At 66.7% G+C, this 56,995-nt stretch carries 50 protein-coding genes and 1 pseudogene (1 of these 51 cut by a window edge); 23 read left to right on the forward strand and 28 right to left on the reverse strand.

Annotation, left to right across the window (positions count from 1 at the left end; translation table 11 throughout):
• A pseudogene (locus tag IE243_RS16290) lies at window positions 1-210 on the reverse strand (hypothetical protein); the annotation flags it as partial.
• A 607-nt stretch (window positions 211-817) separates the two neighbouring features.
• Between IE243_RS16290 and IE243_RS16295 the strand changes: the two are divergent.
• On the forward strand, window positions 818-1,615 hold the full coding sequence (locus IE243_RS16295; RefSeq protein ID WP_191320459.1) for a glycosyltransferase family 2 protein: 798 nt from the start codon (window positions 818-820) through the stop codon (window positions 1,613-1,615).
• Window positions 1,612-2,406 (forward strand): SDR family oxidoreductase, encoded by a 795-nt coding sequence (locus tag IE243_RS16300; protein ID WP_244643226.1) that lies wholly within the window; start codon window positions 1,612-1,614, stop codon window positions 2,404-2,406. Before IE243_RS16295 ends, IE243_RS16300 begins: the two co-directional genes overlap by 4 nt.
• Before the next feature lie 7 nt (window positions 2,407-2,413).
• On the opposite strand, the gene pgeF is transcribed toward IE243_RS16300, so the two are convergent.
• Genes pgeF through lgt form a run of 3 tightly spaced genes read right to left on the reverse strand, consistent with a single transcriptional unit; the run spans window position 2,414 to window position 5,279 of the window.
• A complete protein-coding gene (gene pgeF / locus IE243_RS16305) occupies window positions 2,414-3,214 on the reverse strand; it encodes a peptidoglycan editing factor PgeF (protein WP_191320460.1) in 801 nt (266 codons plus the stop codon).
• Window positions 3,211-4,386 (reverse strand): class I SAM-dependent methyltransferase, encoded by a 1,176-nt coding sequence (locus tag IE243_RS16310; protein WP_244643227.1) that lies wholly within the window; start codon window positions 4,384-4,386, stop codon window positions 3,211-3,213. Before IE243_RS16310 ends, pgeF begins: the two co-directional genes overlap by 4 nt.
• Complete coding sequence (gene lgt, locus IE243_RS16315; RefSeq protein WP_191320461.1) at window positions 4,383-5,279, reverse strand: prolipoprotein diacylglyceryl transferase; 897 nt, start codon at window positions 5,277-5,279, stop codon at window positions 4,383-4,385. The genes IE243_RS16310 and lgt overlap by 4 nt, the downstream gene beginning before the upstream one ends.
• 312 nt (window positions 5,280-5,591) lie before the next feature.
• Between lgt and IE243_RS16320 the strand changes: the two genes are divergently transcribed.
• From IE243_RS16320 to IE243_RS16340, 5 genes are all read left to right on the forward strand, one after another.
• Entirely contained in the window at window positions 5,592-5,891 is a 300-nt protein-coding gene (locus IE243_RS16320; protein ID WP_191320511.1) for an accessory factor UbiK family protein, read from the forward strand.
• Between the two features lie 492 nt (window positions 5,892-6,383).
• Complete coding sequence (locus IE243_RS16325) at window positions 6,384-6,887, forward strand: type III secretion system chaperone family protein (RefSeq protein WP_132006052.1); 504 nt, start codon at window positions 6,384-6,386, stop codon at window positions 6,885-6,887.
• 388 nt (window positions 6,888-7,275) lie between these two features.
• The gene (gene proC / locus IE243_RS16330) at window positions 7,276-8,097 is read left to right on the forward strand and encodes a pyrroline-5-carboxylate reductase (protein WP_191320462.1); all 822 of its coding nucleotides are present in this window, start codon (window positions 7,276-7,278) and stop codon (window positions 8,095-8,097) included.
• Between the two features lie 160 nt (window positions 8,098-8,257).
• Window positions 8,258-9,031 carry a TetR/AcrR family transcriptional regulator gene (locus IE243_RS16335; RefSeq protein ID WP_191320463.1) on the forward strand — a complete coding sequence of 258 codons (774 nt, stop codon included), beginning with the start codon at window positions 8,258-8,260 and terminating at the stop codon, window positions 9,029-9,031.
• 88 nt (window positions 9,032-9,119) lie between these two features.
• Entirely contained in the window at window positions 9,120-9,485 is a 366-nt protein-coding gene (locus IE243_RS16340) for a tRNA-binding protein (protein WP_191320464.1), read from the forward strand.
• Window positions 9,486-9,549: 64 nt separating this feature from the next.
• Here the strand turns inward: IE243_RS16340 and IE243_RS16345 are convergent, their stop codons facing one another.
• The 4 genes from IE243_RS16345 to IE243_RS16360 all read right to left on the reverse strand — a co-directional run bounded on the left by IE243_RS16345 (window position 9,550) and on the right by IE243_RS16360 (window position 13,409).
• Window positions 9,550-10,359 (reverse strand): GNAT family N-acetyltransferase, encoded by an 810-nt coding sequence (locus tag IE243_RS16345; RefSeq protein WP_191320465.1) that lies wholly within the window; start codon window positions 10,357-10,359, stop codon window positions 9,550-9,552.
• 176 nt (window positions 10,360-10,535) lie between these two features.
• On the reverse strand, window positions 10,536-12,161 hold the full coding sequence (locus tag IE243_RS16350) for an ATP-binding protein (RefSeq protein ID WP_244643228.1): 1,626 nt from the start codon (window positions 12,159-12,161) through the stop codon (window positions 10,536-10,538).
• Between the two features lies 1 nt (window position 12,162).
• Window positions 12,163-12,888: a response regulator gene (locus IE243_RS16355; RefSeq protein WP_191320466.1), complete on the reverse strand. Its 726-nt coding sequence runs from the start codon at window positions 12,886-12,888 to the stop codon at window positions 12,163-12,165.
• Window positions 12,888-13,409, reverse strand: coding sequence for a MarR family winged helix-turn-helix transcriptional regulator (locus IE243_RS16360; protein WP_191320467.1), 522 nt, complete (start codon window positions 13,407-13,409; stop codon window positions 12,888-12,890). The genes IE243_RS16355 and IE243_RS16360 overlap by 1 nt, the downstream gene beginning before the upstream one ends.
• Before the next feature lie 282 nt (window positions 13,410-13,691).
• On the opposite strand from IE243_RS16360, the gene IE243_RS16365 reads away from it, so the two are divergent.
• Window positions 13,692-14,579, forward strand: coding sequence for a branched-chain amino acid aminotransferase (locus tag IE243_RS16365; RefSeq protein WP_191320468.1), 888 nt, complete (start codon window positions 13,692-13,694; stop codon window positions 14,577-14,579).
• Window positions 14,580-14,926: 347 nt separating this feature from the next.
• Here the strand turns inward: IE243_RS16365 and pgsA are convergent, their stop codons facing one another.
• Entirely contained in the window at window positions 14,927-15,550 is a 624-nt protein-coding gene (gene pgsA, locus IE243_RS16370; protein ID WP_191320469.1) for a CDP-diacylglycerol--glycerol-3-phosphate 3-phosphatidyltransferase, read from the reverse strand.
• Window positions 15,551-15,781: 231 nt separating this feature from the next.
• The gene (uvrC, locus tag IE243_RS16375; RefSeq protein WP_210319883.1) at window positions 15,782-18,070 is read right to left on the reverse strand and encodes an excinuclease ABC subunit UvrC; all 2,289 of its coding nucleotides are present in this window, start codon (window positions 18,068-18,070) and stop codon (window positions 15,782-15,784) included.
• Window positions 18,071-18,652: 582 nt separating this feature from the next.
• On the opposite strand from uvrC, the gene IE243_RS16380 reads away from it, so the two are divergent.
• The 6 genes from IE243_RS16380 (at window position 18,653) to pth (ending at window position 23,872) form a co-directional block, all read left to right on the forward strand.
• A complete protein-coding gene (locus IE243_RS16380; RefSeq protein ID WP_191320470.1) occupies window positions 18,653-19,597 on the forward strand; it encodes a ribose-phosphate pyrophosphokinase in 945 nt (314 codons plus the stop codon).
• A 195-nt stretch (window positions 19,598-19,792) separates the two neighbouring features.
• Window positions 19,793-20,503 (forward strand): 7-cyano-7-deazaguanine synthase QueC, encoded by a 711-nt coding sequence (gene queC, locus IE243_RS16385; protein WP_191320471.1) that lies wholly within the window; start codon window positions 19,793-19,795, stop codon window positions 20,501-20,503.
• Between the two features lie 194 nt (window positions 20,504-20,697).
• Window positions 20,698-21,276 carry a superoxide dismutase family protein gene (locus IE243_RS16390; protein WP_191320472.1) on the forward strand — a complete coding sequence of 193 codons (579 nt, stop codon included), beginning with the start codon at window positions 20,698-20,700 and terminating at the stop codon, window positions 21,274-21,276.
• A gap of 161 nt (window positions 21,277-21,437) precedes the next feature.
• Entirely contained in the window at window positions 21,438-22,307 is an 870-nt protein-coding gene (locus IE243_RS16395) for an enoyl-CoA hydratase-related protein (RefSeq protein ID WP_191320473.1), read from the forward strand.
• Between the two features lie 179 nt (window positions 22,308-22,486).
• Window positions 22,487-23,095, forward strand: coding sequence for a 50S ribosomal protein L25/general stress protein Ctc (locus IE243_RS16400; protein ID WP_191320474.1), 609 nt, complete (start codon window positions 22,487-22,489; stop codon window positions 23,093-23,095).
• Between the two features lie 201 nt (window positions 23,096-23,296).
• A complete protein-coding gene (pth, locus tag IE243_RS16405; RefSeq protein WP_191320475.1) occupies window positions 23,297-23,872 on the forward strand; it encodes an aminoacyl-tRNA hydrolase in 576 nt (191 codons plus the stop codon).
• Window positions 23,873-24,023: 151 nt separating this feature from the next.
• On the opposite strand, the gene IE243_RS16410 is transcribed toward pth, so the two are convergent.
• From IE243_RS16410 to IE243_RS16450, 9 genes are all read right to left on the reverse strand, one after another.
• Window positions 24,024-25,265 (reverse strand): ABC transporter substrate-binding protein, encoded by a 1,242-nt coding sequence (locus IE243_RS16410; protein WP_191320476.1) that lies wholly within the window; start codon window positions 25,263-25,265, stop codon window positions 24,024-24,026.
• Window positions 25,266-25,431: 166 nt separating this feature from the next.
• A complete protein-coding gene (locus IE243_RS16415) occupies window positions 25,432-26,667 on the reverse strand; it encodes an ABC transporter substrate-binding protein (RefSeq protein ID WP_191320477.1) in 1,236 nt (411 codons plus the stop codon).
• A gap of 471 nt (window positions 26,668-27,138) precedes the next feature.
• The gene (locus IE243_RS16420) at window positions 27,139-28,362 is read right to left on the reverse strand and encodes an ABC transporter substrate-binding protein (protein ID WP_191320514.1); all 1,224 of its coding nucleotides are present in this window, start codon (window positions 28,360-28,362) and stop codon (window positions 27,139-27,141) included.
• A gap of 360 nt (window positions 28,363-28,722) precedes the next feature.
• Window positions 28,723-29,751, reverse strand: coding sequence for a branched-chain amino acid ABC transporter permease (locus tag IE243_RS16425; RefSeq protein ID WP_191320478.1), 1,029 nt, complete (start codon window positions 29,749-29,751; stop codon window positions 28,723-28,725).
• 2 nt (window positions 29,752-29,753) lie between these two features.
• Complete coding sequence (locus IE243_RS16430; protein ID WP_191320479.1) at window positions 29,754-30,632, reverse strand: branched-chain amino acid ABC transporter permease; 879 nt, start codon at window positions 30,630-30,632, stop codon at window positions 29,754-29,756.
• Between the two features lie 11 nt (window positions 30,633-30,643).
• Window positions 30,644-31,357 (reverse strand): ABC transporter ATP-binding protein, encoded by a 714-nt coding sequence (locus tag IE243_RS16435; protein ID WP_191320480.1) that lies wholly within the window; start codon window positions 31,355-31,357, stop codon window positions 30,644-30,646.
• Window positions 31,354-32,124: an ABC transporter ATP-binding protein gene (locus IE243_RS16440; RefSeq protein WP_191320481.1), complete on the reverse strand. Its 771-nt coding sequence runs from the start codon at window positions 32,122-32,124 to the stop codon at window positions 31,354-31,356. The genes IE243_RS16435 and IE243_RS16440 overlap by 4 nt, the downstream gene beginning before the upstream one ends.
• Window positions 32,125-32,643: 519 nt before the next feature.
• A complete protein-coding gene (locus IE243_RS16445; RefSeq protein WP_191320482.1) occupies window positions 32,644-33,048 on the reverse strand; it encodes a response regulator in 405 nt (134 codons plus the stop codon).
• Between the two features lie 325 nt (window positions 33,049-33,373).
• On the reverse strand, window positions 33,374-35,443 hold the full coding sequence (locus IE243_RS16450) for a 3-hydroxyacyl-CoA dehydrogenase NAD-binding domain-containing protein (protein WP_373301714.1): 2,070 nt from the start codon (window positions 35,441-35,443) through the stop codon (window positions 33,374-33,376).
• Between the two features lie 543 nt (window positions 35,444-35,986).
• Between IE243_RS16450 and IE243_RS23800 the strand changes: the two genes are divergently transcribed.
• On the forward strand, window positions 35,987-36,709 hold the full coding sequence (locus tag IE243_RS23800; protein WP_191320484.1) for a cold-shock protein: 723 nt from the start codon (window positions 35,987-35,989) through the stop codon (window positions 36,707-36,709).
• A 248-nt stretch (window positions 36,710-36,957) separates the two neighbouring features.
• Here IE243_RS23800 and IE243_RS16460 read toward each other — a convergent pair whose 3' ends face one another.
• The 5 genes from IE243_RS16460 to IE243_RS16480 form a co-directional block, all read right to left on the reverse strand.
• Window positions 36,958-37,812, reverse strand: a complete 855-nt coding sequence (locus tag IE243_RS16460) for a hypothetical protein (protein WP_191320485.1) — start codon at window positions 37,810-37,812, stop codon at window positions 36,958-36,960.
• Between the two features lie 503 nt (window positions 37,813-38,315).
• A complete protein-coding gene (locus tag IE243_RS16465; protein WP_191320515.1) occupies window positions 38,316-40,418 on the reverse strand; it encodes a hypothetical protein in 2,103 nt (700 codons plus the stop codon).
• A gap of 2 nt (window positions 40,419-40,420) precedes the next feature.
• Entirely contained in the window at window positions 40,421-43,474 is a 3,054-nt protein-coding gene (locus IE243_RS16470) for a DUF4159 domain-containing protein (protein WP_191320486.1), read from the reverse strand.
• Window positions 43,471-44,457, reverse strand: coding sequence for a DUF58 domain-containing protein (locus tag IE243_RS16475; RefSeq protein ID WP_191320487.1), 987 nt, complete (start codon window positions 44,455-44,457; stop codon window positions 43,471-43,473). The genes IE243_RS16470 and IE243_RS16475 overlap by 4 nt, the downstream gene beginning before the upstream one ends.
• 4 nt (window positions 44,458-44,461) lie before the next feature.
• Window positions 44,462-45,517: an AAA family ATPase gene (locus tag IE243_RS16480; protein WP_191320488.1), complete on the reverse strand. Its 1,056-nt coding sequence runs from the start codon at window positions 45,515-45,517 to the stop codon at window positions 44,462-44,464.
• A gap of 288 nt (window positions 45,518-45,805) precedes the next feature.
• Between IE243_RS16480 and IE243_RS16485 the strand changes: the two genes are divergently transcribed.
• Genes IE243_RS16485 through IE243_RS16500 form a run of 4 tightly spaced genes read left to right on the forward strand, consistent with a single transcriptional unit; the run spans window position 45,806 to window position 48,717 of the window.
• Window positions 45,806-46,471 carry a DUF1285 domain-containing protein gene (locus IE243_RS16485; protein ID WP_373301712.1) on the forward strand — a complete coding sequence of 222 codons (666 nt, stop codon included), beginning with the start codon at window positions 45,806-45,808 and terminating at the stop codon, window positions 46,469-46,471.
• Between the two features lie 28 nt (window positions 46,472-46,499).
• A complete protein-coding gene (locus tag IE243_RS16490; protein ID WP_191320517.1) occupies window positions 46,500-47,180 on the forward strand; it encodes a CoA pyrophosphatase in 681 nt (226 codons plus the stop codon).
• Window positions 47,177-47,434: a DUF6111 family protein gene (locus IE243_RS16495; protein WP_191320489.1), complete on the forward strand. Its 258-nt coding sequence runs from the start codon at window positions 47,177-47,179 to the stop codon at window positions 47,432-47,434. Before IE243_RS16490 ends, IE243_RS16495 begins: the two co-directional genes overlap by 4 nt.
• Window positions 47,431-48,717 carry a CCA tRNA nucleotidyltransferase gene (locus IE243_RS16500; RefSeq protein WP_244643230.1) on the forward strand — a complete coding sequence of 429 codons (1,287 nt, stop codon included), beginning with the start codon at window positions 47,431-47,433 and terminating at the stop codon, window positions 48,715-48,717. Before IE243_RS16495 ends, IE243_RS16500 begins: the two co-directional genes overlap by 4 nt.
• A gap of 13 nt (window positions 48,718-48,730) precedes the next feature.
• Here IE243_RS16500 and bioB read toward each other — a convergent pair whose 3' ends face one another.
• Entirely contained in the window at window positions 48,731-49,924 is a 1,194-nt protein-coding gene (gene bioB / locus IE243_RS16505) for a biotin synthase BioB (protein WP_191320490.1), read from the reverse strand.
• A gap of 693 nt (window positions 49,925-50,617) precedes the next feature.
• Between bioB and IE243_RS16510 the strand changes: the two genes are divergently transcribed.
• Entirely contained in the window at window positions 50,618-50,950 is a 333-nt protein-coding gene (locus IE243_RS16510) for a hypothetical protein (RefSeq protein ID WP_191320519.1), read from the forward strand.
• A gap of 106 nt (window positions 50,951-51,056) precedes the next feature.
• Here IE243_RS16510 and IE243_RS16515 read toward each other — a convergent pair whose 3' ends face one another.
• Entirely contained in the window at window positions 51,057-51,773 is a 717-nt protein-coding gene (locus tag IE243_RS16515) for an endonuclease V (RefSeq protein ID WP_191320491.1), read from the reverse strand.
• A gap of 423 nt (window positions 51,774-52,196) precedes the next feature.
• On the reverse strand, window positions 52,197-53,294 hold the full coding sequence (gene ychF / locus IE243_RS16520; RefSeq protein ID WP_191320492.1) for a redox-regulated ATPase YchF: 1,098 nt from the start codon (window positions 53,292-53,294) through the stop codon (window positions 52,197-52,199).
• Between the two features lie 316 nt (window positions 53,295-53,610).
• Between ychF and IE243_RS16525 the strand changes: the two genes are divergently transcribed.
• The 3 genes from IE243_RS16525 (at window position 53,611) to IE243_RS16535 (ending at window position 56,113) form a co-directional block, all read left to right on the forward strand.
• Window positions 53,611-54,273 (forward strand): MBL fold metallo-hydrolase, encoded by a 663-nt coding sequence (locus IE243_RS16525; protein ID WP_191320493.1) that lies wholly within the window; start codon window positions 53,611-53,613, stop codon window positions 54,271-54,273.
• A gap of 196 nt (window positions 54,274-54,469) precedes the next feature.
• A complete protein-coding gene (locus IE243_RS16530) occupies window positions 54,470-54,751 on the forward strand; it encodes a DUF3297 family protein (RefSeq protein ID WP_191320494.1) in 282 nt (93 codons plus the stop codon).
• A 117-nt stretch (window positions 54,752-54,868) separates the two neighbouring features.
• A complete protein-coding gene (locus tag IE243_RS16535; RefSeq protein ID WP_191320495.1) occupies window positions 54,869-56,113 on the forward strand; it encodes a YbfB/YjiJ family MFS transporter in 1,245 nt (414 codons plus the stop codon).
• A 48-nt stretch (window positions 56,114-56,161) separates the two neighbouring features.
• Here IE243_RS16535 and mutS read toward each other — a convergent pair whose 3' ends face one another.
• Window positions 56,162-56,995, reverse strand: the 3' portion of a protein-coding gene (mutS, locus tag IE243_RS16540; protein ID WP_191320496.1) for a DNA mismatch repair protein MutS. It continues 1,887 nt past the right edge of the window; 834 of the gene's 2,721 nt are visible here — the last part of the coding sequence; the start codon falls outside the window, past its right edge; its stop codon occupies window positions 56,162-56,164.

Below are 56,995 nucleotides of genomic sequence, written 5' to 3' on the forward strand. Positions count from 1 at the left end.
AGCGCCATACACGTAGTTGCTGTTGTTGTTGTTGGTATTCCAGGCGTAGCCAGCGTTCACGCCGACGTAGAAGCCGGTCCAGGTGAACACGGGAGCCACGACGACCGGGGCAACCGGAGCGTACTTACGCGAAGGCAGGTCAGCAGCGAAAGCGGAACCGGCGGCCAGCATGGTGGCGGCGGCAACGCCAGCAAGAAGAATCTTTTTCATCACTCACTCCGTGTCTTTGCTTGCGATGGGACTTACGCCGCTCACCGCGAGTTATAGGCTCCTACACTGATCGCCGCTTCGCTGTCTGTAACACTCCAGCAACAGCGCCGACCGGTATTGAGGCAAGATCGTGACGCGACCATCTCCGGGGAGATTCGAGGTTGCGCCGAAATGCTCAAGGCAACGCGCTCTTGCCCGGTTGCCGACGCCCTCATATCGCCATCACCGTGGAGATATGAGGGCGTCGTTGACGTCAACCTGGACAACTGCGTCGTAACCCGTCGCCTGTGGCAACAGTCATACCCAAAATGCGGCCAAAGTGGAGCGAAACGTAGCGCGTTGGCTAAGGAGATATTAATCAGGTGTCTTTTGCTTGCAAATCAATCGCTTATGTTTGCCCCAACCCATGGGCGACTTCACGATTTCATCGTATCGCGCGCCGCATTCCAGGCTCAGGTCAAATACCGGCGACTTTTTTGCAACACTTTTTAGCCCCCCGGAAACCACCCCGCGCGGATGACCAACGCAGCCTGCCGGCGCCGGACCTGCGCTTGCGAAATTCGCCAGCTCCGTGGCACTAGCAGCGCGACCGCCAGGCAGGACAGTGATGACGCCGGAACAGACTCACATTTCCGTGTTTGTAATAGCCTTGAACGAAGCTGATCGCATCGGCCCCACGCTGGACGCCGCCCGCAAGGTCACGGACGATCTGATCGTCATTGATTCGGGCTCGACCGATGGCACCCAGGAGGTGGCGCGCAGCCATGGGGCGCGGGTGATCCATAACGACTGGCCGGGCTATGGCGAGCAAAAGCGTTTTGGCGAGGATCAGTGCCAGCATGACTGGGTGCTGAATCTCGACGCTGATGAAGTGATGCCGGAGGGGCTCATCAACGAAATCAACGCGCTCTTCGCCCGTGGGACGCCGCAGTTCGACGCCTGGCGCATTCCCATCGCCGAAATGTTCCCGGGTGAGAAGGCGCCGCATCCGCTGGGCTTCTCACTGGCGCCCGTACGGCTGTACCGGCGTAGCGTGGGCCGCTATTCCCCCTCCCCCGTGCACGACCGGGTCGATTTGCCGGAGGGAACGCGCACCGGAAAGCTGCGCGGGGTGATTCACCATTATTCCGTGCGCTCGATCGGCGACCAGATAGCTAAGCTCAACCGCTACACCGACATGCTGGCGGCCGATCTGGATGCGCGGGGCGCCCACGTATCGACCTGGCGGTTGCTGGCGGAATTTCCTGCGAACTTCCTCAAGGCCTACATTGGCCGGCGGCACGCCTTGCGCGGGGTCTATGGCTTCATGACCGCCATGAATTTCGCGTTCTACCGTTATCTGCGGGTGGCGAAACATGTTGAGCGGCGCCTGGTGGACAAGGCGCGCAAGGAGGGCAGGCTTTGACAGGGCAGGCTTTGACCGGGCAGGCCCGGGCCCGTGAAGGCGCGAAGGCGGCGCTGGTGACCGGCGGCGCCAAGCGTATCGGCGCGGCGATTTCCATGGCGCTGGCCCGGCAGGGATACGCCATCGCCATCCACTGCAACCGATCCGAACAGGAGGCCGCCGACCTGGCCGCCCACATCCGCGCCGACGGCGGCAAGGCGGCGGTCGTACGGGCGGACCTGGAAAACGCCGTGGACACCGGGCGGCTCGTCAATGAAACAGTGGCGGCCATCGGACCGCTGACGCTGCTGGTCAACAGCGCCTCCCTGTTCGAGGCGGACGATATCCACGATCTCGACATCGCCCTGTGGGAGCGGCAGTTCGCCGTCAACCTGCGGGCGCCAGCGATTCTGGCCAGCGCCTTCGCCCAGGCGCTGCCGCCAGGCAGCCAGGGCGCGATCATCAATATTCTCGACCAGCGCGTCTGGAAGCCGACGCCGCGGAATTTCTCCTACACGCTGACCAAATCAGCGCTCTACACCGCGACGCGCACCATGGCCCAGGCGCTGGCTCCGGCTATCCGCGTCAATGCGGTGGGTCCCGGGCCAATTCTTGCCAGCGAGCGGCAATCGCCGGACGATTTTGCCTGCCAGATCGCCGCCCTGCCGCTGGCGCGCCAGATCAGCCCCGATGAAATCGCCGACGCGGTGCTGTGGCTGGCGCAGGCGCGAAGCGTCACCGGCCAGATGATCGCGGTGGATGGCGGCCAGCATCTGGCCTGGCGCACCCCGGACGCGCTGGTGTGCGAATAGGGTCCGCTCAGGCCAGCGCGATCGCTGAAATCAGCCGGCCGTAGTCGGCCTCGCCCCGATGGGTGGCGCGGCGGTAGCTGAAGAAGCGCGCCTCATCGCCATAGGTGCACAGCCCGAGATCATGAAAAGCGCCGACGCCGGCCTGCGACAGCCGCGCGCCGATATAGGCCGGCAAATTGAACATGGCGTGGCCGTCGCGGGTTGACGGCCGGAAGAAACGGGCGTTGCCGGCGTCGGTTGCGGTGAAATTGCCGATGAATTCCGGCCCGACCTCGTAGGCCGCCTGGCTGATCGTCGGCCCCAGCACGGCGGTGACGCGGGCGCGCTCCGCGCCCAACGCCTCCATGGCCGCGAGGGTCGCTTCAAGCACGCCGGAAAACGCACCCTTCCACCCGGCGTGGGCGGCGCCCACCACACGGTTGTGCGCGTCGGCGAACAGCACCGGGCCACAATCGGCGGTGGCGATGGCCAGCCCGAGGCCTGGCGTGGCGCTAACCATGGCGTCGGCGCGCGGACGCTGGTCCGGCGCGGCGGGCCACGGCTCCGTCGCCGTCACCACATCGGCGGAATGGATCTGGTAAAGGCTGAGCAGATGCTCCGGCGCAACGCCCAGTTCGCCAGCCATGCGCTCTCGATTCCCCGTGACGGCGCGGGGATCATCAGCGGAGCCGAGGCCGCCGTTGAGCGATGCATAGAGCCCCTGTGACAGGCCGCCCTCGCGGGTAAAAAAGCCATGGCGGACGCCGGACGTCGCCGCGAGTTCCCGCGCCGTTATTTTCTCTGCGCTGTCTCGCGCTGTGCTCGTCATGGTCGCCTCAGGGTTCGCACCAGGGATGGTTGCGGCATATGGGGCGCCTCGCGGCGCGGCGCCAGTCCCGGCAGCGGGCCAAGTTGCGAGGCCGCCACCGCCATCACCTTGAACAGCGCGCCCATGCCGCCGGCGTCGCTGGACGTGAGGCGGCGCAAGCCATCGTCGATGGCGCGGCGCTGTGGCTCACGGGCGTTGCGTTTGAGATGCTCGGCGCGGGAATTGGCGCCCAGCGCCCGGAGGAACGAGCCCTGTTCCACCGGTCCGTCCACCACGACGCCGCGCGACAGCGCCGTGCGCGCCAGCGCGGCGAAGTCCACATGGGCGGTCAGATCGGCCTCGCCTGGCATGGCGAGCGGATGCACATACTGATGGCGACGCACCGCCTGCAGGGTGTCGCCCACGGCGCTGGCCACATGGCCGTAGTCGATGATCAGGGCGGCCCCGCCGAAGCGGCGCAGCCGGTCAGCCAGGCCGGCAAGCAGATTGAGACCAGCGACGGCGAGTTCCATCACCGCGCCCTCCTCGCCAGCCAGCGTCTCCAGCGACGGCTCGGTTTCAGGATCAAGACCGAACGCCAGGCCGCCGTCCGGGGCCAGCCCCACCACGCGTTCGCGCCAGCCGTCCGGCGCGCGGACATACTGGCGCACCGGCAGGGCGTCGAAAAATTCATTGGCGATGAGGATCATCGGCCCCTCGGGCACGTCCTCGACGCGATCACGCCACGCCACGGGGATCGATGACAGCTCGCCCTCGGCCGACAGCGCCTGGCGCTGCAACTGGCGCAGCACCGGGCTGGTCTCGATAAGGTTCAGGCGCACGGCGTTGCGGAACGACGGCGCCACGCGGGCGGCGCGCAACGCGTCGGCCATCAGCGCGCCGCGCCCTGGCCCAAGCTCGACGAAATTGATCTCGCGCGGACTGCCCATCATGCGCCAGACCTCGGCCGACCACAGGCCGATCAGCTCGCCGAAAATCTGCGAGATATCCGGAGCGGTGATGAAGTCGCCGTCCGTGCCGAAAGGATTGCGCGTGGTGTAGTAGCCCAGCGTGGGATGGCCGAGGCACAGGCCCATATAGCGCTCGACGGGCATTGGCCCTTCGAGGGCGATGGCGCGCACGATGTCGCGCCCCAGAGCAGTGGCGGGCGGACCGCCTGGCCGGGCGGTCACGTCGCTCCCCCGGTTTTCTGCTGCGCCGCGTCGGCCCGCGCCGGGCCCGCCGGACGGGTGCGCCCGGAGAGCGCCAGCCAGAGCAGAAGGACGCCGGCAATGAACACGGGAATGCACAACAGCATGCCCATGGTCAGGCCGCCCTCGAGGAAGTTGACGCTGCGCCCGAGCAGGAACCCCAGTTGCGGATCGGGCTCGCGGAAGAACTCACAGACCGTGCGGGCGATGGCGTAACCGATGGCGAAGACGCCGCTGACGACGCCTGGACGGCGGAAGCCGGCGAGGCGCACGGCGATCGACACGGCGACAAACAGCAGCAGCCCCTCGCCGACCGCTTCATAAAGCTGGCTGGGATGGCGCGGCAACGGGCCGCCATAGGGGAACACCATGGCCCACGGGACGTCCGGCGCCGGCCGGCCCCACAGTTCGCCGTTGATGAAATTGGCGATGCGGCCGAGAAACAGGCCGATGGGCGCCACGGCGCTGGCGACATCGCACATGGCGAGGGCCGGGAGTTTGCGCTGGCGCGCCAGCAGGCACACGCCCAACAGCGCGCCGGCAAGGCCGCCGTGGAACGACATCCCGCCCTTCCACACCGCGAAGATCGACAACGGATCAGCCAGATATTCGTGAAAATTGTAGAAGAGCACGTAGCCAATACGGCCGCCCAGCACCACGCCCAGGGCCACATAGACCAGCATGTCGTCGAGATCGGCGCGGGTCGGCCGGCGCACGTCGCCCCACAGGCCTGGCGCGGCGATCAGCCGGCGGGCGTAAAGCCAGCCGCCGACCAGCCCGACGATATAGGCCAGCGCATACCAGCGCACCGACAGCGGACCGATGGAGAAGATAACCGGATCGATGACCGGAAACGGTATGGCCAGGACAGGCATGGGCGGACCAGCACTCACGGATCAGGAACAGGGGCGCAAAAACACGCGCGAAAACAGCCCGATCCAGGGCTGACGGACGCGCGCGCCGCCACTGTGCCCGTGCGCGCCGTCAGGTCAAGCGTTGCGGTCAGGGATTGAAAGCGATCGGGCGCGAGGGAACCCGGCCCGTGCCTCGACCGCAAGGCCCGCCGGATGACGGCGCCTGACTGGCTGGCGGCGCATGATCGCCCTGGCTGGCGGCGACTGGTTGATGTGATCGCCGACGCCGACTATCTAATCGGGACACCCAGGGCCCGCGCCGGAGGAACGACCATGCCGATTGGTTCGAACAGGCTGTTTGATGAACTGTCCCGTCTGGCGACCGACGCCATGGGCGCGGCCGAGGGCGTGCGTCGCGAGGCCGGCGCCGTGGCGCGCGGCCAGATCGATCGCCTGACCCAGACGCTTGATCTGGTGTCGCGCGAGGAATTCGAGGCGGTGCGCGACATGGCGATCGCCGCCCGCGAGGAGAACGACCGGCTTGCCGCCCGCATCGCCGCCCTGGAGGCGCAACTGGGCGAAGCGCGTCCGGTAGCCCCGGCGGCTGACGCGACCGACGCGCCAACCGACTGAGCGCGGCCGGCAGGACGGCGGCTTTCCACTGATTCCATTTGGGAACTGGCCGTTTCGCGCCCGGAGCGGCGCGGGATGGCGGGCGCGCATGCGGCGTGATCGCGACCGCGCGTCCGTTCATGTGGACAACTGACCGCCCCAAGGTTCGCCTTGCCGCAAACACCGCCTGGTTTGTGGACAGCCCGGGTGGGGCGGTTGTGGGGGCGACGGGAATCCCTGACTGTTTGGGCGTTGTTCGCAGGAACAGCCCTGCGCGATATAGTGAAAATACAGGTGATTCGTCCGCTTCGGCCCTCGGGGCGGAGGCAATTCCGGAAATGGGGCTGTGGCCGCCGCTGCCGGAGCTGTTGTGCGGACGGCGCCTGTCCTGGCGAATACTCCGGCTCACCCGGCGTTTCACCGGCTGCCGGACGGTTTCTTACGCGTCGCTGTGTTTGCGCGGGCGGTCGCCTGCGCGGGACACTCCCTGACCTCCAGGCCGAGGGCCCCGGCATGACCTACACCGATTTCGACGTTATCAGCCGCACCGAGCATCCGCTCGACGTGCTGGAGCGGCTCGCCGCCAGTCAGGACTGGGCGTTCGACCGTGATGACGATGACGAGTTGTCCGTCACAGTGGGCGGCAGCTGGGCCGAGTACCACGTCGCCTTCACCTGGGTGCCGGAAGTCGAGGCGCTGCATATCGCCTGCGGCTTCGATCTGAAGGTGCCCGAACGGCGCCGCAATGAAATCATGACCCTTGTCTCGCTGATCAACGAACAGCTCTGGCTGGGGCACTTCGACCTGTGGGCCTCGGAAAGCGTGGTGATGTACCGGCACGGGCTGCTGCTGGCCGGCGGCGCCGAGCCAACCCAGGGCCAGTGCGAGGTGTTGATGACGACCGCGCTGGAAGCCTGCGAGCGCTATTACCAGGCCTTCCAGTTCGTGCTGTGGGCTGGCAAACCGGCGCGCGAGGCGCTCGACGCCGTGCTGTTCGAAACCCAGGGCGAAGCCTGAGTTTCGCGGCGCTGGTTTGAAGTTGAGCAGGGAAAAGCCCACCCTGATGCCCGGGTTTTCCCCTTTGCCCGCCGCCCCTCCTGTCTGGCCCCCGGAAAGCAACCGCTTCGATCATGAGACGCGGCCGCGACGGGATGGAAGGCGTCGATGCCTGCGACCATGATATTGGAAGACGGGAATGGGGATGGAATAACGGTGACCGCCCCGCCGGCTCTCGCCGCTTATCTGCTGGTGACGGCCCGCCTGGTTCCGCCCGGTTCGATCGGGACGGCGCCCGTCCGGTCGGCCAGCGTCATTGGGGACTCGCCATTCAGCCGGCGGCGCTTTTGCTCTAGACGGGGAATGATCCGTTTTCGCCACGGACGTTCAGGCAGCAACGAGGCATATCATGGAGCAGTTTCCCGCGTCCCTCATTCTCGCAGGCGCCGGCCGCATGGGCGGCGCCATGCTGGAGGGCTGGCTTGAGGGCGGGCTTGCTCCGGCCAGCATCCAGGTCATCGAGCCGCATCCCTCTGAAGCGCTGACCACCCTGGCGCAGCGGACCGGCTTCCAGCTCAACCCGCCCGTCGCCAGCCTGCGCCCGGCGCGGGCGCTGGTGCTGGGAATCAAACCACAGATGCTGGCCGAGGCCGCCCCCGCGCTCGCCCCGCTGGCCGGACCAGAAAGCCTTGTGCTGTCGATCCTCGCCGGCAAGACCCTGGCCAATCTGGCGGCGGCGTTTCCGCAGGCTGGCGGAATTGTGCGGGTCATGCCGAACCTGCCGGCCTCGATCCGGCGCGGCGTCAGCGTCGCCGTCGCCAATGCAGGCATTGATGCGCCCCGACGGGCCGAGGCCGACGCGCTGCTGCGCGCCGCCGGCGATGTGGAATGGGTTGCCGACGAGAGCCTGATCGACGCGGTCACGGCGGTTTCCGGCTCCGGGCCGGCCTATGTGTTCCATCTGGCGGAGGCCATGGCGCAGGCTGGCGTCGCCGCCGGCCTGCCGCGCGATCTGGCTGAACGACTGGCGCGCAAGACGGTGATTGGCTCCGGCGACCTGATGCGGGCGTCCGATGCATCTGCTTCGGCCCTGCGTGAAGCCGTCACCTCGCCCGGCGGCACCACATTCGCCGCCCTGCAGGTGTTGATGCGCGACGGCGACGGCATGCCAGCGCTGCTGACGGAAGCCATCGCGGCCGCCGCCAACCGCTCCCGCGAACTCTCCGGCTGAGGCCGCCGCCATATTGCCGGCGCCGGCATGCGGTTGACTGGCTGCCTGCCGATGTCGGCCCGCGGGCGTTTGCTCGCAGACGTTTGTTTGCGGACGTTTGGACGTTTGCTTGTGAGGCAATGGTTCCAACGCCGGCTTACGCCCAGAAAGGAACCGCGCCATGTCCGCCACTGACGCCAACGCCAATCACAATGGCGGTCGCCCGGAGCGGCCGGCGCGCGAGCGCATTGTCGAAGCCCTGCTGGCCCTGGCCGCGGAGCGCGAAGCTGAAGGCGCCAACGCCTGGTCCAGCATCAGCATCGCGGATATCTCGGAGCGGGCCGGGGTCAGTCTCGCGGAGTTCCTTACCGTTTTTCCTTCGAAGGGCGCCGTGCTTGGCGGCTTCGCCCGCATGATCGACATGAAGGTGCTGGCCAGTCACGCCGTCCGCGATGACGACATGGGCGGCGAGCCGGCGCGCGAACGGCTGTTCGACATCGTCATGATGCGTCTCGACCACATGGCGCCGTATCGCGCCGGGCTGCGGGCGATTTACGCTGGCGTGCGGCGCGAGCCGCTGACCATCGCCGCGCTCAACAAGGCGGCGCAGAACTCCTGGCGCTTCATGCTGACAGCCGCCGGCATCAACGTCGAAGGCCCAATGGGCGCGCTCCGGGTGCAGGGCGCCGCCCTGCTGTTCGCCCGCACTGTGGAAACCTGGCTGCATGACGATGACCCGGGCCAGGCCAAAACCCTGGCGCGTCTCGATCGTGAGCTGGATCGCGGCGGTCGCGCGCTGGCCCTCGCCAACGACGCCTGGCGACTGACGTCGCCGCTGCGCCGGCTGGCCTGCGCCGTGCTGGACCGGAGCGGCGGGACGCGGACGTCCGGACGCGCCAGCCCGGCCGCGGACGCCGGCGATGCGGCCCCTGAGTCGCGGGGGGCGGCGGGCTGAGCGGCGGGTAGACGCCGCGTCGCTTCAGCAGTCCACATTGCGGCGAAATGCTCTATAGTCCGCGGCCTTTGCAGCGGACTGACGTGAGATGAGCCAAACAAAATCCGGCCCGGCGGGCGACTTTATTTCAATAGATGACTTTCTGAAGGTGGACGTGCGCGTCGGCACGGTGGTCGAGGCGGCGCCATTTCCCGAAGCGCGCAAGCCGGCGATCCGGCTGGTGATCGACTTCGGCGGCGAGATCGGCCGCAAGAAATCCTCGGCGCAGATTACCGTCAACTATCAGCCGGAAGCGTTGATCGGCCGCCAGGTATTGGCGGTGGTCAATTTTCCGCCGCGCCAGATCGGGCCGATGATGAGCGAGGTTCTGACCCTCGGCGTGCCTGACGCCAGCGGTCAGGTGATGCTGATCAGCCCGGACCGCGCCGTTCCTGATGGCGGCGCGCTGTACTGAGGCGCTGGCGCTGGTCGCGGATGCCCGGCCTGTAGCCCGAATGCGGGCTGCGGGCTTTGGCGAATCAATTGCCAGTGGCGGACCGGCGCATCCAGACCCGTGTCAGCGTGACCGGACGGAACCCCAGGCGGGCATAGAGGCGTTTGGGCGCTGCGTCGGCAAAGGCCCCCAGGAAAACGACGTCGCAGCCCGCGGCGATCAACTGGTCCGTGAAAACCGCGACCAGACCGGTTGCAAGGCCCTGGCGACGCGCTGACGGCAGGGTAAACAGGTCCTCGATCATGCCGACGCCGCCCGGCGCAACCGCGCAGGAACCATACGCGACCGGCGCGCCATTCTGCAGAACAAGATGGAAGCGTTGCGCGCTGGCTTTGGCCCGCCAGGCGGCCACCATGGCTTCTCCAATCTGCGCCTCGCCAATCTGCGGAGACGCGCCGGAACCGCCTGTGGGCGTGCTTCCGGCGTGATTGACAATAACGAGGCGCTGCAAGGCGCGCCAATCCGCATCGTCGACAACCGGGCGCAACGCGATCCTGGCGCCGCGATCTGTGAGACCGCCCTGCAAGACCATCTGGATCGTGACAGACTGCTCCTCAAAGTCTTCAAACGCGAGGCGCGCAACGAAGGCGTCCGGCGTGAAGCAGTCAGTATGAACGACGCGCCAGCGCGCCTGACCGAACTGACGGTCCATCGCCGCGAACACCGCGTCGGCGCCCGATTCCGTCGCCGCTGTCACCTCATCGACGTGGTTTGCATCCCACAGATCCGGAAGCGCCGGATTGACCACCAGGCGACACTCCGGTCCCGTCACCAGCGCATGGCCCAGCCGGCGCTGCCAGCGATAAGCCTGCACAATCCTGCGCTGCAGTTCCATGGCCATGCTCTCAACCCCCTGCCCGGATGGTCGCCCGCTCCAGCCATGGCCAGCCGCGCCCGATGTCAGTAACTGGGAAAAGGGCGCGGTATGGCAAGGCGATATCGCAAAGCCATGAGCCATCCGGAGAAAAAGCGGCAGATTCTCCACCAGACAGCGAAGAGGATTTCGTCGCCTTACACCGGCACGCGCACCAGCGCGCGCAGGCCGCCAAGGGGGCTGTCCTGCAGCACCACGTCGCCGCCGTGCGAACGGGCGATGTCGCGGGCGATGGCGAGGCCGAGGCCGGACCCGCCCTCGTCCTGATTGCGGGCCTCGTCGAGGCGCACGAACGGTTTGAACACTTCCTCACGCTGCTCAGGCGGCACGCCAGGGCCATCGTCGTCCACCGTCACCACCAGCCAGCGGGCGTCGCGCGCGGCGCCCAGGGCGACATTGTCGCCATGGCGGGCGGCGTTGGACGCCAGATTGACCACCAGACGGCGGAACGCGTCCTCCCGCACCTTGACGCGCAGGTCGCCGGATGTGGCCAGCGAGACATTATGGCCAACGCGCTCCAGATCGAGCTGCACGTCCTCAAGCAGATCGCCGATGTCGGTTTCGTCGGCCTTTTCCTCAGCGTCGCCACGGGCGAACGCCAGATACGCCTCCAGCATGCGCGACATCTCGTCGACGTCGCGGTGCAGGTCGGCGACCTCCGGGTCATCTTCCGGCATCATCGCCAGCGACAGCTTGAAGCGGGTCAGAATGGTGCGCAGATCATGGCTGACGCCGTTGAGCATGGTGGTGCGCTGTTCCATGGCGCGCTCGATGCGGCGTTTCATCTCCAGAAAGGCGACGCCGGCGCGGCGCACCTCGGCGGCGCCGCGCGGCCGGAAATTGGGCTCGCGGCCCTTGCCGAAATCCTCGGCGGCGTCGGCGAGGCGCAGCACCGGGCGGATCTGGTTGCGCAGGAACAGGATGGCGACGATCATCAGCACCAGCGCCGTGCCGAACATCCACATCAGGAAAATGTGCGAGTTCGAGGCATAGGCGAGGCTGCGCCGCGCCAGGATGCGCATCACCGTGCGGTCGAGCTGGACGCGGATCTCGATCAGATTCGACTTGCCGACCGTGTCGATCCAGAACGGCCGCGCCACCTGCTTGCGGATCTCCTCCGACAGCACCCCGTCGAGAATGGAGAAAAACGGCTTGGGTTGCGGGGGCGGCAGGCGCTCGTCGGGCAGAAAGTCGATGTCCATGCCAAGCCGGTCGGCGGCGATGCGCGACAGGGTCGTGGCGTCGGCGTCCTGCGGGTAGCTCTCGTAGATGTCGATCAGCGCCGAGATGTCGGCGGAAACCGCGGCGGACATGCGCCGCGTCACGGTCTGGTAATGCCGTTCAAGAAAGACGTAGGCGATGACCGACTGCAGCAGCAGCATTGGGGCGATGATGATGATGAGCGAGCGGGCGTAGAGCCCCTTTGGCATTCTCGAGCCAAGCCAGCGCGCGCTGCGCCGCCAGATGCGCGCCGGGGTCGCCAGGGCGGCGCCGGCCCGCTCCAGCGCGGCGCTGACGCCTGGCGGCGTCTGATGCAGGGCGCGGCGCCCCGCGGCGGCTGCGACGCGGCCCAAAGCATGGGCGCCCTGCCCCGCCATTCGCCCGGCGCCCAGGGCAGCCTTGCCCAGCATCACGCAGGCGCCACGCAGGCGCGCCTCCAGCCGTTGCAAGCCAGCGCCAGGCTTTCGCGGACCTCCGCCAGGCCCTTCCACGACCGGATCGCGTACGCCCGAACCGCCCGCTCCCGGATCGCCCGCCCTCATGTCACCCATCCACGAGCAACCGGTAGCCGACGCCGCGCACGGTCTGCAGCCAGGCCGGGTTGGCCGGATCATTCTCGATCTTGCGGCGCAGGCGATTGATCTGCACGTCCACCGTCCGCTCGTTGGCGACGCTTCCTGGCCCGCCCTGTCCCGAAATGGTTTCGCGCGGAACATTGTCGCCGTTATGGCTGGCGAGAATGGTGAGGATTTCCCGCTCGCGATCGGTGAGCCGCACCTGCTCCTCGCCGCGCCGCAGTTCGCCGCGATCGAGCCGGTAGGTGAACGGGCCAAAGCTCACCTGCTCCGGCGCGCCGGCCTGGCCGTTGCTGGCGGTGCGGCGCAGGATGGCGCCTATGCGCAGCAGCAGTTCGCGCGGCTCGAACGGCTTGCCGAGATAATCGTCGACGCCGATCTCGAGGCCGCGAATCCGGTCCTGTGGATCGCCCCGCGCCGTCAGCATCAAAATCGGGGTGTTGAGACTGCGGCGCAGGCGGGCGGCGAAATCGAAGCCGCTCTCGCCTGGCATCATCACGTCCAGCACCATGACGTCGAACTGGATCTGGGTCAGTCTGGAGCTGGCTTCGGCAGCGTCGGCGGCGACGGTCACCCGATAGCCGTTATCGCCGAGAAACCGGGCCAGCAGATCGCGCAGTCGGCGATCATCATCGACCACCAGAACATGGGGAGCATCGTCTCCCAGCGGCGCACGCGGTCTTGCCGCAGCCATCAGCGCTTCTCCCGCGTCACGGCGCGTCGCCCCTCCGGCGCCGGCCAGTCCACCATCGCCTCCAGGAAGTCCACCACGTGGATGCGGGCGCCTGGGGCGCATCCGTCAAGCGCGCGATTGATGCGCGCGCTTTGCAGCACCGCCAGTTCATGCACCAGCGCTGCTCCCGCATCGGTAACGTACAGCAGACGCTGGCGGCGGTCAGCCTCTCCCTCGCGCTGGGCGACGTAGTCCTTCTCCAGCAGCTCTTTCAGGACACGGTTGAGGGATTGCTTGGTGATGCGCAGCAGATCGAGCAGGCCGGCGACGGTCATGCCGGGATTGCGGCTGACGAAATGCAGCACCCGGTGATGGGCGCGGCCAAAGCCGTCGGCGGCCAGGCGGCGGTCGGCGTCGCCGACGAAATCACGATAGGCGAAAAACAGCAGTTCAATCAGATCCAGCGCTGGCCGCTGACCCTGGGCGTCAACCACCCCGGCCCGATGATCGTCAGCGCGGCAGTCGGACACATGAACCTCCATTACGTCAGTTCTATTGACATATCCCAATTTGACGACGCACCGTCAAGCGCCAGCAGGGAGCGCTGCGTTTCGGGCAAGCCCGGCCGCCAGGGCGGATTGCGCGGATTTTGCCGGGCCCCACCAGTTGCAAGCAACAGGGAACGGGACTATCGGCCTTTATACGAACGCCCGCCCTGACCGCAGCCGCGGGCTGGCGAGGGCTTGCCAGCATCGCGCCTGGTGGATGACATTAATTCTGAATGCGGCGACACAGCCGCCCGATCGAGACTGGAGGAAGTTGTCATGTCCGCGATTCCCATGGACAGCCGTGAAGGCGTCATCTGGTTTGACGGGCAGCTGGTCCCATGGGCCGACGCCAAAATCCACGTGCTGACCCATGGCCTGCATTACGCCTCCTGCGTGTTTGAGGGCGAGCGGGCCTATGGCGGACAGATCTTCAAGTCGAAGCAGCATTCCGAGCGGCTGAAACAGTCTGGCGAACTGCTCGATTTCACCATTCCTTACGCGGTCGACGACATCTGCGCCGCCAAGAAGCTGGTGATCGAGAAGAACAACCTGCCCGATTCCTACGTCCGCGCCTTCGCCTGGCGGGGTTCGGAAGCCCTGGGCGTCTCCGGTCTCGCCAACAAAATTCACGTGGCGATCGCCGCCTGGGAGTGGCCGAGCTATTTCGCGCCGGAAGAGCGGCTGAAGGGCATCCGCATCACCATGGCGGACTTCCACCGCCCTGATCCGCAGACGATCCCGTCGCGCGCCAAGGCCTCGGGCCTGTACATGATCTGCACCATCTCCAAGCACAAGGCCGAGCGCGCCGGCTACGCCGACGCCCTGATGCTGGACTGGCGTGGCCGCGTCGCCGAATGCACCGGCGCCAACATCTTCTTCACGAAGAACGGCGTGCTGCACACGCCCCTCGCTGACGCCTTCCTGAACGGCATTACCCGGCAGACGGTGATCGAGCTGGCGAAGCGTCGCGGCATCGAGGTCCAAGAACGGATCATCATGCCGGATGAGCTGGGAAGCTTCGAGGAATGCTTCATCACCGGCACCGCCGCCGAAGTGACGCCAGTGGCCGAGATCGCCGACTGGCGCTTCACGCCTGGCGCGATCACCAGGGCGCTGATGGACGACTACACCGCCGAGGTGCAGCCGAAGGCCGCCGCCGCCTGACGCCAGAAACCGGATGAGCCTGACCCGGCGGTTTCTGGTCAGGCCGGGGCGGCGTATGGGCTTTGCAGGTCGCGAAAGCATCCGCATCCTCGCAACCTGGCGTGCGGCTTCACGACGCCATGGCGACACAGAAATGCCCGCGACGGTCGCGGGCATTTCTTGTTGTGTGACTGCGCTTGCGGCGGCTACATCCGGCCTGTGCGGTGTTCGTCGATGACCGGGGCATGTCCGACCGGGCGTGCGACGCCAGGCCGGGCGTCCAGCAGAGCGGTGACCGCAAGCAGGATGAGCGGCGGGCGCCTGTTTGACTGGCGCCGGCTGAATATGGGCTCTTCTGGTTCTGCGATTTATGGCTTGTTGCCGGGCGCGGTTTGCCTGTCCGCCTCGATCAGATGCCGCACGCCGGCGCGCATGTAGTCCCAGCCCGTGTAAAGCGTGAGCAGCGCCGCCGCCCACAGCAACACAATGCCGACGCGGCTTGAATAGGGCAGCACCGCATCGCCGGCCGGGCCAACGATCAGGAACCCCAGCGCCAGCAGTTGCGCGGCGGTCTTCCATTTGGCCACGGTGGAGACCGGCACGCTGACGCGCAGGCTGGCGAGGAACTCGCGCAGCCCCGAGACCAGAATCTCACGCGACAGGATGGTGATCGCCGCCCACAGCGACCAGCTGCGGATATCGCCGCTGGCGGCCAGCATCAGCAGCGTCGCCGACACCAGCACCTTGTCGGCGATCGGGTCAAGCATGCGGCCGATGGCCGACTGCTGGGACCAGGCGCGGGCCAGATAGCCATCGAGATAATCGGTGATCGCCGCCAGGGCGTAGATGCCCAGCGCCAGCCAGCGCATGGTGAATTCATGCGGCCAGAACAGGCAGGCGGCGACAGCCGGCGCCGCCAGCAACCGGGCGTAGGTCAGGATGTTCGGCAGGCTCAGGGCTGTGGAGCGTCTGGTCACGGATATCTGGCTCATACTCTGATATTTCATGGACCAGGGAAGCCGGCCCCGCCTGTCGATGGCTCCGTCGCGCCGGGCGACGGCGTCATGTTCATCTGCAACGCCTGCATTCGAAGCCGAACGCGCAAACGCCGCATCCTGGCCTGACGTGAAACGGCGTCAGACCGGATCATGCGCCGGAGCGCCATTGGTCACGTCAACCATCGGCGCCCCGGCAAGCCTCAGTAGGGCCTGACGATACCCCCATCAACCGGCGCCATCATGAAAAAAAGCGTAAACTGTCCGCGCCGTGGCGGCATTGACTCCTGGCGTGCGCGCCAGATCGTCGAGCGAGGCCGCAGCGACCGCCTTGGCCGTGCCGAAATGCAGCAACAGGGCGCGTTTACGGGCCGGACCAACGCCGGGAATTTCATCGAGCGGGCTGCGCACCAGGTCCTTCTTGCGCCGGGCGCGGTGCGTGCCGATGGCGAAACGGTGCGCCTCATCGCGCATGCGCTGGACAAAATACAGCGCCGGATCGCGCGGCGGCAGGCGGAACGGCGCCCGGCCCTCCATGAAAAACGTCTCACGGCCGGCCTCACGGTCCATGCCCTTGGCGATCGCCACCAGCGCCACGTCGGTCACGCCCAGCTCGGCGAACACCGCCTTCGCCGCCTCATGCTGGCCGCGCCCGCCGTCAACCAGCACCAGATCGGGCCAGGCCGGCACGGCGCTGGCGTCTGCCTCCTCCTCCGCCGCATCCTCCAGCATCGCCCCGATCGCCTGCGGCGCGTCAGCCGGTGGGCCGGCGACCCGCGCCGGATCCGTCGCGCCCGCTTCCTGACGCGGCTCCTCCTTCATCAGGCGCGCGAAACGGCGGCGCAGCATCTCCTTCATCATGCCGTAGTCATCGCCCGGTTTCAGATCTTCCGAGCGCATGTTGAAGGTGCGGTAATGCGTTTTGGCGAAGCCGCCGACGCCAGCGACGATCATGCCGCCGACGGCGTTGGTCCCCATGATGTGCGAGTTGTCGTAAACCTCGATGCGACGCGGCGGACGCGGCAGGCCGAAGGCGGCGGCCAGCGCTTCCATCAACTTCTGTTGCGAGGCGGTTTCGGACAGGCGCCGCGACAGGGCTTCATGCGCGTTGCGGGCGGCGTGATCCGCCAGATCACGCTTCTCGCCGCGACGGGGCGTCGCCAGCTCCACCGCCCGGCCGGTTTTGGCGCTGAGCGCATCCGCGAGCAGGACGCGCTCATCGGGTTCGACGGACGTCAGGATCAGGCGGGGACACGGGCGGTCGTCATAAAACTGGGCGATGAATGATTCCAGCACCTCGCCGGGGCTCATGGAGCGGTCGGCGCGAGGGAAATAGGCGACGTTGCCCCAGTTCTGGCCATTGCGGAAAAAAAACGCCTGGATGCAGAACTGGCCGGCCTGCTCGGCGATGCCGAACACGTCAGCCTCCTCCACCGAACGTGGATTGACCTCCTGGGACGACTGGATCGCCGACAGGGCGGCGAGACGGTCGCGATAGCGCGCCGCCTTCTCGAATTCCAGATTGTCCGACGCCGCCTGCATGTCCTGCGCCATGCGTTCGCGCACCATGGTGCTGCGGCCGGAGAGGAAGGCCCGCGCCTCCGCCACCAGCGCGTCATAGTCCTGTTGCGGAATTTCGTTGGTGCAGGGGCCGGAGCATCGCTTGATCTGGAACAGCAGGCAGGGGCGCGTGCGGTTCTCAAAATAGCTGTCCGAGCATGAGCGCAGCAAAAAGGCGCGCTCCAGCGCGTCAAGGGTGCGGGTCACCGCGCCAGCATTGGCGAACGGCCCGTAGTAATCGCCAGGACGGTTGCGGGCGCCGCGATGCTTCAGAATCTGCGGGGCGCGGTGATCGCGGGTCAGCAGGATGTAAGGGAAGGATTTGTCATCCCGCAGCAGCACGTTGTAGCGCGGCCGCAACTGCTTGATGAGGTTGGCCTCCAGCAGCAGCGCCTCGGTCTCGGTGCGGGTGGTGACAAACTCCATGGTGGCGGTGGCGGCGATCATCCGCGCCGTGCGGGCGCCGCCGTGGCCAACGCCGCGGGTATAGTTGGCGACGCGGTTCTTCAGATTGCGCGCCTTGCCGACGTAGAGCACCTCGCCGTTGGCGTCGATCATCCGGTAGACGCCCGGCGAGCCCGGCAGGGTGCGCCAGAATTTGCGGATGACTTCCGCGCCCGCCGCAAGATTGCCGCCAGACGACATGGCGGAGGCGTCGGCGCCGAAATCCAGCTCAACGCCAGAACCGCCCTCGGCGAATCCGGCGGCTTCATCCCCCCCGGAATCCGCCTCCAGGGCTTCGCCCGGCTGTTCGCCGGCCCCGTCTCCGGCCCCTTGGCCTGACGTTTGGCCCGACTCACCAGGCAGAGGATAGCTGGCATCCGGCGACGCCGCCCCGGAAACGGCTCGCCCAGGCCCGGCCTCCTGCAGGGCCCTGTCGTCTTCCTGGACCCTGTCGTCTTCCTGGGCCTTGCCGTCCTCCTGAAGCCGGTCTTCCTTCTGGGCCCCGTCCGCCATTCGCTCCGCGTCAGGCGGCTGGCCAGCGCTGGCAGACGTAACACTGGAGTTTCTGGGGCGCGAAATCATGCTCCATGATCTAATCGCCTGGCGGCCATTTCGCAAAGGTTACGGAGCGTGGCGCCCTTGCGACAGCCACCGGTCATGACGCGACGACGCCTTCGACGCATGACCAGCGCATAAAAAACCGGGGACTTATCTAACTATCTGATTTTCATATAATTAACAGAAAATTCCTACGCGCGTTTCATGCTCGGACACGCATGCCCCGCCCCCTGCGGGGTGGAGGGCCAAGAGGCCGCCGGACGCCCGTCGCCAGGCGTTTTCGGCCCGGATCGCCCCCCTTTTCCCGCCGTCCTGCGCCCTGCGCAGCCCGCCATGGCGAAAATCACAACGGGAATCGTATTGTTCCCGTGCGACAGCGCTGCTAATAGCCGCGCCATCAAGAACAGCGTCCGTTTCCGTTACGGCTGCGCGCAACCGCGCGGAGCTGGCGTCGTTCATATCCGGCCTGCCATGGGCCTTCCGGTCGCCCGTCGCCGCCAGCGCAGGCCCGATCACACGAACAGAATGGCCGTCAGGATGAAACCCTCCATCAAGCTCGTCGCCGGCAACTCCAACCGGCAGCTCGCCGAAGCCATCGCCAGTTATCTGGAATCGCCGCTGGCGGTTTGCCAGGTCAAGCGCTTCGCCGACATGGAAGTGTTCGTGGAAATTCAGGAGAACGTGCGCGGCGAGGACGTGTTCGTCATCCAGTCCACCTCCTATCCGGCCAACGATCACCTGATGGAGCTGCTGATCATCATTGACGCCCTGCGCCGCTCCTCGGCGCGCCGCGTCACGGCCGTGCTGCCCTATTTCGGCTACGCCCGTCAGGACCGCAAACCCGGTCCGCGCACGCCGATCTCCTCCAAGCTGGTGGCCAACCTCATCACCCGCGCCGGCGCCGACCGCGTGCTGACGCTGGACCTGCACGCCGGCCAGATTCAGGGCTTCTTCGACATTCCCACCGACAACCTCTACGCCGCCCCGGTCATGGTGCGCGACATCAAGGAACGGTTCGCCGGCGAGGAAGTCATGGTGGTGTCGCCGGACGTGGGCGGCGTGGTGCGCGCCCGCGCCCTGGCCAAACGCATCGACGCCCAGCTCGCCATCGTCGACAAGCGCCGGGAGCGCCCCGGCGAGAGCGAGGTGATGAACATCATCGGCGACGTCAAGGGCCGCTCCTGCATCCTCATCGACGATATCGTTGATTCCGGCGGCACCCTGTGCAACGCCGCCGAGGCGCTGCTGAAGCAGGGAGCCAAGGAAGTCACCGCCTATTGCACCCACGGCGTGCTCTCCGGCGGCGCCGTGGCCCGCATCGCCTCGTCGCGCCTGAAGGAAATGGTCATCACCGATTCCATCCAGCCGACGGAAGCCGTGCGCGTGGCGCAGAATTTCCGCGTGCTGTCGATCGCGCCGCTGATCGGCGAAGCCATCGGCCGCACCGCCTCCGAGTCGAGCGTCTCCAGCCTGTTCGACTGAACATCCGCGCATTATTGCGAAAGGCCTGGAACTGGCGCCCCGGTTCCAGGCCTTTCGCGTTATGGAGCGTTTCCGGCCGGAATCGTCTGGTCGATCAGAGTTCGCTCAAAGCAAAAGAAACTGGAGTGGCTTCCGATCCATATCGACCGGACGTCGCTCCAGGGTCCGCGATCTGGTTTTTCGGGGAGAGACAGCATGCTGAACAATGACCGCGCGCTGGTGCTGCTGTCCGGCGGGCAGGATTCCTCCACATGCCTTGCCTGGGCCCTGGCGCGTTTCGCCGAAGTGGAAACCATCGGTTTCGATTATGGCCAGCGCCATGCGGTCGAGCTGGACTGCCGCGACGCCATCCGCGCCGGCATGGCCGCGCCCTCCGGCGCGCTGACAGGTCGTCTCGGCGACGACCACATGCTGAAGCTTGAGGCGCTGGGCGCGATTTCAGACACCGCGATGACCCGCGACATCGCCATCGTCGCCAGCGAAAACGGCTTGCCCAACACCTTCGTGCCCGGGCGCAACCTGCTGTTCGTCACTTTCGCCGCCGCCGTAGCCTACCGGCGCGGTTGCCGCCACATCGTCCTTGGCGTCTGCGAAACCGATTATTCCGGCTACCCCGACTGCCGCGACGACGCCATCAAGGCCATGCAGGTGGCGCTGAACATCGGCATGGAGGCGCGTTTCGTGCTGCACACGCCGCTGATGTGGCGCGACAAGGCCGCCACTTTCGCCCTGGCGGAAGATCTGGGCGGCGCGCCGCTGCTCGATCTGATCGTTGAGCACAGCCACACCTGTTATGTGGGCGACCGCAGCCGGCGCCACGCCTGGGGTTACGGCTGCGGCGAATGTCCCGCCTGCCAGTTGCGGGCCGATGGCTGGCGCCGGTTCATGAGCGCCCGCAACGCCTGAAGCCGGCGCGATCTCCCCTGCTCCCCATGTTGTGACCCGCCGCGACGCCGCGACGCCGGGCGCTATCACCGCCCCCTGCGTTGTTCCCACAACCTGCGCCCCGCATGGACGCCATGACGCCACAAGTTCATGCTGGAATTTATTCCGTTCGCGTGACCCGGCGCCGGAACATCAACAACCGTGGGAGACGACGCATGCAAGGCCTGAATTTATTCGCCACCGCCATCGGCGCGATCATTGCCGCCGCCGCGCCGCCAGCCATGGCGCTGGCGGCCGGGACGACCGACCGCAAGCCGGAGGCCACGGCCATCTTCGTCGATGGCAAGGGCGCCAAAACCGGCGAAGCGCAATTGTTCGAAACCCCATCTGGCGTGCTGATCCATGTGGAGGTGAAAGGTTTGCCCGCCGGCAAATGGGTGGCCTTCCACGCCCATGAGCACGCCGCCTGCAGCCCGGGCGACGGCCACAAGGCGGCTGGCGGGCACTTCAATCCCACCAGCGCCAAACATGGCTATTTCGCCGAAGGCGGACCGCACGCCGGCGACATGCCGAACCAGCGCGTTGACTCCGACGGCGTGCTGCGCGCCGAGGTCTTCGCGCCCATGCTCTCGCTCGGCGGCGCGGGTCGGGCCTCCTCCAACGTGAGCGGCCGCACCCTGATGATTCACGCCAGGCCGGACGATTACGCCAGTCAGCCAGCGGGCGACGCCGGCGACCGCATCGCCTGCGCCCCCATCGTGCGCGCCGGCGCCGAAGGCAAAGGCGGCCACTGACGAACGCTGACAGCGGCCTGAACGCCGTGGCGGGCTTTTTCTCCCGCCACGGCTCTCCAGCCGCCGCAACGCCGGACCGGCGGCAACTGACCGCTTGCCTTGTCGCGCCCGCCAGTGGGGTTGATACTGCGCGCAACCACAAGCACGCAGGAGGAAAACCCATGACCGACGCCACGCGTCCGGACGAGATTTTGCTGGTCGATGCGCCGGCGCCGAAGGTGCGGCGGCTGACACTGAACCGCCCGCACAAGCGCAACGCCCTGAGCAACCAGTTGCGCGCCGCCATTCTGGAGGCGCTGGAGGCGGCGGATCGTGACCCGGACGTGCACGTCGTCATCCTGCGCGGCGCCGGCCCATGTTTCAGTTCGGGCTACGATCTGTCCGCCGAAAATGCGACCGGCCAGCCGTTCCACACCGCTGGCGGCCCCGGTCAGTGGCCGCGCCATGTGGTTGAGGGCTGGACGCGCATCTGGGATCTGCAAAAGCCGGTGATCGCCCAGGTGCACGGCTACTGCCTGGCCGGGGGCAGCGAACTCGCCGCCTGCTGCGACCTGGTTTATGTGGCGGACGACGCCCAGATCGGCTACCCGCCAACGCGGCTGATGAGCCCGCCCGACAACCAGTTCCATCCCTGGCTGGTCGGCATGCGCCGCGCCATGGAAATGTACCTGACCGGCGATTCCATTTCCGGCGTCGAAGCGGCCCGCGAGGGCTTCGCCAACCGGGCGTGGCCGGCGGACGAGCTGGATGCGCGCGTGCTGGAGATGGCGCAGCGGGTGGCCCTGACGCCGCCGGAGCTGCAGCAGATCAACAAGCGGGCCGTGCATCGCGCCATGGAACATATGGGGCTGCGCGCCGGCATTCGCGCTGGAACCGAGTTGCAGGCGCTGGCCATGACCACAGAAGCCAGCCGCGCCTATTTCAGCCGCTTCCGCCGCGACGGCTCCAGCGTCGCGCAGTTGCTGAGCGAACGCGACGCCGCCTTTGGCGACTACCGCACGCAGGCGGACGGACCGGACGAGCCAGCCTGACCCTGGGAGCGCAGCCCTGCATCCGGAGACGCCGACGGGTGAACCAAAGCTGGCGTCCCGAGCCTTGTCGTATTGCGCCCCAGCCGCTATAAGGCCCCTGCCCGTCAGACACCCTTGGAGGCGCGGGCAAGCGCAAGCCGCCGCGAGGCGGCTATTTGCATTACTGTAAGGATACCTCAATGACCGCCGTCAAGCAGATCAATGCCGAGGCGCGGACCCGGGTCGGCAAGGGGGCCGCTCGTGAACTGCGTCGTCAGGGCCGTTCGCCCGCCGTCATCTATGGCGCTGGCCAGGACCCGCTGCCGATCTCCATCGAGTACGCGCCGCTGCGCATGGCGATTTTCGCCGGCGGCTTCATGACCACCATCTTCGAGATCACCGTCGGCTCGAAGAAGGAGCGCGTGATTCCGCGTGACTACCAGCTCGACCCGGTGCGCGACACCCCGCTGCACGTCGACTTCCTGCGCGTGACCCGCGACGCCACCATCGACGTGGACGTTCCGGTCCACTTCATCAACCAGGAAGCTTCGCCCGGTCTGAAGGCTGGCGGCACGCTGAACATCGTGCGCCACCACGTCAGCCTGTCCGTCCGCGCCGACGCTATTCCGGACGCCATCGAGATCGACGTCACCGGCATGAATGTTGGCGACACGGTTCATATCTCCGCCGTCAAGCTGCCGGCCGGCGCCGAGCCGAGCATCCATGACCGCGACTTCACCATCGCCAGCATCGTGGCTCCGACCGTGAGCCAGGAGCCGGCCGCTGAAGAAGCTGCTCCGGAAGCCTGATCCAGGCGGCGCGCCCGCAACAGCGGGCGCCACGGGATATCCGGCGGGAGCGGCGACGCCCCCGCCTTTTTCATGACCGGAACCGGACAGGCGCAGGCTGAAACACAAGGTCAGCGCGCGCCCTGCCCGCTCCCACTCCATGGCCGGCAGGCGGGCGCTCCGTCATATCCGGTCCTGTCCGGACAATGAAAGGCGCCGCGCATGCTGCTGTTCGTCGGTCTTGGCAACCCCGGCCCCAAATATGCCGGCAACCGCCACAACATCGGCTTCATGGCCGTTGATGAGATCGCCCGCCGGCATCGCGCCGCGCCGTGGCGCAGCAAATTCCAGGCCCAGGCCTCGGAGGCGACCATCGGCGGCGAGCGGGTCGTGCTGCTGAAGCCACAGACTTACATGAACGAATCCGGCCGCTCGGTGGCCGAGGCGGCGCGGTTCTACAAAATCGCCATCGGCGACATCGTCGTGTTTCACGATGAGCTGGACCTGGCGCCTGGCAAATTGCGGGTGAAGACGGGCGGCGGCAACGCCGGCCACAATGGCCTGCGCTCGATCACCGCGCTGGTCGGCAACGATTATCGCCGCGTGCGCCTCGGCATCGGCCACCCGGGACACAAGGACGCGGTGCACGCCTTCGTGCTCAACGATTTCGCCAGATCCGAGCACGAATGGGTGTCGCAGTTGTGCGACGCGGTCGCGGACGCCGCGCCGCAGCTGGCCAGCGGCGAGGACGCAAGCTTCGCCAACAAGGTGCATCTTGCCTGTCAGACCTCGGCCTGACAGGCCCTCGCCCGCACGGGCGCCAATGCCGGAAGCGCGCCGCCAGGGCATTCCCGGGAAAAGCGGAGCCCGCTTTTCCTGAAGAAAATGCCTGAACGCAAAACCGGCAAAGCATTTCCGGCGAGCCTGATGTCACCGGAAATGCTCTGGCTTACTTCATGGCTCCGCTCAGCACCGGACCAAAATTCTCCCAACGGTCGCCGGAGAACTTCATCATGCGCTCCTGCTCGATGGGGTAGAAATCCGTCGGGCTGGTGTTGATGGCGATGCCCGCCTGCAGCATGCCAGGATCGAAGTTCTTCAGATTGGCGGCCTGCTTCATGATGTTCTCACGCGTCAGGTCGTCGCCAGCCTGTTTCAGCGCCTGCACCAGGGTGCGGGCGACATTGTAGCCGTAGACATAATTCGACTGGGTCTTGTCGACGCCTGGCAGATATTTGTCGATGAAGGCGTTCCACTCCTTCACGCCGGGGTCGTCCTTCAGGCCTGGGTCAGTCGGGTCCTTGACGTAGTTCACGCTCATGATGCCCTGAGCGTTCTGGAAACCGGCCGGTTTGATGACGGCGCCGACGGAACTGGAGACGTTCACCAGCAGATGCACCGGCTTCCAGCCGATTTCACTGGCCTTGCGGATCGCCTGGGCGGCGAATTTCGGCGTGGTGATATTGACGAACAGATCCGCGCCGCTGGATCGCAGCTTCAGGATCTCCGCGTCCACCGTGGGCGCGGCCAGTTCGTAGGACACCTCCGAAACGATCATCGACTTGGCCTTGTCGCCAAGACCGTCCTTCAGACCCTGGAGATAGTCGCGGCCGAAGTCGTCGTGCTGGTAGAGAACGCCAATTTTCGCATTGGGATGATTGTCGAGAATATAGCGGGCGTAGATGCGCCCCTCGCCCTGATAGGTGGGCTGCCAGCCAATGGTCCAGGGATTGTTCTGGTAGTCGCCCCATTTGGTGGCGCCGGTGGCCAGAAACAGGTGCGGCACGCCCTTCTGGTTCAGATACTTCTGGATCGCCGTATTGGACGGGGTGCCGAGCGGATTGAACACCAGCAGCACATTGTCCTGCTCCACCAGCTTTCGCACCTGCTCCACCGCCTTGGGCGGACTGTAGGCGTCATCATAAGAGATGAAGGTGATCTTGCGGCCATTGACGCCGCCTTCCTCATTGATCTTGCGGAAATACGCCGCCTCTGTCGTTCCGATGCTGCCATAGGCCGAGGCGGGCCCACTATAAGGCATGATGTTGCCGATCCTGATCTCGGTATCGGTCACGCCGGGCCCATATTTTTTTTGCGCGGCGGCCGGCGACGCCTGTAACGCAAATCCTGACAGCGCCGCCGCGGCCGCAACAACGGCTACGCCGGCGCCCTTCAAGGTCGCTCTGATCATCACATGCTCCACATCTGGAAAGAAGAATGCGCGCTCTCATTGGCTCCGGCGCGTCCTGTTTCATTCTGTTACAGGTGTGACTATTTGCAATGCCTTCACCCGGGCGCGACAATTATCACTATGGTGATAAGACTTTCGTCGGATCGCCCCCCGCGCCCGGGCTGTTTTACAGACTCACCTCGCCGGCGATCACCGCGCCGAGCGGACGCCAGCGGGCGCCATCGAACTGCAGCGGCTGCAGTTGCCGGAAGGGGAAGTAATTGTCCGGCGCCGTATTGATGGCGACGCCCGGCAGCAGCATGTCCAGCCGCAGATCGTTGATGCTGGTCGCCTGACGCAGCAGGTTGTCGCGCGTCAGGTCATCGCCGCAGCGCTCCAGCACGCGCGTCAGCAACTGGGCCAGCACGTAGCCGTAGACATTGAGAATGTTGTTGCGATCCACGTCGGGCAGATATGCGTCAAGGAAGGCGTTCATCGCCTTCATCCCGGCGTCGTCGCTCCAGGCGGGATCGGCCGGGTCCTTCAGGTAATAGCTGCTGATGACGCCCTTGCCGTTCTCCAGACCGGCCGGACGCATGGTGCCGGCCACGGTCTGCGAGACGCTGACCAGATATTGCTCCGGCGCCCAGCCCATTTCGGCGACGCGGCGGATGGCCTGGGCGGCGAACTTCGAGGTGGCGACGTTGACGAAAACCGTGGCCCCGGCGGCGCGCAGTTTCACCAGCTGGGCGTCGACGGTCGTATCCGTGAGTTCATAAGGCGCCGTGGCGACGATCATGGCGTCGGCGCGGGCACCAAGACCGGCGCGCAACCCGGCCAAATAGTCCTTGCCAAAATCATCATTCTGGAAAAGCACGCCGATCCGGGCGTCTGGCGTGCGCTCAAGTATCATGCGGGCGTAGACCATGGCCTCAGCCTGGTACGGCGGCTGGCCGCTCATGGTCCACGGGAAATGCCGGTAGTCGCCCCACTTGGTCGTCCCGGTGGCGACAAAGAGCTGCGGAACCCGCCGGTCGTTGAGATATTTCTGGATGGCGGTGTTGGATGGATTGCCAAGCGGATTGAAGATGGCGAGCACGCCGTCGCCTTCGACCAGCCGCCGCACCTGCTCAACCGCTTTGGCCGGGTTGTAGGCGTCGTCGTAGGAGATGAACGTGACCTTACGTCCGTTGACGCCGCCCGCGTCATTGACCTTGCGGAACCAGGCGGCCTCGACCTTGCCGATCACGCCATAGGCCGACGCAGGGCCGCTATAGGGAAAGATCGAACCGATGCGGATTTCCGTATCGGAAGCGCCGGTGTCGTAGCGCCCCTTCGCCGCCCGCGCCGGCGTGGCGTTCAAAATTTTGCCCGCCGCGACAACGCCAGTGGCGACGAGCAGGCCACGCCGTGTCCAATCCATCCCGGAGCTCCATTATCTATTAAATCAATACATTTTCCCTTCTTTGGTAGACGGCGGACTCCTGGCTGCCAAGTGGAGAATTTAACCAGATAAATATTCATATATTTCAATATTATAGCTGGAATTTAGCCTGCAACTACGCGCCAGACGCCAGCTCAGACACGCCATTGGGCGGCGGTCAGAACTATGCGCCCAACCGGGATAATAGATAACCTGGCGGGAGATGCACACGCGACCGGCCGAAGCCTTCCGCCTGCCCCTGCGCCGTGGCCTGTTCCGGAAATCCATGGAAGACGGGCGCTTGCTACGGCTGCACCGGGGCCGAACGAAGGCCTCGACCCTGCGTTACGCGGGGCATGACGAGGCCGGGATGGCGGACGCGCCCGCCATCCCCTCTTTTGACAATGGCCAGCATCCTGAACAGGTCTGGTTGAGCGCAATCGCGCAGCGCCCCGCCAGATCCGTTCCGGCTCAGTGGCTGGCCGATGCGTCGATCAGGTCGCCGAACGGAACCCAGCGCTCACCATCAAAGCGCGCCATGCGCATCTGCTCGATCACCAGATAGTCGGTCGGGCTGGTGTTGACCGACATGCCGGGCAGGAACAGATCAAGAGTCACGTTCTTCATGGACGCCGCCTGTTTCATGATGTTCTCGCGCGTCAGGTCGTCGCCCGCCGCCCTCAGCACCTTCTCAAGCAGTTGGGCCGCCGTATAGGCGTACAGATAGACGGCGTTGTCCTTGTCTGCGCCGGGCATGTATTTATCCATGAAGTCCGACCATTTTTTCAGGCCGGCGTCGCCCTTCCAGGCCGGATCGGTCCAGTCCTTCAGATAGCCGATGCTGAGCAGCCCCTTGGCGTTCTCAAGACCGGCCGGTTTGAGCACCTGGGTGATGGAAACCGAATTGACCGTCAGGACGTGCATGGGCTTCCACTGCAGTTCCGCCGCCTTGCGAATGGCCTGGGCGGCGAATTTCGGCGTCGTCAGGTTGACGAAAATATCCGCGCCGGAGTTCTTCAGGCGGACCATCTGGGAATCGACAGTGGGGTCCGTCACCTCGTAGGAGACCTCGGCGACGATCATCTTGTCAGCGCCGGCGCCGAGACCCTGGCGCAGGCCGGTGATCACCTCGCGGCCAAAGTCGTCGTTCTGGTAGAGGATCGCGATCTTGCCGTCGGGCTTGTTGGCGCGGATATAGCGCCCGTAGATCCGCCCTTCCGTGAGATAGGTCGGGTTGAAACCCATCGTCCACGGAAACTCCTTCGGCTCCGAGAACCGGCTGGCCCCGGTGGAGACGAACAGTTGCGGAACCTTCTTCTGGTTCATGTATTTCTGGATCGCCGCGTTGGAAGGCGTCCCCAGGGTCTGGAAGGTGAACAGCACGTTATCCTGTTCCACCAGCTTGCGGATCTGCTCGACTGTCTTGGGCGGGCTGTAGCCGTCGTCATAGCTGAGCATGCGCAACTTGCGGCCGTTGATTCCGCCCTGCTCGTTCAGCATGCGAAAGTAGGCTTCCTGCGCCTTGCCAATCACGCCATAGGACGAGGCAGGTCCGCTGTAAGGCATCGTTTGCCCGAACAGGATTTCCTTGTCGGAAGCGCCCGGGCCGTACTTCGGTTCAGCGGCGGCGCCTGAGGCGGACAGGGCGAGCATGGTCGCTGCGGCTGTCGCCGCCATGGCGAAGCCACTCGCCATGCGCGCCGCGCGCGCAACGTGTTTTGCCAAAGCCTGCATGGTCTTCCTTCCCCATTTCGGGCGCCCATGTGACCTTGAGCGCCATTATCCGGACCCGCCCCCCTGGGCCGGCCGCGGCCCGGGCGCACCGCCCGGGATCAGAGAGGCAACGCAGATGCACGACAATGCGCCATGGCCCGCGACGCCGGGCGGACCGGCGCGGCGTTTCCGGCTGTCAGGCGCTTCCTGCCGACGCTCCCTCCCTGGGTCACAAAACAAAACGCGGCGGCCCCATTGGGACCGCCGCGCTCATTTCGATGCGCCGAAGCGCGAACCGCTGCTCCTGATCCACCGTCCGGCGTCAGGAGCACCGTCATTGGCTCAGGCTCCCCGCCGCAACACTTTGTGGCGGATCAGGGCGAGGAAGCCCGCGACGCCTGTCGGCATGATGAACACGAGGAGCATCAGGATCAGGCCGTAGAAGGCGCCCGACAGACCCTTGGAGATGCTCTCGGCGATGTTCGGCACGAACAGGACGAACAGACCGCCGAAAAAGGCGCCCGGGATCCAGCCCACGCCGCCGACGACCAGACCGACCAGCAGCGCGATCGACAGAACGACCGTGAAGCTGTCCGGAGCCACGAACTGGACCACGATGGCGCCAAGGGCGCCGGCGATGCCAGTGTAGGTGGCGCTGATGCCGAAGGTGGTCGCCTTGTAGAGCGAGTTGTTGACGCCCATCGAGCGCGAGGCAATCGGGTTGTCGCGAATGGCCATCATGGCGCGGCCAGTGCGGCTGCGAAGCATGTTGCTCGCCATCCAGAACATGATGGCGGTCACGATCAGCGTGAAGAAATACAGCCACTGATCCTGGTTGAGCGGCAGGCCAAACGGCGCGTCCGGCTTCATGATGACGATGCCCTGCACGCCGCCAGTCCAGTGCTCAAGCGGCGACAGCTTGAGAATCTGTGGCGTCGCGACCGACAGGGCGAACGTGGCGAGGGCAAGATAGATGCCTTCAAGACGCAGCGCTGGCAGACCGAACAGGAAGCCAAACACGAAGCAGACGATGCCGGCGACGGGCAGAGTCCAGACGTAGGAGATCCCCGCCTTGTCCATCAGGATCGCCGCCGTGTAGGCGCCGATGGCGTAGAAGGCGGCGTGGCCCAGCGAGAACTGGCCGTTGAAACCCGTCAGCAGGTTCAGGCCGAGAATGGCGATGGCGTAGATCATCACCATCGTCACCTGGAACACGAAGAAGCTCTTCGTGACGAACGGCAGGGCGATCGCCACGACGAAAATGAGGATGCCAAAGAGGATCTTCAGCGTCCGGTCCCGACCCAGGGGCCGGGTTTCGATGTCGACGGCGACGGCGGGATGCTCGGCCGCTTCCTCAAGATTGACAGACATGATTACACCCGCTGGATGGTTGCGCGGCCAAACAGACCACCAGGCTTCAGGACCAGCACCAGAATAATGATGCAGAGGGCGATTGTAAGCTTCAGCTCGCCGCCGATGACGGGAATGAAGGTGCCGGCAAGGTTCTCAACCACACCCACGATGAAGCCGCCAAGCACGGCGCCGCCCGGGCTGCTGAGACCACCGAGAACGGCGCCAGCGAAGCCATAGGTCAGGATGCCAAGCATCATGTTCGGCTCAAGGAACACCACCGGGGCAACCATCATGCCCGCGACAGCGCCGATGGCGGTGGCGAGGCCCCAGCCAAGAGCGATCATCCAGGAGACGCGAATGCCGACGAGACGCGCCGAGACCGGATTGTCAGCCGAAGCGCGCAGCGCCAGACCGACGCGCGTGTAGCGAAAGAAGAAGAACAGGGCCAGCAGCAGGATCAGCGTGACAACCATCATGCCGGCCTGGTGGGCGCTGATCAGGCTGGAGCCGAACAGCGGAGCCGAACCGAACGGCGACGGGAACGTCTTGATGGAGAAGTCCCAGATGAAGCCGGCGGCGCTGGTGATGATGGTCAGCAGCGCGATGAACATCACCACGTGGCTGAGGATCGGCGCATTGTCGAGCGGCTTGAAGATGACGCGCTCAATGACGATGCCGGCCACGAAGGAGATGGCGATGGTCAGGAAGAACGCCACCCAATAGGGCACGCCCCAGGTGATCAGCTGCCAGGCGATGAAGGTGGAGAACATCGCCATTTCGCCCTGAGCGAAGTTCAGGTGGCCGATGGCGACGTAAATCATGACAATGGCGAGCGCGACGCAGGCATAGATAGAGCCGGTCGAGATGCCCGCAATGACTTGCTGAACAAAGAGTTCCATCAGTCGGCTCCTCAGTAGCCCAGATAGGCTTTGCGAAGGTTCTCGTCGTCACGGATGTCATCCGCGCGTCCTGAGAACACAATACGACCGGTTTCGAGCAGATATGCCTGATCGGCGAGCTCGAGCGCGATCTGCGCGTTCTGCTCGACCACCAGCATGCTCACCTTTTCCTTGCGGTTAAGCTCACGGAAAATCTCGAAAATCTCACGCGTGATCATCGGAGCAAGGCCGAAGGACGGCTCGTCCAGCAGCATCAGCTTCGGACGCAGCATGAGCGCGCGACCCACCGCCAGCATCTGCTGCTCGCCGCCCGACAGAAGGCCCGCCTGCTGGGTGCGGCGCTCCTTCAGGATCGGGAAATAGCTGAACACCAGCTCGAGATCCTGGGCGATGCCTGCCTTGTCCGAGCGGGCCATGGCGCCCAGTTGCAGGTTTTCCTCAACCGTCTGGCGGGTAAAGGTGCCGCGACCGTCCGGAACGTGGGCGACGCCAACGCGAACGATGTCCTCGGTCTGCTTGCGATTGATCTGCTCGCCGCTGAGCAGGATGTCGCCAGAGCGCCTGATCATGCCGCACAGGGCGCGCAGCGTGGTGGTCTTGCCGGCGCCGTTGGCGCCCAGCAGCGTGGTGACGCTGCCCTCGTCAATGGAAAAATCGATGCCGTGCAGCACCTTGGTCTGCCCATAACCGGCGTGCAGACCCTTGACTTCAAGAAGTTTCGTCATTGGTCCGTCCCGAGATAAGCAGCGATGACGTCAGGATTGTTTTGCACTTCCGCCGGCGTGCCCTCAGCGATCTTGCGACCGAAGTTGAGCGCGACCACCGTGTCGGAGATCGACATGACCAGACTCATGTGGTGCTCAACGAGCAGCACCGTGAGCTTGCGGTCGTCCCGCACGTGCTTGATCAGGTCGCCAAGCTCGTCCACCTCGCCGTGGTTCAGACCGGCAGCAGGCTCGTCGAGAAGCAGCAGCTTGGGGTCGGCGGCAAGGGCGCGGGCCATTTCGACGCGCTTCTGGGTGCCGAAGGGCAGATCGCCGACGCGCCGGTGCATGACCGACTGCAGGTCCAGATAACGGATGATCTGCCGGGCCTTGTGGTCGATTTCCTTTTCGGTGGAGCGGCTCCACGGCAACGCCAGGGCGTCGCTGATGTAGTCGCCGCGCGTCCGGCAATGATTGCCGATACGGACGTTGTCCAACACCGACAGGTTCTGGAACAGCGCCAGATTCTGGAAGGTGCGGCCAATGCCGATCTCGGCAATACGGTGCGCGGGACGCGACAGAATGGATTGCCCTTCAAACAGGATGTCGCCGCTGGTGGGCGTATAAAGCCTGCTGAGGCAGTTGAAGAGCGTGGTCTTGCCGGCGCCGTTCGGCCCGATCAGCGCATTGATCTGCTGGGACGGAAGATCGAACGAGACGCCGCTCAGCGCGACGATGCCGCCAAAACGGACGGCGACATCACGCACAGACAGTATGGGTCCTGACATGCTGGACTACCCGGCGCTATGAAATGTGGAAATGATGGCCGGAGCGATCCGGACCGGATGATTTACGGCGCAGTGCGACCGTCCATTGCGTCTTGTCACGCACAATCCCCTCCCTGAGCCGAGCTGATCTTGTTATTTCGGCTGGCTATTCTCACCACAACCGCAGACGTTTGCAACCTGCCGGCCCGACAAACGTCCCGCTCTTCCCCCAATCTTCTACAGGGCGGCGCGCCATGGCAACCCTTGAACAAGCGCTCGTTCGGTAAATTCGTTGATAAATCCACACCGACGTCGCGGTTTTGCATCCGCCTGCAACAAGCATCGTGGCTGGCGCTGGACCTGGCGCACGTAAACCATGGCGGGATAAAAATTTTCGAATGCCGGACAGAAAAGGCAATTCCTGCTGGCGCCGCCGCGAGCGTCGCCAGAGCCAACAGGTCACGCTCGCTGGCTTTCGACGTCACGCGCGGGCAAACGCGCGGGCGAACGTCCGCGTCATCGCCGGAGCGTCGTCCAGATTTATCCGAGGCGCGTCAGAACGCCCGCAGGACACTTTGTCGGCGCCGCGCCAGAAATGCGACCACGGGCCCAGTCAATGGCGGCGGCGAAGCCCGAGCTGGTGAACGGCTTGGGCAAGGCCCCCAGCACCCGCTCCGCGTCCAGGTCCACGTGGCTGGCTTCGCTGGTCACGAACAGCACGGGAACGCCAGGGTCTGCGGCGATGGCCACGCCGAGATCGGCGCCGGTCATGCCGTCCTGCAGGTTGACGTCGACGACGGCGAGATCCGGAGCCAGTTCGCGCGCCATGGCGAGGGCCGAGACGGAGTCCCCCGCCACGCCGACCGGGTCGCAGCCGAGTTCCTCCAGCAGCAGCTCATATTCCAGCGCCAGCAGCGCCTCATCTTCGATGATCAGGACACGCAAGCGAGCCTCATTGCATGGGGCATGTCCAGACGGGCGCGCGGGGCGCCGCCTGAAACGGATGCGTCAAACCGGAACCGGCGACAGGGCCGGCTCCGTCCATCCAGTTCACGCCAGGTCCCACATGCTGGTCAAGTGAGCATCGCGGCTATCCAGCGGCGAAATTCACGGCCGCCGGCGCTGCCTCCCATGGTCGGGCGTCTGCGGCGCGGACCAGGCGGCGGAAACGGCGCCCCCGCCACACGCAAAAAACCCGGCGCGCACGCCGGGTCCGGGTTCGGCGCGGCGACCGGTGAACAACCGGATCGCCGCGCGAATGCAGGCGGGATCAGAGCTGGTGCAGCTTCTTGCCTTCCGCCGCGACCTTCTCCAGCAGGGCGGACGGCTTGAAGTCATCCCCATGCTTCTGCTGGAATTCCTTCATCTTGGCCAGCACCTTGTCGGCGCCGATCAGATCGCCAAAGAACATCGGTCCGCCACGGTAGACCGGCCAGCCGTAGCCGTTGATCCAGACGATATCGACGTCCGAACCGCGGATGGCCTTGCCTTCCTCGAGGATCTTCGCGCCTTCGTTGATCATCGGGTAGATGCAGCGCTCCAGAATCTCCTCATCGGAGATCTTGCGGCGCTCAATGCCCTGCTTTTTGGCGAAGTCGAGAATGATCTTCTCGACCTCGGCCGACGGCGTCGCATTGCGCTTCTCGTCGTAGTCGTAGAAACCCCGGCCGTTCTTCTGGCCGCGACGGTCCATCTCGCAAAGCACTTCGCGCAGGGTGGACGAGGACGACTTGTCCTTCGACCAGCCGATGTCGAGACCGGCCAGATCGGACATGGCGAAGGGGCCCATGGGGAAACCGAAATCGTACAGCACGCGGTCGATGTCCCACGGCATGGCGCCTTCCAGCACCAGCTTGTTGGCTTCGCGCTGGCGCTGGGCCAGCATGCGGTTGCCGACGAAGCCGTGGCAGACGCCGACGAGCACCGGAACCTTGCCGATCTTCTTGGACAGCTTCATCACCGTGGCGATGACGTCCTTCGCTGTCTTGTCGCCGCGGACGATCTCCAGCAGCTTCATGACGTTGGCCGGCGAGAAGAAGTGGGTGCCGATCACCCATTCCGGGCGCTTCGTGGCCGAAGCGATCTCGTTGACGTCAAGGTAGGAGGTGTTGGAGGCGAGGATGGCGCCCTGCTTGACGATGCCGTCGAGCTTCGCGAACACCTCTTTCTTGATGTCCATGTTCTCGTAGACGGCCTCGATGACCATGTCGCAATCGGCGAGGTCATTGAGGTCAAGGCTGGGGGTGAGCAGCCCCATGCGCTTTTCCACGTCCGCCTGGGTCAGGCGACCCTTCTTCGCGGTGTTCTCGTAGTTCTTGCGCATGATGGCGACGCCGCGATCAAGCGCTTCCTTCTGCATCTCGACGATCGTCACCGGAATGCCGGCGCTGAGGAAGTTCATCGAGATGCCGCCGCCCATGGTGCCGGCGCCGATGACGCCCACCTTGCGAACCGGCAGAACCGGGGTGTCTTCCGGCACGTCCGGAATCTTCGCGGCCTGGCGCTCGGCGAAGAAGATGTAGCGCTGGGCGGCGGACTGGGAGCCGGTCATCAGGCCTTCGAACAGGCGGCGCTCTTCCTTCATGCCCTCGGCGAACGGCAGGTTCACGGCCGCCTCAACGCACTTGATGTTGGCTTCCGGCGCATCGAAACCACGGAAACGGCGGGCGTTGGCCTTGCGGAAATCGGCGAAGATTTCCGGCTTGCCGCGCGCGGCCTCGACCTTGTCCTGCAGATCGCGGACCTTCTTCAGCGGACGGCCTTCAGCCACCAGCTTGCGGGCGAAAGCAACGGCGCCTTCACGCAGCTTGCCTTCCTCGACCAGTTCGTCGACCAGCCCGCTCTTCAGGGCCACGTCGGAATTGATGAAATCACCGCTGGTCAGATACTGCAGGGCGACTTCAGGGCCAACCAGGCGCGGCAGGCGCTGGGTGCCGCCGGCGCCGGGCAGCAGACCGAGCTTGACCTCCGGCAGGCCGACCTTGGCGGACGGAACGGCGACGCGGTAATGCGCTGTGAGCGCCACCTCGAAGCCGCCGCCCAGGGCCGTGCCGTGAATGGCCGCGACAACCGGCTTCGGCGAATTTTCCATCAGCGCCTGGACGTCCTGCAGCGCCCTGCCGCTCGGACCCTTGCCAAATTCGCTGATGTCGGCGCCGGCGATGAAGGTGCGGCCGTCGCACAGCAGCACGATGGCTTTGGCGGCCGGATCGTTGACAGCGGCGGTGAAAGCGTCGAACAGGCCGTCGCGCACAGGGGCGGACAGGGCGTTCACCGGCGGCGAATTCAGGGTAATGACGGCGACATCGCCATCCAGGGTCAGATCGGTAACTTTATTGATGGCTGCCATCGCCATTGTCTCCCTTGCAGCCCCGGTTCGGTTTGCCGCGAACAGGTCTCGCGGAGGCCAGGGCCCGTTGGTTTGATGCGCGCGATCAGAGCGGACACAACCGCTTTAGGCAACGACGTGGCAGAAGTCGAGATGACGCAGGATGACAAGATGGGAAACGCCAGCAGACCAGGGGCGCCCACAACGCAGGCGACGTAAACGGCGCAGATGCCGCCCAGACGCCGCTGCAGCGGGCAATTTGCGACCAGACTATCCGCAACACCTCGAAAGCCTCGCCGGAACCGGCGCTCAATCAGACAAAAGTTGGCGTCTTCTACAGGTGGCGACCCGAACAATGAAACTATACGCGCGATTGCCACGCCTCAAATGCATTCTGCCTCTCCGACCGTCGCGCGATCACTTTCGGGCAAGAGCCAAAAGTTTATGCTCCTGAGGGCATTTGCCCCCTTTCAACCAGCGTTAAGTAGGGTTACTAATACGTTGGCCGCTCAAGTACCGACCGCGCCTTTGAACTTTTACAAGCTGAGTATCCGGATGAGCCGAGACAACGATTTCCGCGACCGCCGCCGTTCCCGTGACCATGCCCCTGATCCGTGGGCGCACGAGATGGCGCCTTCCATGCCTTCCCGGCCATCCTACTCCCGCCAGAATGATTTCGGCGGTCCTGAGGTTGGCGCTACGGTGAAGTGGTTCAACGCCCAGAAGGGCTTTGGCTTTGTCCAGCTGACTGACGGCTCGGGCGAGGCGTTCCTCCACATCCGTCCGGTGGAAGCCGCCGGCCACTCCACGCTGGAGCCGGGCACCACCCTGACCGTGCGTGTTGGCCAGGGCCAGAAGGGCGCCCAGGTCACACAGGTCCTGGACGTTGACACCAGCACGGCGGAAGCTCCCCGTCCGCGCAGCGGCGGCTTCGGCGGCGGCGACCGTGGCGGCTTCGGCGACCGCGGCCCGCGCAGCGGCGGCTTCGGCGGTGATCGCGGCGGCTTCGGCGACCGTGGCCCGCGTCGCCCCGGCGGCCGCTTCTTTGACCCGTCCGTTCTCGACGGCGTGCCGGAGGAAGCTGGCATCGTCAAGTGGTTCAACCCTGAGCGCGGCTTCGGCTTCATCGCCCTGGAGCGCGGCGGCAAGGACGTTTTCGTCCACCAGTCCGCCCTCTCGCGTTCCGGCATTGATGAGCTGCAGGAAGGCCAGCAGGTCATCGTCAAGCTCGTCGAAGGCCCGAAGGGTCCTGAGGCTGGTTCGATCCAGCTCGGCTGATAGCGACTGGCTCCGCCCTTCCGCGAGGAAGCGCGAAGACAATCCGGATATGCAGAAAGGCGCGACCTGGTCGCGCCTTTCTTGCGTTTATGGGGGGCGGCGACGCATCCGGCGCCGGGACCAGGACGGCTCCGGAGCGGCCTCCACCCAAACTGGATCAGCAAACGCTCCAGGTTTTCATGCTTTGGCCGCACGCTGATCGACCAGACGGCTCCGGCTGGCCGGAATCCATCTGGCCGGAAAGCGCCCTAACCGCCAAACCGTCGCCAGACGCCAACAACGATTCCCCGCTCCCGCCAGGCCGTCCCGCCAGCCCAGGTTCCGAGAACGCCGGCCTGAAGCGTCCATACCGGCGACAGCTTCCACGCCACAGACGCCTGGGCCTTGTGCGACGATCCGTTGCGACCGCCCGGCGGGCCGGAAACACCAACCGGAAATGTGCTGAAGTTCTGCAGCAGCAGCAGCAACCGCGGCGTGACGTGCACGCCCAGGGTGGCGTCGAACACCCCCTCCCCATCGCTCCGCGCCGCCTCCCACCGCGTCGCAGCCCCAAAGAAGTGACGGTAGCCGGCCTGGAGGTCGACGAACCACGGCTTGCCCATCAGATGAAACTGCCGCTGCCACAGCACGCGCGCCTCGATCTCCGCCGCCCGCCGCATGACCGGGCTGGCGATATCATCGGCCTGGGCGCCGCCACGCCCGGAAACTTCCAGGGAAACCACGTCGCGCTCACCTTTCAGCAGGCGGGCGCGAAAACCGAGGCGGCCAGAGCCGCCGGCGTCAATCCGCCGCCCCGCAGCCACGAGGGTCACATCGTCGCCTGCTGTCACGGCGGCGAACCGGCTGACAGACTGAACGGTGAGACGGGGCGAAAACAGGATGGTCAACCCATCCAGCAGGCCGTACTCGGCCAGGCCCTCGATTTCGTCCTTGCGAAACGTCCCGCCCCCCTGCCCGTCCTTGCGCCGGCCCTCAGTGAAGGCGCCGGTGGCAATGATCTGCGCCGCGCCCGGCATGAGCGTCGGCGCTGCGGCCATGCCCGGCTGCCCCGACGCCAGCACCAACAGCGCGGGCGCGCCATATCGCCGGGCAAATTCCATCATCACGCCACCACTACGACAGCCCCATTCATGATGAATTCAGTACCTAAATAAAGAAATTTTCAAGTTGTTTTTATGAAAATTTCGTTAAATGGACATATTCATAAACTTATATGAAATTTACTTTATTAAATTTTAAAAGTAAATTTTACAACTTAAATCTGCGTACAACGCACCATCAAATATAGATCAGGCGCTAACTGAAATAAATATTCCAATATTCTGAAATTTCTTGCTAACCAGCTCCCGGCCTGCCGCAGCGGCGCCTGCGAGAATGGCCGTCAGCGCGCTGATAGCCTCTCCGTTCCGGGCCCGACTGCCGCCGCCGCCTCACCGGCAAACCGACGGGCAACGCAGGCGCCATGTCCGCGATGCACGCGATCCGCAACAGGCGAACTGAAGCATTTCAGGGCAAATGAAATCCGCTTCTCGTGAAGAGAACGCGTCAAACCAGAGAGCGCGAGCGTTTGTCTTGAACCCGCTTTGCCGAAGTGCTCCAGCTCCGCTCAGGAGCGGGCGCGGCTGCGGCGACCTTCACCGACCCACACCAGCAACAAGGCTCCGAGCGCGAGGCCAAGGGCGGCAAAACCGACGCCGAGGGGGATGCTGGAGACGCCGCGCACCACATGGCCATCGCGGGGGCGCAGGCCGATCCAGTCCGGCCCCGACAGCGGGCCGCTACGCGCCATCATGATGCGCGGCGTGGCCAGGGACTGATCGCCAGGCTGCAGCCGCCGCACGTCGCCGCCGCTGGCCCCGGCCAGCGGGCGCAGCCGGGTTTCATCGCTGAAAACATCGGCCAGCTCGCGTGGGTTCTGTGGTCCGGTGGCGACGAACGCCAGCAAATCGCCGGAGCGGAGTCTGTACAACCCCTGACGGCCAACCGGCATGACGCCGACGTATTCGCCAGGCTTGCGCAGGGTGAGCGGAATGCTGGTTTCGACCCCGTCCGGCGCGGTGACCAGAACGGGCTCCGGCGCATCGCCCATGGTCTGGCGCGTGATGCGGATCTCACCGCCGCGCGTCTCGGCCCGCAACGCTTCTTCTTCAAGTTGCGGCTCGCGCATCAGCCAGTGGCTGACGCGGCGCAGCAGATCGAGATAAGGACCGCCGCCCTGGAAGTTGCGCGCCCACAGCCACGCGTGATCGGACAGCAGCAACGCCACGCGCCCGCGCTGTTCGCGTTGCAGCACCAGCAACGGCTTGTTGTCCGGGCCGTCCAGCACGACGGCGCCGCGATCGACGCTGGCGCCGACCAGACGGCCCCAGGAGCCCCAGTCCGGCTCGGCGGCGTCGGCTCCGGGCAGGTCGCGGGTCACCGGGTGCCGCTTGCCAGGCTCGCTCAGCGCCGGCCGGTAAGGCGTTTCACTCACCTGCCCGTCCGGCATGGCCGGCAGCACCGCCGCGAGGGGCGTGCGGGCAAGACTGGTCGGGCTGGCGTATTCGGGGCCCGCCGACACCAGCAGCGCGCCGCCATTGCGAACATAATTGGCGATATTCTGGTAATACGCTGACGGCAGCACGCTCTGGTTGGCGTAGCGGTCGAAGATGATCAGGTCGAAATCGCGGATCTTCTGCTGGAACAACTCGCGGGTCGGAAACGGAATCAGCGACAGCTCGTTGATCGGCACGCCGTCCTGCTTCTCTGGCGGGCGCAAAATGGTGAAGTGCACCAGATCGACGCTGGCGTCGGATTTGAGCAGGTTGCGCCAGGTGCGTTCGCCCGGGTGCGGCTCGCCGGAAACCAGCAACACGCGCAGTTTCTCGCGCACGCCCTCGACCGTCAGCACGGCGCGGTTGTTGGCGAGGGTCAGTTCGCCCGGCAGCGGTTCGACCTCGATCTCGATGACGTTCGGGCCAGCGTGATCGACGCGCACGGGAATATCGACGGGACGGTTGGTGGCCAGGGTGGCGGCGCCAAGAGCAAGGCCGTCGCGGCGCAAGGTGACGCGCGCGGTTCCCGGGCCGCCACGCTCGACGATCTCGGCGCGGATCATCATGTCCTTGCCAACGATGCCAAAACGCGGCGCCTGGGTCAGGGCGACGCGGCGGTCGACTTCCTGACTCCTGCCAGTCACCAGCGCGTGGAACGGCGCGCCGGCGAAACTGGCGGCGACCTCGCCCGCGGCGGCGGCATTGGCCGGAGCGTCATGGGCGACGCCGTCGGTGATGGCGATGACGCCGGCGACACGACCGGCGGGGGCGTCGGCCAGCAGGCCGCCAAGGGCGCCGACAAGCTGGGTGCCCTCGTCGCCCGCGCCGTCTTTCACCTCAACGACACGGGTTTCGACGTTGGGCAGCGCTTCAAGCTGCCGCATCACGGCGGCGCTGGCGGCGTCGGTCTGCGTCCTGCGGTCGGCAAGGGTTTGTGAACTGGAGCGGTCGACCACAACGGCGACAATGTCTTTCAGCTTTTCACGGTTCTCCGTCACCAGCGACGGGTTGGCGAGACCGAGCAGCAACAGGCCGAGCGCCAGAACGCGCAGCAACACGATGGGGCCGAGCGCCCGCCAGCCCGCCAGGCACAGCGCCAGGCCGATGACACTGAGGACAGCCAGCGCCTGCCAGGGAAGAAACGGCGCGAAATCGATGCCGGAGGCGGCGACCATGTTCACTGGCCCAACCTCCGTAGCAGTGCGGGAAGATGCACCTGGTCCGCCTTGTAATTGCCGGTGAGCGCGTGGATGACCACATTGACGCCAACGCGCAGGGCCAGCTCGCGCTGGCGCTCCTCGCTATCGTGGCCATCGGTCGTCAGCGGCAGCATGGGCAGGCCGCTGGCGTCCACCGCCCAGGCCGCCGCCCAGTCGTTGGAGGTGATGATCACCGGCGTGACGCCGTCACCGCCGCGCGCCGGAACGCGTTCGCCATTCGCCCGCTTGGGCAGCGCCTCCACCCAGGTCTGTCCTCGGCTATAGCGACCCGGGAAGTTGTCCAGCAGATAGAACGCCTTGCCGAGGACGTGATCCTGCGGCGCCGGCTCCAGCGCCGGCAGGTCCAGGGTGCGGAGCATGCGTTGCAGTTGTGCGCCTTCCGGCGTGGTGACGCCAGGGCGGGCGGTCATGGCGTCGCGGGTGTCGAAAATGACGAGGCCGCCGCCCTTCATATAGGAATCAAGCTTGCGCAGGGCGGCGGCGTCCGGCGCCGGCCGGCCGGCCACCACCGGCCAGTAGAGCACCGGATAGAAGGCCAGCTCGTCGGTCGACGGATTGACGCCAGCCGGTTCGGCCGGCTCGAACGAGGTGCGCTGCGCCAGCGCCTCGCCAAGGCCGATGAGCCCGGCGCGGCTGACGGCGTCAACCTGCGCGTCGCCGGTGATGACGTAGGCCAGCCGGGTTTCCATGGCGGCGTCGAGATCACGCGCGGTGAAGCCGCTGACGGCGGTGCGCGGCGGCGAAGGCGGTTTCGGCGCCGCCTGTCGGGCGCGCGGCGTCGGCGCCGGCATCTGGCCTGGCGCGCGCCAGCTGTCGGGCAACTGGTATTGCGGCGTATTCAGCATGCCCTGGGCGTGCGCCGGTTCCGGGGCGACAAGCCATGCCCCGGCCGTGAAGGCTAGCGCCGTCAGCGCGGCGCTCCGGGCTGGACGGCGGCGCATCAGGCCGCCGCCAAGCAGCAGCGTCGCCAGGCAATCGGCCAAGAACAGCCCCAACGCCAGCAACAGCAGCGGATCGCGCAGATCCCGCGCGGTGCGGGCGCTTGACGGACGGGCGTCGAAACCGCTGAAATCGATGGCTGTCAGCACATCGCCAGCCTCCAGCACGTTGACGGCGCGACTGGCGGCAACCGGGCCGTAGAAGCCGGCCGGATGGGCGAGACTGGCGCGGCCAGCGAAATCCGCCGTCACGCCGCGCGCCGTCGCCGGCGGATCGCGCCACAGGCCGAAGCCATCGAGCATGCGGCGGGGCGGCAACGCCGCGGGCCGGGCCGGGGTCCGGGCATTGTCCCGGACCTCTTCAGCATCCTCACTGGCGTTCTGGCCAGCAGGCTGCTCCGGGGCGGAATCGGGAGCCATGGCGACGATGCGCTGCAGCATCTGCACGAAGGCGCCGGACATGGGCAGGTTGGACCAGGATGGGTCGGCGGTGACATGGAACAGCACCAGCAGCCCCTCGCCGTCGCGCCGCGCCGTCACCACCGGGGTGCCGTCAGCCAGCGAGGCCCAGGTGCGGCCAGGCAGATCGCCGTCCGGCTCCGCCAGCAACTGGCGGCGCACGGTGATCTCCTCAGGCGCGTCGATGCCCGCGAACGGCCCGTCGCGATTGAACGGCGCCAGGGTTTTGGGCGTCTCCCACGACAGGGCGCCGCCAAGATTGCGACCATCGCCGCGCAGCCGGACCGGCAACAGGCGATCGACCGGATTGTAGGCGCCGGCGTCAGCGGCGCCCGACGCTCCCATGTCGGGGCCTCCGGCGGCGGCGAGACGGGGGCCGGCAAACCGCACCAGCACGCCGCCAGAGCGAACCCACGCCTCCAGCCGCTGCCGCATGGCGGGCTCCAGGCCGCCCACATCAGCCAGCACGATCACGGAGGCCTGCTCGTCGATCAACGCGCCAATCGCCGCGGAAGCGCCCATGCGCGGCTCGCGGATCTCGGCGGTGGGCGCCAGGGCCCGGTCCACGTACCAGGTGGGCGACAGCAGGGGTTGCGCCATGTCTGCGGTGACGCCGGTGACGAGGCCAACCCGGCGGCGCTGGTTGCGCCGGTCGAGCAGGGTCACGGCCTGGGCGGTCTGCTGGCCGACAATATCAATGCGGGCGGCGCGGTTGCGCATTTCGATGGGCAGATTGATCCGCGCCTGGGTTTCAACCGCGCCGGCGGCCAGGGTAAAGCCGCCTTCACCCAGCGGCAGGCCGCGCATGTCGAAGGCGCGCGCCATGCCCTGCGCCATCCCCTGGGCGGTGGCGCGGACGATCCGCGCCTCCAGGCCATCAGCGCCGTTGACGACGCCGGCAAGCGCCAGGGCGGCGGCGGGCGCGTCGCCGTAGATGATCAACTGTCCGCCCGAGGCGTCGGTGAGGTCGCTGGCGAACTGGCGCGCGGCGGCGGCTTGCGCTCCCGGCTTGCCCGCCAGGTCGACGCCATCGCTGATCCAGACAACGCGGGCGCCGGGCTGGGACCGCAGCCAGGCGCGGATGTGGTCGCGCCAGGCCAGACGGTCGGGCGCGAAAGCCTGCGGAGCGAGTGCGCCGAGCCGGCGCAAAATCGCCGCGGCGGTTTCCGGCGACTGGGACGCCGGCGTTTCGCCGGTGGCGAACATGGCGATGGGCGCGCCGGCGCGACCGGCGGTCTCCACCAGCCGGCTGGCCAGGTCAATTCGCGTCGCCCAGTCGTGGGCGCTGGCGGCGCCGCTGTCGATCACCAGCGCCAGCGGCGCGCTGGCCTGGCCGGCGGCCTCATCGCCGGCGCGCGGGTTCCAGACGGGTCCGGCCACCGCCAGAATCACGCAGGCGGCCAGCAACAGACGCAGCGCGGTCAACCACCAGGGCGTGCGGGCCGGCGTTTCCCGCCGGGCATGGAGATGGGCGAACAGCTTGAGCGGCGGAAACACCAGATGGCGCGGCGCCGGCGGCGTGACGCGCAGCAGCAGCCAGATAGCCGGCAGCGCGGCCAGCGCCAGCAACGCCAGCGGCGCGGCGAACGACAGGCTGGCGAACCACCCGATCATGCGCCGCTCCCGCTTGCGTGCAGCTCGCCAGCGCGGCCCGTGACGGGAGCGCCCATCAGCGTCAGCAGGCGCAAGGCCGCCTCGCTGGCTGGCCTGTCCGTGCGGTGCAGGGTCAACGACCAGCCCCAGCGCGCGGCGATTTCAGCCAGCTCCGCCCGGTGGCGGGCCAGAGCGACGCGGTAGCCGTCGCCCCAGCCGCTGGCGTCGCCAATGCGCAGCCGTTCAGCGCCATCGGCGGTTTCCAGCATGATCTGGCCGGAGAACGGAAAGCTTTCCTCGACGGGATCGGCGATCAGCACGAGGTGACCCCGCGCGCCCTGATGCGCCAGAGCGCGGATGCGCGCCGCAAGCGCCTCGGGCTGGTTGAGAAAATCGCTGACCAGGACGATGGCGGCGGCGCGGGCGACGCTGGCGCCCGGCGGCAGATCCGGCTGATCGTCTCTGGTCTCGCGCAGCCGCAGGGCGCAGGCCCCCGCCAGCCGCTCCAGCGCCGCGGCGCCGCCAGTCGTCTGGCCTTCACCCAGCAATCCGACGCGTTCGCCGGCCTGGGCCAGGGCGCCTGCCAGGCCAAGACCCAGCGTCAGGGCGCGGCCAGCCTTGCTGTCCATCGCGAGGCTTGAGCGAAAGCCCATGGAGGACGACAGGTTGACCCACAGCCACACGGTCTGGGCCGCTTCCCATTCCCGCTGGCGCACATGCAACCGGTCGTCGCGGCCGGAGCGGCGCCAGTCGATCCGCGCGGCGGCTTCGCCCGGCACATAGGGGCGGAACTGCCAGAAATTCTCGCCGACGCCGGCGCGGCGGCGGCCATGCACGCCAGACACAGAGGCGGCGACACGCCTGGCCTCCAGAACGATGCGCGGCAGGCGTTCCGCCAGGTCGCGCGCCCGCTCGACGGCGCCCGGCGCAGCGGAAGCCTCGCCCTGACGCCTTGGCGCCAGCAAGCCAGCGACAGAAACGGCCTGCGCCCGGACGCGCGCCATCGGCTCAGCCCAGCCGCGCCACGAGGCGGTCGATCAGGCTTGCGACAGAAACGCCGTCGGCCCGCGCGGAGAAGGTCAGCGCCATGCGATGGCGCAGCACCGGCCCGGCCAGCGCGGCCAGATCGTCCATGGAGGGCGCGAGGCGCCCGTCGAGCAATGCCCGGGCGCGGGCGGCCAGCATCAGCGCCTGGCTGGCGCGGGGGCCAGGCCCCCAGGACAGGTGGCTGGCGATTTCCGCGTCGCCAGCCTCGGGACGGGCGGCGCGCACCATGTCGAGAATCGCCTCCACCACCCGCTCGCCCACCGGCAGCTGCCGCACCAGACGTTGCGCCTGCATCAACTCGGCGGCGGCGAGCGCCTGTTGCGGGCGCGCTTCATCGTTGCCGGTGGTTTCCAGCAGGATGCGGCGCTCGGCTTCCCGGTCCGGATAGGGCACGTCGATCTGCAACAGGAAACGGTCGAGCTGGGCTTCCGGCAGCGGATAGGCGCCCTCCTGCTCAATGGGGTTTTGCGTCGCCAGCACGTGGAACGGCGCCGGCAGGTCGTGGCGCTCGCCGGCCACGGTCACGTGACGCTCCTGCATGGCCTGGAGCAGGGCCGACTGGGTGCGCGGGCTGGCGCGGTTGATTTCGTCGGCCATCAGCAACTGGGCGAACACCGGGCCGCGCACGAAGCGGAACGAGCGGCGGCCGTGTTCGTCCTCATCAAGGATTTCGCTGCCGAGAATATCGGAGGGCATCAGATCGGGCGTGAACTGCACGCGCCGCGTCTGCATGCCGAGCACCACGCCCAGAGCGTCGACGAGGCGGGTTTTCGCCAGTCCCGGCAGGCCGACGAACAGGCCATGGCCGCCAGCGAGGATCGTCACCAGCGCCTGGTCGATCACCTCCTGCTGGCCGAAGACAACCCCGCCAATGGCCTGGCGGGCGCGCGCCAGCGCCGCCAGCGTCTGGTCCACCGCCGCGCCGGCCTCAGCCTGCGCCTCAACCACCCGCGTCCCGGCGAAAGCCTGTGTGTCGCCGGGGCCATATCCCGCATGCCCGGTGGGCTGGATCGTCATGCGCGCTGCTCTCCTGGAATCCTGCCTGGAACCCTGCCTGGAATCTGTCGTCGCGGGGCCGGCGCTTCGCCGACCCACGCTGTTCCTGCATACGATGGTTTGCCGGCGCGCGCATCCTGCTTTGGCCAGCGCTGATCGCGAAACCTGGATGACGAACGCCAGACGGTAAATACCGGCCGTATCAATTCACGCCAAAGAGCCAGCAATAGGGCAAGCCGGTTTTTCCATACGGCGCATCGTGGTCTATGATGGGCGCCGAATATCTGACAAGCAGGCCGGGAGAAGCATGTGAACCAGGTCGCCGGAAAGCCGGGGAACGCCAGCAACCCTTCAGCCGGGCGCCAGACGAATGGCCCACAGGCCGGCCAGCCAGCCGGGCTCGACAGCCTGTTCGCGGCGCTCGGCCCCGTGGGCGACGCCGACGGCCCGGCCCCGCCGCGACCGGTCGACAAATGGAATCCTGAGTTCTGCGGCGACATCAACATGCGCATCGCCGCCGACGGAACCTGGTTCTACATGGGCACGCCCATCGGCCGGCATGCGCTGGTCAAGCTGTTCGCCTCGATCCTGCGCAAGGATCCGGAGCGTTACGTGCTGGTGACGCCGGTGGAGCGCGTCGGCATACAGGTGGAGGACGCCCCGTTCATCGCCGTGGAAATGGCCATGCAGGGCGCGGGCGACAGCCAGAGCATCAGCTTCCGCACCAATGTGGACGACGTGGTGCAGGTAGGGCCGGATCATCCGCTGCGCTTCGAGCGTGACGCGGAAGGCGGACTGAAGCCTTACGTGCGGGTGCGCGGCGATCTGTGGGCGCTGGTGAAGCGGGCGCTGATGTATGACCTGGCGGAGCTGGGCGTGGAGCAGCCGGCGGCGGACGGCGGCGAGGCGCAGTTCGGCGTGCGCAGCAACGGCGGCTTCTTCCCCATGGCGCGGGTCAGCGAGCTGGCCGTCTGATACAACGATAACAACAATGGTGACCGGGATGCTGGCGGAGCAGAAAGCGGCGGGGGACGGAGACCGGGACAGGGGCGGGCCATACAGTCTGGAAAGCTTCGTGGCGCGCAGCCGCGATCACCTCTACGCCTCGCCGCCGGCCATCGGCGGGCCGCTGTCCAACCCTGGAGGCGACCATGCGCTCAACAGTGATTTCAGCCCGCCGTTTGACGAAAAGGCCGCCCGGCCCGCCGCCGTGCTGATTCCGGTGGTGCGCCGGCCTGATCCGACGGTGCTGCTGACCCAGCGTCCTTCGGCGATGCGCAGTCACGCCGGCCAGGTGGCGTTTCCCGGCGGCAAGGTCGATCCGGAAGACGGCACGCCGCTCAACGCCGCCTTGCGCGAGGCGGAGGAGGAGGTAGGCCTTGGCCGGCGCTTCGTGACGCCGCTCGGCTATCTCGACCCCTATCTCACGGGATCCGGTTTCCGCATCATTCCGGTGGTCAGCGTGGTCGAGCCTGGCTTCCGACTGACGCTCAACCCCGATGAGGTGGAGGCGGCGTTCGAGGTGCCCCTCGCCTTCCTGATGAACCCGGTCAACCATGAGCTGCGCTCGGCCGAATGGCAGGGCCAGCTGCGCCGCTATTACGCCATGCCCTATGGCGAGCGCTTCATCTGGGGCGCCACCGCGGGCATCATTCACAACATGTACCAGAAGTTTTACGGGTGAGCCGGATTGTGTTCGAACAGCTGGCGCTGTTCCTCACCCCCTTCGCGGTTTTCGCCTTTTACCTGCTGCTGCGCCGGCGCAACCCGCTGACGCGCGCGCCATGGGACGGCAGGACGCTGTGGCTCGCCGTCGCCGGCCTTGGCCTCGTGGTGGCGGTGATGGTGCTCACCGGCCTCACCCAGCAGCGTTCGCCTGGCGGCTACACGCCGCCGCGCATGGAAAACGGACAGCTCAAACCAGGCGGTTTCCAGTGACATCAGCCACGCTGACGCCGGGACAGGGCGACGCCCTGCAGGCCCTGCTGCAACGCCCCCGGGTGGCGCGGCTGTTCGCCGCCCTGGATGGAAACGGCGAGGAGCTGCGCATCGTTGGCGGCGCCGTCCGCGACGCCCTGCTCGGCCTGCCGGTGACGGAAATCGACCTTGCCGCCACCTCCACGCCGGAACAAACCACGGCGCGGGCGCGACGCGCCGGGCTGAAAAGCGTTCCCACCGGCGTCGACCATGGCACGGTCACCGTTATCGTCGATCGTGAGCCATTCGAAATCACCACCCTGCGCGAGGACGTCGAGACCGATGGCCGTCGGGCCCAGGTGCGTTTCGGCCGCGACTTTGACGCCGACGCCCTGCGCCGCGACTTCACCATCAACGCCATGTCGCTGGACGGCCAGGGGCGGCTGCATGACCCGGCCGGCGGGCTGACGGACCTCGGCGATCCGGCGGGCGGGCGCGGTCCCAGAGTGCGCTTCATCGGCGATGCGACGACGCGGATTCGCGAGGACTATCTGCGGACCTTGAGGTTTTTCCGTTTTCACGCCCGCTTCGGGCAGGATGCGCCAGATCCGGACGGCTTCGCCGCCGCCATCGCCTGCCGCGACGGGCTCGACCAGCTGTCGCGCGAGCGGGTGCGGGCCGAACTGTTAAAGCTGCTGGCGGCGCCTGGCGCGGCGGAGGCCATCACGTTGATGTCCGGCGCCAGTCTGTTGCACCGCGTTTCCGGCATTGTCGCGGAGCCTGGACGGCTGGAGCGGCTGGTCGTCCGCGAGGATCGACATGGCGCGGCGGCCGATGCGCTGCTGCGGCTGGCGGCGGCTGCGGTGCGGGTGGCGGAAGATGCGCGGGCCTTGCAGGAGCGGCTGCGACTGTCCGGGGCCGAAGCGATGCGCCTCGGCAATCTGGCCCGGGCGCAGGAGCGACTGCACGGCGCCCGGCGCCTCTCACTGGCGGCGGCGCGCGCCATGGCGGCGGAGCTGGGCGGCGAGGCGCTGACCGACGCCGTCGCCCTTGTCGACGGCGCCCCATGGTTCCAGGCCGGGGATAACGCCAGAGATTATGTGGCCGCCCTCGCCGCCGGCGCGGCGGCGCCGGTCTTCCCCCTGCGCGGGGCCGATCTGCTGGCGCTCGGCGTGACGCCCGGGCCAGCCGTCGGCGCCATGATGGCGGCGCTCAGGACGCACTGGCTGGACGCAGGTTGCCCCGAGGGCGCTGCGGCGCGCGCCGGCCTGCTGGCGCACGCCACGGACATGGCGGCAGGCTGAAGCGCTTCCGGCTTCAGGCGGCCGCGCCGCAGCCGCAGCTTCCGCAGCCGCAACCGCCGCTTTCCGCCGGCGACGGCGCCGAGCCGAGGTCCAGCACGTCGCGCCGCGAGGCGGCGTGATCATGAGCATGATCATGGTCGTGCGCCGGCTCTTCCAGCGTCAGCCGGGCGGCGCGGACGCCGAGGCGGCGGAACAGCGCCACGTCAGAATCCTGTTCGGGATTGTCGGCGGTGAGCAGGGTGTCGCCGGCGAAGATGGAATTGGCGCCTGCGAAGAAGCACAGGGCCTGCATTTCGTCGCTCATGGCCGTGCGTCCGGCTGACAGGCGCACCACCGATTCGGGCATCATGATGCGGGCCGTGGCGACGGTGCGGACGAAGGCGATGGGGTCGAGCGGCGGGGCGTTTTCCAGCGGCGTGCCCGGAATCGGGATCAGCATGTTCACCGGCACGCTCTCGGGATGGGCCGGCAGGTTGGCCAGGGTCAGCAGCATGCTGACGCGGTCTTCCGCCTCCTCGCCCATGCCGACGATGCCGCCGCAGCACACCTTGATGCCGGCGCTGCGCACGTTCTCCAGCGTCTGCAGGCGATCTGAAAACGCGCGGGTGGTGATGACCTTACTGTAATAGGCCGGCGAGGTGTCGATGTTGTGGTTGTAGTAGTCCAGTCCGGCGTCGGCGAGACGCGCGGCGTCGTCCGGCGTCAGCATGCCCAGGGTCATGCAGGTTTCCATCCCCATGGCGCGGACGCCCTGCACCATGGCGACCACGGCGTCCATATCGCGGGTCTTGGGATTGCGCCATGCCGCGCCCATGCAATAGCGGGTGGCTCCGGCGTCGCGCGCCTTGCGCGCCTCGGTCAGCACCCGCTCCACCTCCATCAGCTTCGAGGCCTTCAGGCCCGACTCATGGTGGGCTGACTGGCTGCAATAGCCGCAATCCTCCGGGCAGCCGCCGGTCTTGATGCTGAGCAGGCGGGCCAGCTCGACCTGGTTGGGATCGAAATGGCGGCGGTGGACGGTCTGGGCGGCGAACAGGAGATCGCTGAACGGCGCGTCATGGATTGCCTGGGCTTCCTCCCGGCTCCAGTCATGGCGCACGCCGGCGTCGATGAAACGGGTGACCGGCAGGCCTGCGGACGCGGCGGAAGACGGCGGCGTTGCAAGGCCTTCGGCCTGATTGGCTGGGGTCTGGTCCAGGCGCGCCATCCGCGTCTCCTTTTATCTATTAAAATGACGATCTGCTGGTTTCAGTTTCCAGAAGCGCCGGACGGACGCAAGAGGCGTCATGCAGGGGACTGGCGGGCGGACCATCGAAAGGCATGAATTACGGCAATAATTTATATAAATCAGCCACATGTACGATAGCGGCCAAGCATATGCGACGCGCGCAGAGATCCTGACATTATAGATTTATGCGCTGGTCGATTGTTTGCGCCTGCGACAATGAATTGAGAATAATATATAAATCGCCACCCTGCGGGCTGCCAAAGCGCCCGCCGCTGTTTCCCGGCCCGATTGGTCCCCGCGCCTGACCGGAACCGCCCGTCGTGAGTCCCAACCGTCGTGCCCGCACGTACTGCGCGCATCCACGTTGTTCCAGGACGTAAAGCTTGCGGATCGGCCGGTTTCGCCAGGAGCCGGGTCAGGCGCGGCCATCACGGCGCAATGCCTGGCGGCTAGCGCCGGGGCAACTTTTGGCCCGTGTTCCGACGCCAGCCCACTGAAACAGCTGCTCCGCCTGCAAAAACACCGGCCGGCGCCGCCCGAATGCGCAACGATGGCGTCGAGGCTGTCGCTTTCATCCGCCGGTCACGCTAACCTGTCATCGCGTGAACAGCGGACTCCATTTCTCTTGGTCTTTCGTCTCTTGGTCTTTCGGTCTCTTGCAGGGAGGCAGCCATGGCGGACAGCAGATCCAGACCCGCGCTGATCGCACGGCGAATCGCGGCGCGGCGCGACCAGGCCAGCCAGCAAGGCCCCGGCGAAGGGCCGCCGGCGGCGGCGTCTCCACCCTCCTTCCATGACGCCAGTCATGATGCAGCGTCCGTGGTCAATCTGAGCGCATGGCGACGTGAATGTTTCACGCTGCCGCCCGCGGAAGCGCGGGAAACGGCGCGGGACTGGCTCGCCCGCTATCCACGGGCGCGCTGGCGCTCGGAAATCGAGAACTGGCGCATCGTCGGGGACAATCTGGTGCAGTTCACCATGCGCCGCTTGCCCCAAGCGGAGTAGACAGGCCAAACCGGCTGCGCATGCTGGCAATGACACGACGCATTTCCTCACGGAAACGCTTTGGCGCCGCCTGCCCCGGGTCCGACGGAGCAAGGGCGCCTGACGGTCACACGCCAGACAGCTTCGGCTGGCTCGCCGCCGTCAGCGCGGCGGCGCGGTGGGCGGCGCGCACCGGCTCGGGCAAACGGAAGCGGCTGAGGCAGGCGCTGACCAGCGCCACGGCGCTGGCCTGGTCGATCAGATGACCGGGCGAGACATAGACCGGCGCGACATTGGCGCGGGTGCGCAGCACGGCGCCAATGCATGGCGGCGATGGCTCCGCTGATGTCGGCGGTCGCGCCAGCAAGGCCGCCGCCTCGCCCTGCAAGGGTCCTGGACCGGCGCTCCAGCCGGTGAGCCGTGTCTTGGCGCAACCGACGCTGGGCCGCCCAAGCCACAACCCCATATGGCTGGCGACGCCGATCCCGCGTGGGTGGGCGCAGCCGGCGCCGTCGAAAATGAGCGCGTCCGGTTCGGTTTTCAGCCGGGCGAAGGCCTCCTCCAGCACCGGCCCTTCACGAAACGTCAGCAGGCCAGGCACATAGGGAAACGGCGTTGGCGCATCGGCCAGCACGGTTTCCACCACCTGCAGATCAGGGAACGACAGCACAACGACGGCGGCGCGCGACAGCCCCTCGCGCACGCTGACGTCGACGCCGGCGACGTGGCGAATGGCGGAGAGATCCAGCGGCCTGTCCAGCACCAGCTGTCCGGCCAGTTGCTTTTGCAGGGCGATGGCCTCGCGCGGGGTGACGGCCCAGTCGTGAAGGTGGGGAATGTGCATGGCGCAAACATGCGCCGCGATCGCTGGCTTTTCCAGATGCTGCGACGATAGCGGGCAGTGGCGGCCGGTGGGCGGCGGGTTGCTGGCGGACGCGCGGATGTTACGGCCGGGCCCTATACGGCCAGCAACCTGCCCGGCGGCATGTTGGCATTGTTCCCGCGTCAGGCCGCGCCTGCTGCGGGCAGCCACGGAAAGCCGGATAGACAGGCGTTGTTCCGCCGCGCATGTGCGCGCTGCGTGGATGGCCGGGACAGGCCGGCCATGACGGGTTGGGCGCGCCGAAGCCAGGCGGGTCCTTCCAGCGCCGGCCTTTCGCCAGACGTCAGCAGACCTGACGCCGTGGAGAGACGGCGCATGTAATGACAGTGCATGGAGAAACGGCGGCGACGGGCGAGTTCCAGCCCGCGCCGCCGTTCCGGCGCCTCAGTTGTTGAAGCGGAAGTGCAACACGTCGCCGTCAGCGACGACGTACTCCTTGCCTTCAAGCCGCAGCTTGCCGGCGTCACGGGCGCCGGCTTCGCCCTTCAACGTGACGTAGTCGTTGTAGGCGATGGTCTCGGCGCGGATGAAGCCCTTCTCGAAGTCACTGTGAATGACGCCGGCGGCCTTGGGGGCTTTTGTGCCGGTGGTGATCGTCCAGGCGCGGGCTTCCTTCGGGCCGACGGTGAAATAGGTGATGAGGCCGAGCAGATCGTAGCCGGTGCGGATGACGCGGTTGAGGCCAGGTTCGGTCAGGCCGATCGCCTCCAGATAGTCCTTCTGCTCCTCCTCCGGCAGCACGGCGATCTCGCTCTCGATGGCGGCGGAGACGACGACGGCGCGGGCGCCCTCTTCCTGCGCCCGGGCGAACACCTTCGCGGAATGATCGTTGCCGTTTTCGGCCGAAGCCTCTTCGACGTTGCAGACATACAGCACGGGCTTGGAGGTGAGCAGACCGAGCTGGCGGAAGGCGAATTCCTCTTCCGGCTTCACTTCAAGCAGGCGGGCGGGCTTGCCGTCGCGCAGCAGGACCAGGGCGCGGTTGACCAGTTCGATCTGCTCCTTCGCCTCCTTGTCGCCGCCACGGGCGCGCTTCTCGAGGCCCGGGATGCGCTTCTCGAGGCTCTCCAGATCGGCGAGCATCAGCTCGGTTTCGATGGTCTCGATGTCAGCCAGCGGATCAACCTTGCCGTCGACGTGGGTGACGTCGCCGTCCTCGAAGCAGCGCACCACGTGGGCGATGGCGTCGCACTCGCGGATATTGCCGAGGAACTGGTTGCCGAGGCCCTCGCCCTTCGAGGCGCCGCGCACCAGGCCGGCGATGTCAACGAAGGTCAGGCGGGTCGGGAGGATCTGCTGCGAACCGGCGATGGCCGACAAGGCGTCAAGACGCGGATCGGGCACGGCCACGTCGCCAACGTTCGGCTCGATGGTGCAGAACGGATAATTCGCCGCCTGCGCCGCCGCCGTCTGCGTCAGCGCGTTGAACAGGGTCGACTTGCCGACATTCGGCAAACCAACGATTCCGCATTTGAAGCCCATGACCACTCCACCGCAGCATTTTCAGGACCGGGCGGCTCCGCCGCGCGCGCCGAAAATGCGCCAAAGCAAAAAAAGGGGCGCGCGGCAAACCGCAACCCCTCGAACCATTTCCGGATTTTGCCGGATTTTGCGCATCCATAGAACAAGTTCCCCCCGGATGGAAACGGTCTGCATGGTGAAACCCGCCGCCGCGCCGATGGGCCGCGACTTCCCGCGAAAACCGGCCGCGCTGGTCACGGCCGCCGAATGTCGCTACCCATAACGCCAGCAAGGATCACCGGGCGGGCTGACCCCGCCGTATTTTCAGGAAGCGCTCATGAGCGACGAGAACAACCGGCCGGAATTTCCCCTGCGCGCCGCCATCGTGCCGGTGACCCCGTTCCAGCAGAACTGCACCATCATCTGGAACGAGGACACCATGGCCGGCGCCGTCGTCGACCCCGGCGGAGACCCGCACCTGATCCGCAAGGCGCTGGAGCAGACAGGCGTCAAGGTCGAGAAAATCATCATCACCCACGGTCATATCGACCATGTGGGCGCGGCGGCTGAACTCGCCGAAGAACTGGGCGTCAAGATAGAGGGTCCGCACAAGGCCGACGCCGAGATGATGCAGAATGTCGAGTTGCAGGCGCAGAAGTGGGGCATCGGCGGCGTGCGCAACCTCTCCAGCGACCGCTGGCTGGAGGAAGGCGACAAGGTGACGGTCGGCGGCGCGACATTCGACGTCTACCATTGCCCCGGCCATTCGCCTGGCTCGGTGGCGCTGGTCAACGGCGACCAGCGCATCGCCCTGGTGGGCGACGTGGTGTTCCAGGGCTCCGTCGGTCGCACCGACCTGCCCGGCGGCGACCACAACGCGCTGATCCGCTCCATCAAGGAAAAGCTGCTGCCGCTGGGCGACGACATCGCCTTCATCTGCGGCCACGGCCCGATGAGCACCTTTGGCCAGGAGCGGCAGTTCAACCCGTTCCTGAACTGATGCGCATTGCGCCGGCCGCCCGGATCAGGGTATGAGCCGGCCCCGCATGACATGGGGCAACGCCGGTTCATCCTGACCGGCGACTGCCCTCCCCTCCGGTTTCATCTGTTTCCCGGCGCAAGGCTGTGTCCGTTGCGCCGGGGAACGCTGATTGCGCAAACGCCGCGCCCCCTGGACGCGCGCCCTGGAAGAGAAGATGAGCGAACAGACCGTCACGCCCCCCGACCGCCTCAGCGTCGATCCCGACAGCCCGTTCCACGACGAAGCCGTGCTGGCGCGCGGCGTCGGCGTGCGCTTCAAGGGCGTCGAGAAGACCAATGTGGAAGAATACTGCGTCAGCGAGGGCTGGGTGCGGCTCAGCGTCGGCAACACGGTCGACCGCCGGGGCCGGCCCATGGCCGTGAAGCTGAAAGGCGCGGTTGAACCGTACTTCCAGAACAGCGCCCAGGACAGCGCCCAGGACAGCGCCGAAGCCTGAGGCCCGCCGCCGCCTGTCCGGCGACACGCCGCCGGCATGCGTTTTTCGCCTGGGGGGAACGCTCCCCAGGCCGGGCGGCGCGCTCGCCACCTGGATTGCCCCGTGTATGGTTGCGGCATGCGCCAGACATCGCCCCAGCCCGCCCCTTCCCTCGCCGCCGGATCGCCCGCCGTCCCGCCGCCCTGGCGCCTGACGGCCTCGGCCATGTGCGCCATGTTCATTGGCATCGGCCTGGCGCGCTTCGCCTACACGCCGCTGATGCCGGCGCTGGTCGGGCAGAACTGGTTCAACCAGTCGCAGGCCGCCTACATCGGCGCGGCCAATCTTGCCGGCTATTTCATCGGCGCGCTGCTGTCGCGGAAACTCGCCTCCGGAAATCCCAGGCTGGCGCTGCAGGCGTCCATGATCGCCTGCGCCGTCAGCTTTTTCGCCTGCGCCTGGCCGTCGTCCTTCCTGTGGTTCTCCTTCTGGCGTTTTCTTGCGGGTTTCGCGGGAGCTGTGGCGCTGGTCACGGCGGCGCCGTTCGTGCTGCCGTTCGTGCCCGAGAAACGACGCGGCTTCGCCTCCGGCATGATCTTCGTCGGGCCAGCGATCGGCGTGACGCTCGGAGCGCTGCTCGTCCCGTGGCTGGTGACCCAGGGGCTTACCTTCACCTGGCTCGCGCTCGGCGTCGTCTGCGCGCTGGTCACGGCGCTTGGCTGGAGCGGCTGGCCGCCCGCGCCGGCAAAACAGCCAGCCGGCGCGGCGGCCGTCCACGCGCCGGCCCCCCACGGCCGGTCGCCCGCCGCCGTGGCGACGCTGCTGGCTGGCGTTTACGCCGTTTATGCGCTCTCGGCCTTTGGCCTCGTGCCGCACATGATTTTCCTCGCGGACTATGTGGCGCGCGGGCTGAACTGGGGCCTGACCAGCGGCGCCATGTACTGGGCGCTGTTTGGCGTGGGCGCCATGCTCGGTCCGGTGATCACCGGCGCCTGCGGCGATCACTTCGGCTTCCGCGCCACGCTGCGGGTCGGCCTGGTGCTGCAAATGCTCGGCGTCGGCGTGCTCGCCGTCTCGGCGGACCCGTTCCTGCTGGCGGCGTCCAGCATTTTGATCGGCGCCTTTGTGCCAGGGGTCGCGGTGCTGACAATGGGCCGGCTGCGGGAAGTCGCGCCGGCGGACCGGATCCCTGACGGCTGGCGCATCGCCACGGTTGGCTTTGCCGTTGGCCAGGCCGCAGCCGGCTATATTTTCTCGTGGGTGTTCGCCCGCACCCATGACTATCCGCTGCTGTTCGGCGTCGGCGCGGGCATTATCGTGCTGGCCCTGGCGGTGGAGCTGACCACCAGCGCCCTTGCGGCGCGGCGCAACCGCGCGACCTGAGCGTCCAGACTTCGCGACTGGGCGCCTTCCGTTTTGGCGGAAACCGCCTCAGTCGCGCAGCATGGTCTTGAGATTGTAGAGCGCGTCCAGCGCGGCGCGCGGCGACAGGTCGTCGATGTCGATGGCCGCCAGGGCCTCGCGCACCGGATCTGGCCGCGCCGGCTCCGCGGCGATGGCCTGGCGCGGCGCCCCGCGCGGCGCGGCGGCGAACAGCGGCAGATCGTCAATCAGCGCCGACACCGGCTTCTCCCGGTCGCCTTTTTCCAGTTCGGCGAGAATTTGCTTCGCCCGCTCCACCACCGACGTCGGCAGGCCGGCGAGACGCGCCACCTGGATGCCGTAGCTGCGGTCGGCGGCGCCGGGCGTCACCTCGTGCAGGAACACGACCTCGCCCTGGAATTCGGTGACGCGCATGGTGGCGTTGGCCACCCGATCGAGCCGTTCCGACAGCGCCGTCAGCTCGTGATAGTGGGTCGCGAACAGCGAGCGGCAGCGGTTGACCGCATGCAGATGCTCGATGGCCGCCCAGGCGATGGACAGGCCATCGAAAGTGGCGGTGCCGCGACCAATCTCGTCGAGGATCACCAGCGCGCGCGGGCCGGCCTGATTGAGGATGGCCGCCGTCTCGATCATCTCAACCATGAAGGTGGAGCGGCCGCGCGCCAGATCGTCAGCGGCGCCGACGCGGCTGAACAGGCGGTCGACGACGCCGATGTGGGCGCGGCTGGCCGGCACGAAGGCCCCCATCTGCGCCAGCACCACGGCGAGGGCGTTCTGGCGCAGATAGGTCGATTTACCGGCCATGTTGGGACCGGTGACGATCATGATGCGCCCGCTCTCGCCGCCGGCAACGCCCAGATCGCTGTCATTGCCGACGAAGGG

This window comes from Camelimonas fluminis (assembly GCF_014656355.1).
Lineage (GTDB): Bacteria > Pseudomonadota > Alphaproteobacteria > Rhizobiales > Beijerinckiaceae > Camelimonas > Camelimonas fluminis.

Excerpts from the sequence above, each read along its gene's own strand:
- IE243_RS16295 (WP_191320459.1), top strand. The coding sequence starts at position 818 with ATGACGCCGGAACAGACTCACATTTCCGTGTTTGTAATAGCCTTGAAC.
- pgeF (WP_191320460.1), bottom strand. The coding sequence starts at position 3,214 with ATGACGAGCACAGCGCGAGACAGCGCAGAGAAAATAACGGCGCGGGAA.
- lgt (WP_191320461.1), bottom strand. The coding sequence starts at position 5,279 with ATGCCTGTCCTGGCCATACCGTTTCCGGTCATCGATCCGGTTATCTTC.
- IE243_RS16320 (WP_191320511.1), top strand. The coding sequence starts at position 5,592 with ATGCCGATTGGTTCGAACAGGCTGTTTGATGAACTGTCCCGTCTGGCG.
- IE243_RS16325 (WP_132006052.1), top strand. The coding sequence starts at position 6,384 with ATGACCTACACCGATTTCGACGTTATCAGCCGCACCGAGCATCCGCTC.
- proC (WP_191320462.1), top strand. The coding sequence starts at position 7,276 with ATGGAGCAGTTTCCCGCGTCCCTCATTCTCGCAGGCGCCGGCCGCATG.
- IE243_RS16335 (WP_191320463.1), top strand. The coding sequence starts at position 8,258 with ATGTCCGCCACTGACGCCAACGCCAATCACAATGGCGGTCGCCCGGAG.
- IE243_RS16340 (WP_191320464.1), top strand. The coding sequence starts at position 9,120 with ATGAGCCAAACAAAATCCGGCCCGGCGGGCGACTTTATTTCAATAGAT.
- IE243_RS16345 (WP_191320465.1), bottom strand. The coding sequence starts at position 10,359 with ATGGAACTGCAGCGCAGGATTGTGCAGGCTTATCGCTGGCAGCGCCGG.
- IE243_RS16350 (WP_244643228.1), bottom strand. The coding sequence starts at position 12,161 with ATGAGGGCGGGCGATCCGGGAGCGGGCGGTTCGGGCGTACGCGATCCG.
- IE243_RS16355 (WP_191320466.1), bottom strand. The coding sequence starts at position 12,888 with ATGGCTGCGGCAAGACCGCGTGCGCCGCTGGGAGACGATGCTCCCCAT.
- IE243_RS16360 (WP_191320467.1), bottom strand. The coding sequence starts at position 13,409 with ATGGAGGTTCATGTGTCCGACTGCCGCGCTGACGATCATCGGGCCGGG.
- IE243_RS16365 (WP_191320468.1), top strand. The coding sequence starts at position 13,692 with ATGTCCGCGATTCCCATGGACAGCCGTGAAGGCGTCATCTGGTTTGAC.
- pgsA (WP_191320469.1), bottom strand. The coding sequence starts at position 15,550 with ATGAGCCAGATATCCGTGACCAGACGCTCCACAGCCCTGAGCCTGCCG.
- uvrC (WP_210319883.1), bottom strand. The coding sequence starts at position 18,070 with ATGGCGGACGGGGCCCAGAAGGAAGACCGGCTTCAGGAGGACGGCAAG.
- IE243_RS16380 (WP_191320470.1), top strand. The coding sequence starts at position 18,653 with ATGAAACCCTCCATCAAGCTCGTCGCCGGCAACTCCAACCGGCAGCTC.
- queC (WP_191320471.1), top strand. The coding sequence starts at position 19,793 with ATGCTGAACAATGACCGCGCGCTGGTGCTGCTGTCCGGCGGGCAGGAT.
- IE243_RS16390 (WP_191320472.1), top strand. The coding sequence starts at position 20,698 with ATGCAAGGCCTGAATTTATTCGCCACCGCCATCGGCGCGATCATTGCC.
- IE243_RS16395 (WP_191320473.1), top strand. The coding sequence starts at position 21,438 with ATGACCGACGCCACGCGTCCGGACGAGATTTTGCTGGTCGATGCGCCG.
- IE243_RS16400 (WP_191320474.1), top strand. The coding sequence starts at position 22,487 with ATGACCGCCGTCAAGCAGATCAATGCCGAGGCGCGGACCCGGGTCGGC.
- pth (WP_191320475.1), top strand. The coding sequence starts at position 23,297 with ATGCTGCTGTTCGTCGGTCTTGGCAACCCCGGCCCCAAATATGCCGGC.
- IE243_RS16410 (WP_191320476.1), bottom strand. The coding sequence starts at position 25,265 with ATGATCAGAGCGACCTTGAAGGGCGCCGGCGTAGCCGTTGTTGCGGCC.
- IE243_RS16415 (WP_191320477.1), bottom strand. The coding sequence starts at position 26,667 with ATGGATTGGACACGGCGTGGCCTGCTCGTCGCCACTGGCGTTGTCGCG.
- IE243_RS16420 (WP_191320514.1), bottom strand. The coding sequence starts at position 28,362 with ATGGCGAGTGGCTTCGCCATGGCGGCGACAGCCGCAGCGACCATGCTC.
- IE243_RS16425 (WP_191320478.1), bottom strand. The coding sequence starts at position 29,751 with ATGTCTGTCAATCTTGAGGAAGCGGCCGAGCATCCCGCCGTCGCCGTC.
- IE243_RS16430 (WP_191320479.1), bottom strand. The coding sequence starts at position 30,632 with ATGGAACTCTTTGTTCAGCAAGTCATTGCGGGCATCTCGACCGGCTCT.
- IE243_RS16435 (WP_191320480.1), bottom strand. The coding sequence starts at position 31,357 with ATGACGAAACTTCTTGAAGTCAAGGGTCTGCACGCCGGTTATGGGCAG.
- IE243_RS16440 (WP_191320481.1), bottom strand. The coding sequence starts at position 32,124 with ATGTCAGGACCCATACTGTCTGTGCGTGATGTCGCCGTCCGTTTTGGC.
- IE243_RS23800 (WP_191320484.1), top strand. The coding sequence starts at position 35,987 with ATGAGCCGAGACAACGATTTCCGCGACCGCCGCCGTTCCCGTGACCAT.
- IE243_RS16460 (WP_191320485.1), bottom strand. The coding sequence starts at position 37,812 with ATGATGGAATTTGCCCGGCGATATGGCGCGCCCGCGCTGTTGGTGCTG.
- IE243_RS16465 (WP_191320515.1), bottom strand. The coding sequence starts at position 40,418 with ATGGTCGCCGCCTCCGGCATCGATTTCGCGCCGTTTCTTCCCTGGCAG.
- IE243_RS16470 (WP_191320486.1), bottom strand. The coding sequence starts at position 43,474 with ATGATCGGGTGGTTCGCCAGCCTGTCGTTCGCCGCGCCGCTGGCGTTG.
- IE243_RS16475 (WP_191320487.1), bottom strand. The coding sequence starts at position 44,457 with ATGGCGCGCGTCCGGGCGCAGGCCGTTTCTGTCGCTGGCTTGCTGGCG.
- IE243_RS16480 (WP_191320488.1), bottom strand. The coding sequence starts at position 45,517 with ATGACGATCCAGCCCACCGGGCATGCGGGATATGGCCCCGGCGACACA.
- IE243_RS16490 (WP_191320517.1), top strand. The coding sequence starts at position 46,500 with ATGCTGGCGGAGCAGAAAGCGGCGGGGGACGGAGACCGGGACAGGGGC.
- bioB (WP_191320490.1), bottom strand. The coding sequence starts at position 49,924 with ATGGCGCGCCTGGACCAGACCCCAGCCAATCAGGCCGAAGGCCTTGCA.
- IE243_RS16510 (WP_191320519.1), top strand. The coding sequence starts at position 50,618 with ATGGCGGACAGCAGATCCAGACCCGCGCTGATCGCACGGCGAATCGCG.
- IE243_RS16515 (WP_191320491.1), bottom strand. The coding sequence starts at position 51,773 with ATGCACATTCCCCACCTTCACGACTGGGCCGTCACCCCGCGCGAGGCC.
- ychF (WP_191320492.1), bottom strand. The coding sequence starts at position 53,294 with ATGGGCTTCAAATGCGGAATCGTTGGTTTGCCGAATGTCGGCAAGTCG.
- IE243_RS16525 (WP_191320493.1), top strand. The coding sequence starts at position 53,611 with ATGAGCGACGAGAACAACCGGCCGGAATTTCCCCTGCGCGCCGCCATC.
- IE243_RS16530 (WP_191320494.1), top strand. The coding sequence starts at position 54,470 with ATGAGCGAACAGACCGTCACGCCCCCCGACCGCCTCAGCGTCGATCCC.
- IE243_RS16535 (WP_191320495.1), top strand. The coding sequence starts at position 54,869 with ATGCGCCAGACATCGCCCCAGCCCGCCCCTTCCCTCGCCGCCGGATCG.